Origin of the sequence: Neorhizobium sp. BETTINA12A, assembly GCF_023006485.1 — a bacterium.
In the GTDB taxonomy this organism is placed as follows: Bacteria; Pseudomonadota; Alphaproteobacteria; order Rhizobiales; family Rhizobiaceae; genus Neorhizobium.
In genome coordinates this window covers 1-55,804 of the sequence record NZ_JALBGW010000005.1, presented here as the reverse complement: position 1 = coordinate 55,804, position 55,804 = coordinate 1, and the positions used below count along the sequence as shown (strand labels likewise).

Below are 55,804 nucleotides of genomic sequence, written 5' to 3'. Positions count from 1 at the left end.
GATATGACGCGCCGACTTACGGCTCGGCTGCATGAGTGCGGCAGAAAACCGGAAGTCCATTTTTATGAGGGGCAAGATCACATTCCGGGAAGCGCAGCCGAGAATGAACACCACGAACACCTTGTTGCATTCTTTGAACACAGTCTGGCGACGTGACTGTCGCAGAACCTTCATGAGCTTGGACGTGTGGCGGAGATCCCAGAGGAGCCCGACACAGGCCTGCTTGATCCCTGTGCCGGGCGACGGGCAAGCGGATAGGAGAGTATCCGGCGATGCGCCCGCAGCGTGGATATGGCGGCCGGCATCCATGAGAGCAAGCTAATGCAGTGTGGCGGATTGGCGCATCTGAGGTGAGGGCGTCGCGAGAGCGTGTTCGTGGGGCGACGAACAATCTATTTGGGGACGGGGGATGTGCCCTCGCGACATCCCGAGAATGCGACAGAGGGCAATTAGTTCCGGGAGCCTCCAGCGCCCCTCAATCGTCAGGAAGTGGCGGGCACGTCAGATAGGCAATGACGGTTGCCAAGGCGAAGATGGCAGCGAAAAATAGAAAAACTAGAACATATGTACCCATGATTGATCCCCTTGTTGGGAGCTAACTCATGGTTGGTGATTTTGTTCCTATATCGTCGCGTGCTGCTTCGGTGTGGCCTATATGATCCCTATCGTCGGCGATCTACCAAAATCCTCGTGCTCGAGAGGGCGATCACCCTTTATCACTGCTCCTGCGCACAGCCTGCCAGCCGTAAGTCTCCGGCCGATGCTCCATGGAAACCAGTCCGTCTTGGTTTTGTCGCGCTCGAATCGGAGGGCGCCTCACCGTTTGCTGCCGGGTGCTCGCACCAGCGCTCGAAATGCACCGGCACGCAGGGATGGGTTATGCCTCGGTTGGCATCAGGACCGAATAGGGAGCCCAATTCTACTGCGCAAATGGCGACGTTCTGCCGTCAGTTTTACCGCCGTCGCGCCTGAAGAGATCAGCCGCTTTGCCACGAAGGTCGGCGATGCAGCCGTTGAGATTAGCGTTGACCTGATGCGTCTCGAACTGGCCCATCGGAGGAACATACCATTCCGGCTCGCTACCGGCGAACCTGACCCGGGTGCTGATGTTTGTGCGACGCGAGTCCAGCATGTAGGACAGGGCAACTTCGACACTGAAAGACTTGTCCTTCCCGACGACCTTGGGATCGGTTGAGCCAGTCAGGGATTCAGTGCTCTCCGCCGCCAGTTCGAAGCTCAGCCGTCCGGCAATGGTCATGAGATCGACGTGCGTTTTATTGCCGACCGGCAGCTCCCAATTTTCCGAATAGATCTGCAGCCAAGGCTCGATGTAATCGACGCTGGTGAGAATGTACACGAAGTTCAGGCCCCTGTTCAGCCAGGTCGTGGTTCCCAGCTTGCAATGAGGCCTGTCATCAGGATCGGCACTTTCTTTTGGGGGTAGGTGCTGCCACACGCCCCACACGTCACCGACGAAATAGGGCAGGTCTTCGCTGCGAGCACTGCCTGCCCCCGCCAGCAGGCCAATCGAGATCAGGGCGGCACGGGTGAACTTAGGCATTGTTCGCCGCCACCTTCGCCTTGCGGGCCGAACGCCACGTGAAAAAGGCACCTACAGCGAGAATAAAAGCCACCACGGCCCAAACTGTCATGTCGCTGAAGTTCCCGCTTGCACCGGCCGCTAAAGCCAGCAGCGAGGCCACAGCGAACACGACCATCGCCACCACCGGCAGGCCGAACGAAAATGCTCCGCCGACGAAGTAGAGAACACCCACCAGCATGCCGACCGCACCAGCATCGGCCGTCGCCTGCTCGCCGAGCATATGAGATGCGGTGCCCACGGTGCAGGATTGCAGGAGCACCAGCAGCCCTAAAAACATTGAAATTATTCCGATCGCGATTTTCATTGTCCCTCCAAATTCACGAATTTTTTGACTTCCAAAATTATCCGCGCGCCCTGAGTGAGCGGCAGGGCGAAGGCTGCCGCGTCAGCGAGCTACGCCATTCAAGATCTGGTTCTTCAACTGTGCGTATTCGGCGCCATCGATCGCACCCGACGCCCGCAAGGCCGCGAGTTTCTCGATACGGTCGACCACTGACCCGGTAGCGGGCTGGGGTACTGCTGTGACGGCAGCAGGGGCGGGATGCGGGTGAGGCTGAGGGGGTAGGCCGTACCGGTTCGGCCCCGGCGTCGGCGTGAAGCAGCCGATGGCGATAAAGGCGACGATCCCGATACCGGGGATCAGGCACAACAACACCAGCCACCCGCTGCTGCCGGAATCATGCAAGCGTCTGACGATAATCGCCAGCGACGGGATATAATGCCCGACTACGGCCACTGCGGAGACCAGTGGCTGCGGCTCACGGCCTCCGCTGATCATAATGTCGATGATGAAGGTCCCCACCGCGATCCCGAGGAGGACGAGGTGGTAGAACCAAAACTGAGCTCGCGTTGATCGCCCCGAGAAGTCGACGTAGCGGCGCATGGCATCAATGTAGGCGGTCATCGTGGAATTCCCTTAGATACCTTGCCTAACCGCATATGATCGACCCCCTCAGAGGCATCGGTTCGGTTGCGAGGTGAAACGTGTTGCAACGAATATGGGACTGACAGTCCGTCGATTGTCAAGCACTCAATGTGGCCTTGTGCGCCATCATGGACGCCCGCAAACTCATCGGCTGGAATCTGCGCGAGCTGCGCGTCGAGCGAGGCCTTTCTCAAGAAAGGCTTGCGCTTGAGGCGGCGATCGACCGGTCGTACGTCGGCCGAATCGAACGGGGCGAGGAGAACGTCACTATCTCGGTTCTGGAAGCTCTGGCAGCGGCCCTGGATGTCAGGGTCGGCCGTTTTTTCGCTGAGGTTGACCCGGTCCGGCCCCGACCTGCGGCAATGCGAGCAGGACGAAAACCGAGCAACACCTGACAAAAAAGAAGCCGCGAAATGATCGCGGCTTTGGGGGTCAACGTTCACTTGAAGCAGGAGGCTCAATACTCGTCCTCCCGCATGATCGTCATGACGCGCGTCGTCACAGCCTCGTCGGCTGGATCGGGTGACAGGTACTGAAGGTCGCTATCGAAATAGTCGATCTTCCAAAAGTACCCATGCCCTGCGACCAGCACGCGACCGAAGTCATGTTCGCCGTGCGGATCGTTCGCCGCATCGAAGGCATCAAACGCACGCACGGTCTGCAGCAGCTGCGCCCGCTCGTCGTCAGGGAGACTTTGAACCTCCCGCGTCAGCATCACCCGCCCGCCGCCGAATGTTTCTCTTAGCCGATCGTTGAGTTCGCTGATCAACCGAGTCCTGTCGATGTTCATCGCCGTGCGCTGCCGAAGGTTGCTGTAAGGGCCTGGACCGATATCGATCATCGGCAATATCGTGATCGTCTGCATGATTGCCTCACGCTGTCACGTGCTTGGGATGCAGCAGGGCGATGTCGGTGATGCCCCGGCTGAAATTCGGAAGATCGGGCCAATCGCGCCACTTCAGACGAAACTGGTCGTTGGCGGCCTGTTCGATCACCTCGGCCTCGAACCAGCCTTCCGATGGGGCGTCTTCTGCCAGAACCAAATCGCCGACCACGATCTTCGACCAGTCCTCAGGCTGGCGTGGTGGCACCTCGCCTTTGCTGGCCTTGGCATATCCTTCGGCTGCTGCCGCCTGTGCAGCTTCGACCCGGGCAGCGGTCGAGGCCGCGAACTCCTCATCGAAGTACCTCGCGAGCTGGTCGTAGACGCTGCGCTTGACGAACGGCACAAATGCCTTGCCGCTCTCGAAGAGTTTGCCGCGCGGCAGCTTGGCCGCGATCACGGTCAGCTCGTCGCCAGCAATATCAAGCAAGGCCATATCCATGAGGTCGGCGGCGACGGCTGCGGCATCGCCATCCTCTTCAGCGAACCAGGACGCGTGCGGCTTACCCTGATCGTCGAGGCCCACCAGGATATGTTTCGCGGTGGGGCCTTCGGCGATTCCAGTTTTCGTTTTCGGATAAGCGACTGCGGCGACTGGTTTTGCCCCGCCGAGGATCGAAACTGGCGGCAAGCTAATCTTCGAAGAACGAGCAGTCAAAGGTGCGCTGGACGAAGTGTGCAAGGGTGATCTCCTGAAAAGCAAAGAGCGCCGAAATGGCGCTCTGGTTTCAATTCATTTCAGCTCATGAACGATTGCTGATTGCGCCGCCGGGGCCTCGCCACCGACCATGCTGTTCATGCATGAAACACCGTCAGCATATAGAAATAAATCAATAAAGTCAATATCTTAAGCGACTTGACGACTGCCGGATGCCTTTCGGAGGCCACGTCGCCTGCAGAGAAGCCAGCCGAGGTCCGTAAAGTAATCGGGCGAAAGCCAATTACATTTGCAGGCCCATGATCACGCGGGGATAGCCCCTCGGAATCAACCTGCTCCGGAGCATGCCCGATGACCAGCTCGAACGAGCTGAGCATATGGGTGAACTGTACCTATACGACCCTACCGAGGGTACCCAATACCCACACCCCCAACACAACATGGATATAACGATGGCAGCTACCCAGCGTGAACTATTAGATTCCCTACATGACTGGCAAACCCAGCTCATTATGGGAGGCCATGACCCCTACATTCTAACCTTGATGTTCAATCCGATCGGTGGAGGAGAGAATGCGATCATGAAGGCGATGGTTAGAGAGACCGAACTGACCTACGCCCGATTGCTGACCCGTCTCATCAAGAAGCCGAAGGGTACTCCGGTGGAATGCATGCCGATGCTGTTCGCGTGGCCGGACTGGCCGGTCCACAAGAACGAGAAAATCAGCCTCAACGAGGCCAGTATCAACGGCGGCGCCCATATCCAAGGGCTTTTTCTGATACCCCAAGTGAACCGGGCGAAGAAAGACCTGTCGGAAATTGTGGGAGAGAAACAGGATCAGTTCGCAGGCCCGAACCACGTTCTTGCGCGGCTTCATGCTGTCCGGGTCGATCGCACCCACAAGCGGGTGCAGGACTATCTTTCGAAATTCGTGAAGCGCGGTCGGACAACCATGAGCGACCTCATCGTCCTGCCACGAACTCACACGGAGATGGACCGTTAACGAAGAACCTCGCGCCTACGGGCGCGAGGTCGCCTTATTCTTGTTCCGGAGCTTGGCCCGAGCGTCATTGAAGACCATCATCTTGCCACGAAGGCTCATCTCTGCCTTGAGCGTGACATTGGATCCGTTCTTGGCACTCAGCAGTTCCTTGGGTTCAGCCTTGAAGTGAAGTTCTGCCTGAACGATGTATTCCCCGCTGGAAGCTGCGCGAGGAGCCGCTGCAACGGTCTCAGTTGTCTTGGCGGACGCCAAGCGAGCGGCCTTCGGTGCTTGATCTTCAGCGGGCGCCTTAACCGCCAGATCGCGGGCGGCTAGCCCTTTCTTTCTCGCGGAATGTTCAGCCTGCAGCTTCTTCAAGCCACGCTTTTCTAGTTCCTTCTTCAGCGCGGATCCCGCCAACCCTTTTTCTGCGAGCGGCCCCACTGCGTTATAGTAGAAGCTCGCCTGCTTCTCTCCCCCACCGGAGGTGCCAATAGCCCATCGGAAGGCATGGCGGAGGGCATTTTTTTGATCAGTTTCCTTCGGTGGCTTGAGGTCTCCCCAGTCGGCATTTACAAGCCGCTGCCACTCTTCCGCGTTTGACTTCATGTGCATGCCGATGGCGCAGATTTCGATAATCTCGTCACGCAACTTTTCTCTATGCTTCTGACGACGCCTGCTCATCGCGCCCCGGATGCTTGCGAGGTCCGCGAAATTCGGATTATCCGATTTTTGCACCTTCTGAGTAGGCAAGGCAGGCGTGGCTCTCTCGTCCAAACGCGGCTTTGCGGCATTGATTGTCGGATGGGTTTTGTTCACGAGCGATCACCTGCGTCGTTCCGAAAGCTCTCGATAAACGCTCGGACCGATTCCACAGAATATGCCGAAATGCGCGGCCCTAGCGCTATTGGCGCTGGCGCTTTGTGCGCGCGGACCATGGCATACCAAGTCGAGCGGCTTATGGGAATCGCCTTGCCACGGCCAACAAAGTCGTCCAAGCGGAGGAAACCCTTATCGGGGAAATCTTCAGGTATGTCCCTCGAATGCAAGAGCAGTCTTTTACTCATGTTTAGACCTCTAAAGGTGCGGTTGAACACGAGCAATTAAGTGCTACAAAAAAACCGAACAATCCAGAATGCACGAAAATCATACACCCTAAGATGTTGAGAATATTTCATTTATCGCGTTTCTCTCAACTAGCGACAGGGTTGTGTCTGCAAATGGTTCGGGGGGGCAAGAAGGCGCCCGCTTTTGGACGGTGATGAAGGCGTTCTGGTCATAGTTGTCAGAAAGAAAGGTAAGCGCGTACGAAGTTCGTGAGAGCCAAGGCTTCACCCAATACGCTGTGGAGTTGGGAACCATGCGTCCGGACAATAAATCTTTTAGCAGTGTACTCTCATCAGATGTCTCTGTGTGCGCGGCGGCATAAAGATACGGGGCTGACACTTCAAACTGCCCCCAGCTCACCTTTAGCTGGCTTTCTTCATAGGGGACGAAATTTCGCGCTGTGTAACAGCTGGTATGGTAATCCCAAATCCTCCGGATTACCGTGTTTGCCCGTTGAAGGCTGCCCTTAAGTAAAGCCGGACGCCGTTCATAGACGAAGCGGTAGATGCGCATCACTTCTACGACGTTACTAGGCCCCCTTTTCGTAGCTACAATTTTCTGACGTATCCTGCGAGCGCTCTCGCTACTGTACGACGCCTTCAATCCGCCCACGCCATAATACAACTCGGATATGAATTCCTGCCCTAAGCGAACATAGCGGGCCTCGAAGTCTCGGCTTTTTACGGCCCGCTTTTCAGCCCATTGCTCGGCCCGCATGACTTCTTGCATCACGGCAGCCGTAGTAACCATTTGCCTAAATTTCGTATCGTGCGGGCGAAGCGTCCATGCAAGTAAGGTGGCGAGGAGTGTGTCCTTGTAACCGCGAAACGACGGGCGAGGATCCAGAATGATGTCGGCTGCCCGCTTCGGGGAAAACCTCAGCCAAAAGTGCTCGTTGAAGTCACCTTCGATGTACGGAAATTTCGGGCCAGTACCGGTAGTGCCTTCATCGGCCACCGGGTCGGCCACGGTTGATTCCGCAGAACTACCCTGATCCATTAGCGCTCCATCCTTTTCAGCAGGTGGCCCATTCCTTCGACAAGTCCAGCGTGCTTTCAAAATATGGGCAAGACCCAGCCCGAATCTTTTGCGAACCAAAGCATCGATCCCGCGGGTCAATCCTGAAAGTGTCGCGAACCGCGGGGGAGACTAGCACTTCATTCATTGTAAAACTTTCTAAGAGGTCGTGGTCAGCGAGAGAAAGCGACAGTTGCGAGCGAGAACGACCGATAACGTAAGTAGATTACTGCGGTATGATCGACGGTACATTATGCAACATAGAAAATAATATCATTAATAACAGTGTGATAGGCGGTCATTTAGATTCCCTTCACCCGCTCCAACTCACTCTTCCTGCGATGTAGACCAAGGTTGGACGCCTGTCGCGCCTTCTCTGCCCCACCCACAGGGACGGCATCGAGTAAACTGGGAAGAAACGCCGCCGTTCGAAGAGAAATAAAGAACAAAAGCGACCACCAAGGTTTGCCATCTTGACGACGAGAATGTACGCGCATAAGTAGCAGAATGACGACGATGCAGGGTTCTATGACAATTGCGGCGCATTCCGTAGCGACGGGAGTCTCGAAATTAAATTAGCGATTATGCGCTTTTACATTTCGATTGTGCAAGGAGCCTATTCCAGTGAGGCGACATCTTTACCTCGTGGTCCTTATCTTTGTCGGCATCGTCATACCATCCGCCTGGGCAGAGATGAGCGATATGAGGGGGATGATTGCCCCTCCTGATCCGTCCGGTTGCAAGGATGTAGATGGAATGCTTCTGACAACTCTTCGAGATGAGCAGCAAGGAAAACCAATTTATATCACAACCACGCTAAGATGCGGTGAGAGCTATTTTATATTGCTGAAACGGAAGATAGCGGGGAACGGACGCGATTCTACTTGGAAGGTAGTGGACCAAGCCACTGTATCAAAATTGAAGCGCGGATATAGAATATTTCCGCCAATAATCTGCGCGTCGGATAATTTTCCGAGCTATCCCACGACGGCGGTGGGTAAGTTTGTCAAACAACCCGATAATTCCTTCGAATCAAGAAATATTACTGACGCCTGGCGATTTGACTTGGATAACGAGAGAATCGAGCCAATCCCTTTGTCGGGTGTCCTTTGCTCTGTTGATGCGGTTGATTAAAACGCTGTTTACTTAGCCGAACAGCGTTCCGGAAGGAGCGGTTGGGAAATACGCGGTGGCAGGCACCTTATCTTGGCTCCTCGGGAGCAGTGGCTAGCGGAGACTTTGCAGTCGGTGGTCGCCGGGCGCCTTGAGCGCCCGGCGAACCGGCTTACTTCTTGGTGTCAGCCCAGCTCTTTACGAGTTCGTCGTAGTTGACGGTAACGGGCTTTTCCTTCTCGGCTGCGATCTTGAGCTGCGGAGCGAGGTTGCCTTTCGCGGCGGCATCCTTGTTCCAGTATGCGAGATCGTGTTCCTCGGCGAGCTTCGGGCCGATGTCGCCCTGGACCTTGGCGCGCTCCAGGCGCTGCAGGACCTTTTCCTGCTCGGAGCAAAGCGAGTCCATGGCCGCCTGGGCGGTCTTGGCACCCGAGGACGCATCACCGATTGCCTGCCACCAGAGCTGCGCGAGCTTCGGATAGTCAGGCACGTTCGTGCCGGTCGGCGACCACTGGACGCGGGCCGGTGAACGGTAGAACTCGATCAGACCACCGAGTTTAGGCGCACGATCCGTAAAGCTCTTGTGGCGGATGGTGCTCTCGCGGATCAATGTCAGACCGACATGGCTCTTCTTGACGTCCACCGTCTTCGAGGTGACGAACTGGGCATAGAGCCAGGCCGCCTTGGCGCGGTTGGTGGGCGTGGACTTCATCAGCGTCCAGGAGCCGACGTCCTGATAGCCGAGCTTCATGCCGTCCTTCCAGTAGACCCCGTGCGGAGACGGTGCGAAACGCCATTTTGGCGTGCCGTCCTGGTTCATGACAGGCAGGCCTGCCTTCACCATGTCGGCGGTGAAGGCCGTGTACATGAACATCTGCTGGGCAATCTCGCCCTGAGCCGGCACCGGTCCGGATTCCGAGAACGTCATGCCCTGGGCGGCGGCGGGGGCATAGGCCTTCAGCCAGTCGAGGTATTTCTGGATGGAGTAGACGGCCGCAGGGCCATTCGTATCGCCGCCGCGCGCGACGCAGGAGCCGACCGGACGGGATTTCTCGTCGACCTTGATGCCCCATTCGTCGACGGGCAGGCCGTTCGGCAGGCCTTTGTCGCCGTTGCCCGCCATGGACAGCCACGCATCGGTGAAGCGCCATCCGAGCGAGGGGTCCTTCTTGCCGTAGTCCATGTGACCATAGACCTTCTTGCCTCCGACCTCGCGGCCGGTGAAGAAGGCGGCGATGTCCTCATAGGCGGACCAGTTCACCGGAACACCGAGATCGTAGCCGTATTTCGCCTTGAAATCGGCCTTGTTCTTTTCGTCGTTGAACCAGTCGTAGCGGAACCAGTAGAGGTTCGCGAACTGCTGGTCCGGCAGCTGGTAGAGTTTCTTGTCCGGCGCCGTGGTGAACTTGAGGCCGATGAAGTCCTCAAGATCGAGGCCGGGATTGGTGACGTCCTTGCCTTCTCCCGCCATCCAGTCGGTGAGCGAGCGGGCTTGCTGATAACGCCAATGCGTGCCGATCAGGTCGGAGTCGTTGACATAGGCGTCGTAGATGTTCTCGCCCGACTGCATCTGCGTCTGCAGCTTTTCGACGACGTCGCCTTCGCCGATCAGGTCGTGGCTGACCTTGATGCCGGTGATTGCGGCAAAGGCTTGCGCCAGAACCTTCGATTCATACTCGTGCGTCGTCAGGGTTTCGGAAACGACCTTGATGTCCATGCCGGCAAAAGGTTTCGCCGCATCGATGAACCACTGCATTTCCTTTTCTTGTTCGGCACGGGAAAGCGTCGAGAGTTCGCCGACTTCTTTGTCCAGGAATTGCTTTGCCTCATCCATGCCGGCATAGGCGGAACCGGTCAGAGCCAGCAGCATTGCCGCTGTCGTTGTCATAAGATGCCGTCGCATTTTATCCTCCCAGAGTTTTGCGATTGCAATTTCCGTATCGGGCGGCGGTTTTCCCGCCACCTTTTCAGCTTGCCTTAAACGAAGCGGAAGACGCCGATGGCGTAGACCACTGCAAGGGCAAGAGCCCACCACAGGTTGGGGCCAATCAGCCCCAGCCATGCAAGATGAATGAATGCCGCGCCGAGCAGCGAGATGAAGAGCCGATCTCCCCGCGTCGTCTCGAAACGCAGGATGCCGATCCTGGGCGAACCGCCCGGCGCAAAATATTCCCAGATGCTCATGCCGACGAGCAGGGCGAGGATCGTCAGAAAGAACAGCGCCGTGGGAAGCGTCCAGGCCATCCATGAAAAGTTCATGCGTGGTTCCTCCTTGTCAGACCCGCCCGAGGGCAAAGCCCTTGGCGATGTAGTTGCGGACGAAATAGATGACGAGGGCGCCAGGAACGATCGTCAGCACGCCGGCCGCTGCCAGCACGCCCCAGTCCATGCCGGAGGCAGAAACGGTGCGCGTCATGATGGCGGAAATGGGCTTGGCGGCAGTCGTCGTCAGCGTCCGGGCGAGCAGCAGTTCCACCCAGGAAAACATGAAGCAGAAGAAGGCGGCGACCCCGATGCCCGAGGCGATCAGCGGCATGAAGATCTTCACGAAGAACCGCGGGAACGAATAGCCGTCGATATAGGCGGTCTCGTCGATTTCCTTCGGTACGCCCGACATGAAACCTTCCAGGATCCAGACGGCAAGCGGCACGTTGAACAGGCAATGGGCGAGGGCGACCGCGATATGCGTGTCGATGAGACCGAAGGCGGAATAGAGCTGGAAGAAGGGTAGGGCGAAGACGGCGGGCGGCGCCATGCGGTTGGTGAGCAGCCAGAAGAACAGATGTTTGTCGCCGAGGAACCTATAGCGCGAAAACGCATAGGCAGCCGGCAAAGCCGCCAGCACCGAAATCAAGGTGTTCAGCACCACATAGATGATGGAATTGATATAGCCGTTGTACCAGGAAGGATCGGTGAAGATCACCATGTAGTTCCTGAGCGTCGGGTTCTGCGGCCAGAGCGAGAATGCACCGGTGATCTCGGCATTCTCCTTGAAGCTCATGTTGACGAGCCAGTAGATCGGCAGGAGCAGGAAGATGATGTAGATCGTCGAGACCAGCCAGGAGAAATTGCCTGCAGGCTTGTATTTGATTGTCTTTGCCATGGTTTTCCTCCCTCCTTCAGGTGTCTGCGTCGCTGCTGGTCATCACAGTGTAGAATATCCATGACAGCAGCAGGATGATGAGGAAGTAGACGATCGACATGGCAGCGGCCGGCCCGAGGTCGAACTGCCCGACCGCCGTCTTGACGAGATCGATCGACAGGAAGGTCGTCGAGTTTCCCGGGCCGCCGCCGGTCACCACGAAAGGCTCCGTATAGATCATGAAACTATCCATGAAACGCAACAGGACGGCGATCAGCAGCACCCGCTTCATCTTCGGCAGCTGGATGTAGCGGAACACCGACCACCTGGATGCACCATCGATCTTGGCCGCCTGATAATAGGCGTCCGGAATGGAGACGAGGCCGGCGTAGCACAAGAGCACGACGAGGCTCGTCCAATGCCAGACGTCCATGACGATGACCGTGATCCAGGCATCGAGAGGATCGCGCACGTAATTGTAGTCCACACCGAGCGCCGCCAGCGTGTGGCCGAGGAGCCCGATATCGACGCGGCCGAAAACCTGCCAGATCGTGCCGACGACGTTCCACGGAATGAGAAGCGGAAGAGCCATCAGCACCAGGCAGACCGGAACGCCGATACCCTTCTTCGGCATGTTCAGGGCAATGAAGATGCCGAGCGGAATTTCGAGCGCAAGGATGATGAAGGAGAAAAGCAGATTGCGCTGCAGAGCTTCCCAGAAACGGGCAGAATGCAGGATTTGGTCGAACCAGTCGGTGCCGGCCCAGAAGAACGCGTTGTTGCCGAACGTATCCTGAACCGAATAATTCACCACGGTCATCAGCGGAATGGCTGCCGAAAAGGCGACGAGCAGGAGCACGGGAAGCACCAGAAACCAGGCCTTGTTGTTCCACGTCTTTTCCATGGTTCAGGCCTCCCTGCCAATGCGCCACGAATTGGCATAGATATTCAGCGCAGCGGGATCGAAGGTGACGCGAGGCTCAGCCGGAATCTCTGCATCCTCGGAAACGACAATCGCCATCGGTTGCCCCGCAAGGCTCGCGCGGACGATCCTGCGCCGGCCGATATCTTCGATGCGCGTTATCGTGACAGGCATTCCCTCCCGGCCGATGCGAATGAATTCTGGTCGAATGCCGAGCTCGACCCGGTCTCCAGCAGTAATCTTTGGTGCATGGTCGAGGGCGATTGTCTCACCACCGAGCGTGATCGTGCTGCCATGGACCTCGGCGGGCATCACGTTCATGCCGGGCGAGCCGATGAAATAACCAACGAACGTATGGCTCGGTCGCTCGAAGAGTTCGGCCGGCGTTCCGATCTGAACGATCTGCCCGTCGTACATCACGACAACTTTGTCCGCGAAGGTGAGCGCCTCCGTCTGATCATGGGTGACATAGACCATGGTGAAGCCGAATTGCTTGTGGAAGCGCTTCAACTGGGAGCGGAGCACCCATTTCATGTGCGGATCGATGACTGTCAGGGGTTCATCGAAAAGGATCGCGTTGACGTCGTTGCGGACGAGACCTCTTCCGAGCGAAATCTTTTGTTTCTGATCGGCCGTGAGCCGCTGGGCCTTGCGGTTCGACCAGTCGGAGAGATCGATGATGTCAAGCATCTCGCGGACGCGGCGATCGACATCCGGCTCGGCGATGCCTCGGTTGCGCAAGGGAAATGCCAGGTTGTCGTAAACGGTCATCGTGTCGTAGATTACCGGAAACTGGAAAACCTGGGCGATGTTGCGTTCCTGCGTGGAAAGATTGGTGACGTCGTTGCCATCGAACAGAATACGACCGTGGGACGGCTGCAGCAGGCCGGAAATGATGTTCAGCAGGGTGGTCTTGCCGCAGCCGGAGGGGCCGAGCAGGGCGTAGGCACCACCATCGGCCCATTCGTGATCGACTTCGCGCAGCGCGTAGGCCGCGTCGGATTTCGGATTGGGACCGTAGGCGTGGCGGATGTGATCGAGCGTGATGCGTGCCATGTTCCCCTCCTTCAAGCCGCCGCCGCGATGGCGCGGCCGTCTGTTCCGAAAGCCATCAGATGACGGGTATCCAGGAAGAGCTCGATTTCGGTATCCGGGTCGATGTCGTGGATGCCGGGAGCGAGCATGACCCAGCGCACGCCATTATAGTGCATGTGCACGAAGCTTTCGGAGCCGGTGATTTCCGAGATCTGCGTTTGAGCCTTGAGCCTCGCTGCGTTGCCTGTCTGCGCCGTGAGCCCCAGGTGATGGGGATGAAAGGCGATCGTCACCGGGCCGTCCGGCACACTGGAGAGATGCGACGGCACGGCAAGGCTGTCTGTTCCCTGATACTGGAATGAGCCGCCGGACTTGATCACATCGATGAAGTTAAGTGGGGGATCGGCAAATGTCTTGGCAGTCACGAGGTCTGCCGGGCGACGATAGACCTCGATCGTCGGCCCGAACTGCGTGATCCGTCCTTCCGAGAGTGTCGCCGTATTGCCGCCGAGCAGCAAGGCTTCGGAGGGTTCGGTCGTCGCATAAACGAAGATGGCACCGGATTGCGCGAAGATCTTCGGTAATTCCTCACGCAATTCTTCGCGAAGCTTGTAGTCGAGATTGGCCAATGGCTCGTCCATCAGCACCAGGCTGGCATTCTTGACGAGGGCGCGGGCAAGCGCCGTCCGCTGCTGCTGCCCACCCGAAAGATTGAGCGGCGTCCGATCGAGATAAGGCGTCAATCTCAGCAGTTCCGCCGCCTTGCGGACTTCGCGGTCGATCGTCGTTGCGTCCTTGCCTGCAATCCGCATTGGCGAAGCGATGTTTTCGTAAACGGTCAGGGCCGGATAATTGATGAACTGCTGATAGACCATCGCGACATTGCGCTTTTGCACCGCAATCCCGGTGACGTCGACGCCGTCGAAATACACGGAGCCGCTGGTGGGACGGTCCAGCCCGGCCATCAATCGCATGAGTGACGTCTTGCCCGACAGCGTCGGGCCAAGCAATACGTTCAGCGAGCCGCGATCCAGTGCAAGATTGGTCGGATGAATATGATATTCACCACCCACCATCTTGGCGACGTTGCGCATTTCCAGCATTCGAGTTCCCGTGCCTCCTCACACCGGGAACACATGCCGCTTATCCGGCCATTTTTGCCGGTATAGCGGCCATGTACTCCTCCAGATACTCTTTCTCAGTTTCGCTCAGCCGCAAACCGTCTTTGGTTCTCCTCCAGAGCACGTCCTGCGCACTCATGGCCCATTCCCGGTCGATAAGATATTTGACCTCCGCTTCGTAGAGATCGCCGCCGAAGTGGTGGCCAAGATCCTCCATCTTGGCCGCCCTGTCGAGGATCATCCCGGCGCGGGTTCCATACCGGCGCACCAGTCGCCGCGCATGCCGTTCCTCCAGAAATGGATAGCGTGCCTTGAGTTTCGCTACTTCTTCCTCGTAACCCTGGGCCTCAAAATCGCCGCCCGGCAGGTGGCTCTTCGCCGTCCAGGGCCGGCCTTTTGCTCCGATCGCTTCGGCGATCTTCTCGAGCGCATGTTCCGAAAGCCGGCGATAGGTGGTCAGCTTGCCGCCGAACACGTTGAGCAACGGCGCGCCCTGGGTGTCGTCGAGCTTCAGCACATAGTCGCGCGTTGCTTCCTGCGCCTTTGAGGCGCCGTCGTCGAAAAGCGGGCGAACCGCCGAATAGGTCCAGACGATGTCTGCCGGCCGCACCGGCTCCCGAAAATACTCGCTCGCTGCATTGCAGAGATAGGTCGTCTCCTCTTCGGAGATTTTCACGTCTCTCGGATTGCCGGAATAGTCCCGGTCGGTGGTGCCGATAAGGGTGAAGTCGTTTTCGTAAGGGATCGCGAAAATGATGCGATTGTCCCGGTTCTGAAAGAAATAGGCCCGGGATCCTTCGAACTTCTTTTTCACCACGATATGGCTGCCCTGGACAAGGCGGACATGACGGGCGTCATTGTCGCCGAGCGCTTCGCGGATTACCTGATCCACCCACGGACCTGCGGCATTCACCAGCATGCGGGCCTTGTAGGTCTCTGTCCTTCCCGTGCGGGCGCCGACGGTCTCGATCATCCAGAGGCCGCCTTCCCGACGGGCGGCAACCACGCGGGTGCGCGGCAGGATCAAAGCGCCGCGATCGGCCGCATCCCGAGCGTTCAGCACCACCATCCGGGCATCGTCGACCCAGCCGTCGGAATATTCGAATGCCTTGGTAAAAAGCGGCTTCAGAGGCTTTCCGGCCGGATCGGTACGCATGTCGAGCACGGCCGTCGGCGGCAGCAGCTTTCGACCGCCGAGATGATCGTAGAGAAACAGGCCGAGCCGGATCAGCCAAGCCGGGCGGATACCGCCCTTGTGGTATGGTAGGACGAAGCGCAGCGGCCAGATGATGTGCGGTGCCATCGCCCAGAGGGTTTCGCGCTCCATCAGCGATTCCCGCACCAGCCTGAATTCGTAATGTTCGAGATAACGCAGGCCGCCATGGATGAGTTTGGTGGCGCCGGAGGAGGTGCCCGAGGCAAAATCGTCCATCTCCGCAAGTGCCACGGAATAACCGCGCCCGGCCGCATCACGTGCAATGCCGCAACCGTTGATGCCGCCGCCGATCACGAAGATGTCGTGGATTTCCTCGCCCATCATTCCCCTCGCTGAACCGAAATGGACAGCAATCCACAAACGTTGTGAACCTAAAGTGGATTAAATCGAAAATATTCCGAATGTCAAATGAAACCCCGGGGCTATAAATCCAATTCCTCGTCTTTCGAAGTTTCCACGAGGGCCACACCGTTCACGAGGCATACATCTCGGATCGACGGCGAAGGGCAACGGTCGGTGATAAAGGTTTGAACCTGCGAGATCTGTCCGATGCGCACGGGTGCGGTGCGCTCGAATTTTGTCGAGTCGGCGACCAGGATCACGTGTCTGGCATTGGCGATGATTGCCTGGGCAACCTTCACTTCGCGAAAATCATAATCGAGAAGGGCACCATCCGGATCGATCGCCGAAACGCCGATAATCGCATAGTCGACCTTGAACTGGCGAATGAAGTCGACTGCGGCTTCACCTACAATGCCACCGTCTGACTGACGAACGACACCACCGGCAATGACCACCTCGATTTCGTCCAGAAGGCGCAACCTGTTGGCAACGTTGATGTTGTTGGTGATCACCATCAGTTCTCGATGATTGACCAGCGCCTCGCTGACCGCCTCCGTGGTGGTGCCGATATTGATGAAGAGCGAGGCGTTGTCCGGAATGAGATTGGCGGCGGCGACGCCGATCGCCTGCTTTTCCGCCGCCGCGATCTGCCGGCGCGCGTCGTAACGGACATTCTCATTGCTGCGGGGAAGGGTGGCGCCGCCGTGGATACGGGTCAGAATTTGCTTATCGCATAGATCATTCAGATCTTTGCGGATCGTCTGCGAGGTTACCGAAAACGTTGCTGCCAAGTCGTCGACGAGGACCCGACCCGCAGTTTTCGCGCGTTCGACAATCTTCGCCTGGCGGTCCGTAATAAACATCCGACCCCTCCGTTTCGCTTTTCTTTCACTTCTAACGAAAGCGCGCGTGAAGGCAAAGGCCGTAGACCGATTTTTCGGGGTCGGATGCGAGTGCGGTCTGAAGTCTTCAGTCGGCGCGGGCGCCGGATACGCCTTCGAGTTCCGTCATCACGGCGTCCGACAGCTGCAGTTCAGCCGCGGCGAGATTTTCACGCAGGTGGGCCACGGACGAGGTTCCCGGGATGAGCAGGATATTCGGTGCCCGACGCAGCAACCAGGCAAGTGCGACCTGCATCGGCGTCGCGCCCAGGCGCTGGGCAACGTCCGACAGGATCGACGACTGGAGCGGGCTGAAGCCTCCGAGCGGGAAGAACGGCACATAGGCGATACCATCGCGAGCGAGATCGTCGATCATGGCATCGTCTTGCCGATGGGCGAGATTATACTGGTTCTGCACACAGACGATCTTGGCGATCCGCTGACCCTCGGCTACCTGCGTCGGCGTCACGTTGCTGAGCCCGATATGGCGAACAAGCCCCTTGCGCTGCAGTTCGGCCAGAGCCGTCAGGGGCGCTTCGATCGAGCCTTCTGCCGGGCCGTGGACATCGAACATGATACGCAGGTTGACGACGTCCATGGCGTCGAGACCAAGATTGCGCAGGTTGTCGTGGACGGCCTGAGTCAGCTGGTCGGCTGAAAATGCCGGGTTCCATGAACCGTCATCCCCGCGCACGGCGCCGATTTTGGTCACGATCACCAGGTCATCGGGATACGGATGAAGCGCCTCCCGGATGATTTGATTGGTCACATGCGGACCGTAAAAATCGCTGGTATCGATATGATCGACCCCAGCCGCAACCGCTTCGCGCAATACCGCCACTGCTGCGTCGTGATCTTTCGGCGGCCCGAACACACCCTTGCCCGCAAGCTGCATGGCGCCGTAGCCGAGCCGTTTCACGTTGCGGTCGCCGAGGATAAATGTGCCTGCCTGATCAATATTCGACATGGGAATATCTCCTGTTCAAGATGATGTGGATATAGGCCTTGAGAGGCCGCACGAAAATCCGCTACAATCGGCACAGGCCGTGCGGAATTTCGAACGATGAAAATCGACCTAGGTGATCTGAATGCTTTTGTGGCGGTGGCGCGCGCTGGTGGGTTTCGCGAGGGCGCGCGTGCCACAGGCAGCAGCGCATCAGGATTGAGCGAGGCGGTGCGGCGGGTCGAGGCGCAACTGGGGGTGCGGCTCCTCAATCGCACGACACGCAGCGTGGTGCCGACGGAGGCAGGGGCAGGTCTCCTGGCTCGGCTGACCCCGGCGCTTACCGAGGTCGACGCTGCCCTCGACGTCATTAACAGGTTTCGCGACAAGCCTGCCGGCGCGTTGCGTCTCAATGTACCGGTCAGCGCCGCCCGATTGGTGCTCCCGGCGATCATCCCGGCGTTCCTCGCGGCCTATCCCGACATACGGCTCGAAATCGTCGCCGATGACAATTTCGTCGACGTGCTGGCTGCCGGATGCGACGCCGGCATCCGCTACGACGAGCGGTTGGAGCAGGACATGATTGCGGTGCCGATCGGTCCGCGGCTGCAGCGCTTCGCGGCCGCGGCATCCCCGGCATATCTCGATCGCCATGGCCGCCCCGATCATCCCCGCGATCTGCTTGGCCATGCCTGTATCCGCGGGCGTTTTACGAGCGGCGCAATGATGCTGTGGGAATTCGAGCGGGACGGCGAAGTGGTGCGGGTCGATCCGACAGGACCGCTGATCGTGCAGGTGGGTGCGGCAACCGATCTTGCCGTCGATGCAGCGATTGCCGGCGCCGGTGTCATATCGCTGTTCGAGGACTGGCTGCGGCCCCATCTCGACAACGGCTCACTCGAACCCGTGCTCGAGCCATGGTGGCAGCAATTCTCCGGTCCATTTCTCTATTACCCCGGCCGGCGGCTCGTACCAGCGCCGCTGCGGGCCTTCATCGATTTCGTTAAGGTTTCGTCCAGCCAACGGTGACGAGCGCGAAGCGCGTATTTAGCGTCAATCGCAGGACATTTCCGATATCGAATCTCCATTCGCCGGCATCAAATCCTGCTGTCCGTCGCCGACCGGAACCACGTTCCAGATCGGGCGTTGAGGAGGCGCGCGGAGAATGAAATGGCTGGCAATTGGATTCATCTTTGCATCGACATGCAGCGGATGTTCGCTGAAGACACCCCATGGCACGTGCCCTGGATGCGCGAGGTATCGCCGCAGATCCAGGAACTATCCGGCCGCCATCCCGAGAATACCATCTTTACCAGGTTCGTGACGCCGACGCGCCCCGAAACGATGGAGGGGATGTGGCGTGTGTATTATGAAAAGTGGCGGATGATGACGCGCGAGCATCTCGATCCGGGCCTTGTCGACCTGATCCCCTCGTTGAAGCTCTTTGTCCCTCCTGCGGGCATATTTGACAAGATGACTTATTCTCCCTGGGTAAGCGGAGAGTTGCACCGAATGCTGCTGAAGAAGCGTATCGAAACCGTGGTCCTGACCGGTGGCGAGACCGACGTTTGCGTCCTCGCCACAGCGCTTGGCGCCATCGATCTTGGGTACCGCGTGGTCGTGCTGAAGGATGCCGTCTGCAGCGGAGCCGACGACACACATGATGCGTCGCTCGAACTTCTGGGAGACCGCTTCTCCGTTCAGCTGCGCATAGCAACCACCGAACAATTCCTGCGAGAGCTGTAGAGTGCTGGTGCGCCTTGGGAATGTTCGTAGGATGAGAGTTCGCTCTGCGGAACTCCCTCCTGCCATGCCGAGCGGCCTGCCCCATTTCATTACCCGGGGTGAGTTCTCTGTCGAGAGATTAACGAGGTGTTGACTAAGTGCTTTAGCGATTTTTAATATTCGTACATGCTATTGGATCCGTGCAGCGCAATGCGGACATGACGTCTTCTGCAGCCTTGGGCAATTCAATAAAGCTGGGATCTGTCATGCTCGCACGCCGACCGAAGGAGAGCCGTGAAGGCTACTCCGTTTTCATTGCCACCTCGCTACTCCTTCTTGTCGCCGTGATCCTTGGCGGCATGGGTGCTCATGTCGTTGACCGCATGCGCAGTTCTGCAAATGCGCTCGATGACAACAGAGCCATATTGGCGGCAGAGGCTGCCGTCTCGTCCTTCAAGGGGAAACTTGCAGCAACGGTGCGGGACAATGCCGTTTGGGATGAGGCCTACGAGGCGATAACGCAAGGGGATCGCGACACTTGGACTTATGAGAATTGGGGCAAGACCAGCGCGGACTACGCGCTCTATGACGGGGTCGTGCTGACAGCCCCGGCAGGCGGTAAGAGCATCGCCTATCTTAAAGCCAATATAATAGATCCGAACGAATATCTTGGTGCAAAATTTCGTGGGCAAACGGAATCAGCCGCTCGGCCCGGCATGGACCCTACCGTCAACTTCTTCAGAAACGGCGACGATATCATTGCAGTGGCGTCGGAGGCGGTTCAGCCGTTCGGATCGAAGGTTGAGGATTCGCAGTACTATGTCCTCAGCTTCTTCAAGACCCTGACTTCCGAAGTCGTGGCTGAAATGGCCAAGGATCATCAGCTCCCGGAACTCCACATAACCTACGGTCCGGCGGGTGATCTCCTGAATTTGCCGCTCATGGATGTCGATGGAGTTGAAGTCGTGCGTTTGGCTTGGCCAAGCGCCGCTCCCGGGAATACGATTTTCGATGCGGTGCGCCCCTTTATTGCCGCAGCGATTGCCATCCTTGGCGTTTATTTGGTGGGCGTTCTGTATGCAGGCTGGTCAGAAACGCGTCGCTTGAAGAGTTTGGCCGATCGCGCCCGGCATGAGGCCACGCACGATAGTCTCAGCGGTCTCTTGAACAGGCTCGGTCTGATCGAGGGACTGGACCGGCTGATGCAGGCTAACAAGAGCCAGATGCTGGTTTTGCACCTCATCGATCTCGACGGCTTCAAGGCCGTCAACGATGCCTGGGGGCATGCGATCGGCGATCAGCTGATCAGGCTGGTGGCAGAAGCCCTGCGTGATATTCATCCCGACGCCGCTGGTGTCGCGCGATTGGGCGGCGATGAATTCGCTCTTATCCAGCTGGGCTCCACCAACCTCGCCGAGCTTGACGATGAACTTCTTGAACGTCTCAAAAAGCCGTTTTTCATCGAAGGCCGCACGATCGAAATCGGGGCGAGCATCGGGGTTGCTTCCCGTGACGACGCGGAGGATGCGCACGAACTCCTTCGTCGGGCGGACATGGCCCTTTATGAAGCGAAGGAAACGGGCAGGGGATGCGCGGTCACCTATCATCCGGATCTTGACCGCCAGCGCGAGAAGATCGCGGCGTTGGAAAGTGAGCTTCGGCGCGCACTTCAGAAGGATGAGATCCAGCCGGTCTTCCAGCCCCTGGCTTCGGCTGCCTCCGGAGACATCACAGGCGTGGAGGCGCTGGCAAGATGGAGGCGCGCCGAAGGAGCAATCGGCCCGGACGCCTTCATACCGCTGGCGGAGAAATGTGGATTGATCGATATCCTGGGCCTCCAGATGCTTCGAAAGTCCATCGTGGCGTCGAAGGCGTGGGCTCCGCTTTCCTTGTCGGTCAATGTCTCTCCGATCCAGCTGTGCAACCCGAACTTTGCGGGGGACGTGCTCGCCGTTCTGGAAGAGGAAGGGTTTGACCCTTCCCGACTGACACTGGAGATCACCGAAGCGGTTCTGATGTCGAACCCTGAGCAGGCGCGGCGCTCCATCACCGCCCTGAAATCGGCCGGCATCCGTTTTGCCCTCGATGATTTTGGCGCAGGTTATGCCAGTATCGGCACGCTACGTGAATTCGGCTTCGACCGAATGAAGATCGATCGCTCCCTGGTCCAAGCCATGGATGACGGCAGCACCGGCCGGAACGTCCTGACGGCCACGATCTCCCTGGCTATGGCGCTCGGAATTCCGGTCACGGCGGAAGGCATCGAATCCGCCGATCAGGCGGACGCCCTTCGAGTTGCCGGTTGCGATCAGCTGCAAGGCTACCTGGTGGGCAGACCCATGGGACGGGACGAACTTGTATCCTGGCTCGCTTCATCGATTGCCGCGTAAAGGGCTCTTCCCGTGACGCGAAGCCCTACGCCGACTGCTGTTGCCTGACTTCTTCGAACGGCAGATCGACCGTGAAGGTCGTGCCTCGGCCCAGAATGCTCCGGACCGAGATCGACCCTCCGTGCAATTCGACAATTTCCTTGACGATATTGAGACCGATCCCCGTTCCCGCGATTCCGGTGGCGCTGCGGGCACGAAAATAAGGTTCGAACAGTTTCGGCAGGTCGTCGGCATCCATGCCGATGCCGGAGTCGGTGACGCCGACAACAACTCGCCCGCCGTCCGTCCATCCGCTGACATGAATGTTGGAACCGGCGGGTGAATATTTGACCGCGTTCGACAAGAGATTGGAAAAGACCCGCTCTATTGCGTCCCTGTCGATCATCTGCAGCGCTGGAATTGCATCCAGATTGTGGCTGATCGTGTGGCTTTTGCTGAGCTCGGCTCGGCTTGCGATGCATTGACGAAGTACAGCGCTGAGCGAACTGGCTTGTTTGTTGATGGCAATGGTCCCGGTCTCCAACCGCCCGGCGGCGAGGATGCTTTCCATCAGCTCGACCATGCGGGCGACTGCGCCCTTGATCTGCAAGGCCTTGCCTTCCAGGAACTGTGGAGTCACAGCCATCTTTGTCCGCGTAAGCCGCTGAGCCGCTCCGTCGATCACGGCCAAAGGCGTCCTGAACTCGTGCGATATCATCCCGACGAAACGGCGCTGCAGCGCATTGATACCCCGTTCGTGCTGGAGAAGTCGGTCCAGCTCGATATTCTTTTCCTGAACTTCCGCCGTTCGGTCCAGAACGATCTTTTCGAGTTCGTCTCGATGCTGGCGCAGTCTCCGCTCGCTGGACTGAAGCGCCTTGAGGGCGAGTTGCCGGTCATGGACGTCCTCAAGGAGCCCATACCAGCGGACGACCCCGCCGTTGCCGTCGAAACGAGCTGCCGCGCGGTTCCGATACCACCGATATCGCCCTCTCGCTGTCCCGATCCTGTAGATCATGTCGAACGGTGCGCCGGTCTTGACCGAGGACTCCCATTTGGCAATGACCTCAGGCAGGTCCTTCGGGTGCAAGGTCTTCTCCCATCCGCGCCCCAGGGCTTCGCCGACTTCCCGTCCGGAGGCGTTCTGCCACCCTGGGCCGACCTCGACGACATTCCCCAGCGCATCGGCTAACCACGGTGTCTGGGGATGCAGCTCAATGAGAGAGCGATAATGTTCCTCACTTGCCCGCAGGACCTTCTCGGCATGGCGGAGCTCCGTAATGTCGGAAATAACGACAATCAGAACCGGCTTCTTCCCCGCAGCCGTTGGTACGAAGGACCGCCGCTTGTGCGTCAGAAGCGTCCGGGCCGAACCATCCGGACCGGTGACATTCTCCTCGAACAGCCGCTCCTCACCGGTCGCCAGCACGCCCGCATCCATCTCTCGGATCCGTTCGGCTTCGCCTGCAGGCAAGAAGTCACGGTCGGTGCGGCCAAGTATGTCGCCGAGGCCGACGCCGAACATCCCGCACGCCTTGCTGTTGAGAAACAGGAAGCGTGACTCTTCGTCCTTGATGATCGTGGGTCTCGGGGCGCCTTCGAAAAGGTCTTCCAAAAGTTCGCGATGAGATGTGTGCAGATCAGGTCCGATGGCGGAGTCTTGGTTCATTCGCAAGGGTCCAGATCTACTCGCGTAATTTGATCGGTGCCTAATGTACAATCGGAGCGTTACCGAATGCTGAAACCAAGGGGGGCTGTTTTAGCCGAAGAGAAATCGAAGAGAGACCTGAATATGGCGGTTTTTCACCCATGCCGAATTGCTGAGGATGTGCTTGTCGTGGGCCCCAAAATCATTCCTCGACCCAATAGGAAGTCGTATTCTCGATAACTTTTTTGATCTTGCGGTTGTCTCTCCATTCTCGTCCGGTGTCCCGGATGACCGGTGTCTGCCGGGGAGAAAAAATATAGTTCTTATGCGGCGCCGCCAACCGCTCCAGTTCTGCGTTGACGCCGGAATAGAATTGTTTTTCCGGATCTCGCGAGGCGTCCATCAGGCCGGAAGCCTGCCGGGCGAAAGAACCGCGAAGAATGGAAGGTGACGTCGTGAATTTCGGAAAAGTCCGAAACAGCGGGATTTTAATGCCGAGAAACCGTGCATATTCGTTTCTCTCGTGAAGATGGCCGTCTTTCGCGATGCTCCAGTTCTGGTCAGCCGTGTGAAAGGATACCTGCATTACGGCGGGATCTGCAAACGGGGCAAAAATCTCCTCGCCGAGATCCGTCAGCGCGATCCAGTCGTCTTCGAGGTGGAATACGTAATCCGACTGCGTATTGGACCAGAGACGCTTGACCGCAGCGCCAAATCCAGGCTCGCTGGGTCTAAAGAAGGAAGCGGACGGAAGGTAGTTCGAGACGACCCGCAGGCACTCGGCCTCATCCTCTTCGGTTCCGAAGATCGGATCCATGTTGACGAGGACATTCGAGACGGAGAAATGAGCAAAGCAGCGCTTTGAAAAACTTTCCAATGTCTGCTCAAGCAAATCCGGCCTTCTGCCGGCAACGATGCACAAATCCAGACTAAAATTCGCCAACGCAGCATATCCCACTGAAACCGGAGCTCTTTAGAGTTCGGTCCAAATACCATAGTGGCGGCAAGGTCGCCACCTTCTGGGAACATGCAGTCCTCTCGCCCACAATGGTGTGGGTTACGACGTAAACTTTTCTCGCCGCGCGTGGTCGCAGCGGTCAAAATGGACCTGCAAAGGGCGCACCGGGCCGCTTCGATCTTTCAAGACGCGGCGTCAACCATCGGCCGTTCCCGCAACGGCAAGCGGCAACGCCAAGGCATCGGGCAATCGCCCGGCAAGGCGCAGTCTGATCGTGTTCTACGAAGCGACGGGGCTACCTTCTGAAGAAAGAAGCCAAGTATGCAAGGGGGCCGCTGGATCTGCGGGTGGCGATGGACCGCACCTGATGGGCGACTGTGCTTGCGCTCACATGCGCTCCGAAGTGGCAGAAGCAGACCAGTTTGTGGATCTGTCGGTCTGACAGTTCAAAAAACCGCCTGGCTTCCCCATAGGTGTCGTCTCTCATCCCCGCGGCGCGCAGCACGGGATCCCCGAACGCGACAGCAAGCGCCGTCCCGTCGCCGCGCATGGCGGCCCTTATTTCATCCGGCTGGTATTCGGTTTCCCGAAATGTCGAAAGGGATCGGTCGGGGTTGAGCTCAAGAATTTCGGCCCACCGTTCGAGCCGCTCGCTGCTGGACATCTGGAAGTCGGGATAGCTGCGGTTTATCCTAGCGATAGTCTTCAGCTGATCGACTGCACGTTGCTCCATTACGGCCTCCTATTTGAACAAAATAGATGCCCGTCGCCCAGACGTTATTTTGATCCTGACCGCTTTTGATGTCCAATCACGATTGTCCATCGGCAGGAACTCCGGCCGCTCCTGTAATCAAAGTTGATGAGCGGGGATCAACGTCGCCATGGCGTCCTGCCAGGCTTGGAGTTGCCGGATCGACAGAGACCTGCCTCGTGCGCTGTCGTCAGGAGAAAAGGTCACCCTTATGAAGGATTTCGCGGGGATGGGCGGCATGTTCCTTCACCACCTTCTCGGCGCTGTCGATTTCCTGCAGCATGACGTCGTATCCCCACAGATCCGCCAGATGTTGCAGAACCTGCCGGGTCTCGCTGTCCTCGAGAACCCAGTCGTTCGGCGCCCGGTGCTGCAGGAGAAGGCGGCGGTCGCCGGCGAGATCGACATCGATGATGTCGATCCTCGGATCGGTCCAGCCGATATCGTATTCGCGCGCCAGCTGGCGGCGGACGCGCTTGTAGCCGCGCTCGTCGTGGATCGCCGAAACCAGGATCCCTTCGCTCATCTGCGGATCGTCGTAGAGCTGGAAAAGGCGCCACTTGCGGATCAGGTGCGGGCTCAGGAACTGGCTGATAAAGCTCTCGTCGCGGTAGTCGGCCCAGATGCCGCGCAGGACCTGCATCGGATCTCCGCGGCCGGCGATATCCGGGAACCATTCGCGATCCTCGTCGGTAGGCTTGGTCACGATCCGCTCGATATCCTGCATCATGGCGAAGCCGATGGCATAGGGATTGAAGCCGGAGAAACGCCGATCGTCATAGGTCGGCTGGAACACGACATTGGTATGTGATTTCAGGAATTCGAAATAGTTGCCGTCGCTGATCTGCCCGCGGTCGTGCAGCCTTTCCATGATCTGGTAATGGACATAGGTCGCCGTCCCCTCGTTCATCACCTTGGTCTGGCGCTGCGGATGGAAATATTGTGCGACGTGGCGGACGATGCGCAGGATTTCCCGTTGCCATGGTTGCAGCCGGGGCGAGGACTTTTCCAGGAAGTAGAGCAGATTGTCCTGCGGCAGGCCGAGCGCTGCGCGCCGTCTTTCGAGATCGACATCGGCCGCATCGCGTTTGCGGCCCGTCGGCACCGTGCGCCAGAGATCGTTGAACATCTGTTCTTCATGGGCGCGCCGTTCCAGCTGGCGTTTTTCCTCCTGGCGCAGGTCGAGCCTCGTCTTGCCGGCATAACGGTGTACGCCATGCGACATCAGAGCATGGGCCGCGTCGAGGGTCCGCTCGACGGCTGTTTCGCCGTAACGTTCTTCGCAGCGGGCGATATAGCTCTTGGCGAAATCGAGATAGTCGAGAATGCCCTCGGCATCCGTCCAGAGCTTGAAGAGATAGTTGTTCTTGAAGAAATGGTTATGGCCGAAAGCCGCATGGGCGATCACCAGGGTCTGCATCGTCGCGGTGTTCTCCTCCATCAGGTAGGAGATGCAGGGCGACGAGTTGATGACGATCTCATAGGCGAGATCCCGCATGCCGCGGCGGTAGAAGGCTTCGTGATGGGCGAAATGTTTGCCGAACGACCAGTGCCGGTAAAACAGCGGCATGCCCGTCGACGAATAGGCATCCAGCATCTGTTCGGCGGTGATCACCTCGATCTGGTTCGGATAGACGTCGAGCCCGAGTTCCCCGATCGCGATTTCCTCGCAGGCATCGTGGATGCGCTGGAGCGTCGTGAAATCCCAGTCCGCGCCTTCGAAGAGCAGTCGATCCTTCTGCATAGCCGCCTGAGTCATGGCATCGCCTTCGTCTGTGTCGAACGCTTCTGGAAGAGATCGTGGAAGACCGGAAAAATCTCGTTCTTGCGGCAGACCTTGCGCATCGCAAGCGTTGCCGAACCGGACCGGATGCTTTCATAAAGGCGCCAGAGAGGGGAATTCGATACCGAGGAATCGCCACCCTCTTCATCGACCTCAATATAAGCGAAGTACTGGCAGAGCGGCAAAATCTCGTGTCTCAGCAGATGGCCGGCCGGAGCTTCGTCCCGATAGGAGTTGTCGCCATCCGAGGCCTGCGCGGCATAGATGTTCCATTCGGTGGGGTCGAAGCGTGAAGCGATAATGGAGCGCATCGCCGCAAGCGCGCTCGATACCAGCGTGCCGCCGGTCGCCTGACCGTAGAAGAAGGTCTCCTCGTCGACCTCCTCGGCCTTCTCGGTGTGGCGGATGAAGACGATCTCGACCTTCTCGTAACGCTGCGAGAGGAACAGATAGAGCAGCAGGTAGAAGCGCTTGGCCAGATCCTTCATGTGCTCCGACATCGATCCGGAGACGTCCATCAGGCAGAACATCACCGCCTTAGCAACCGGCTTCGGCTCGTTGTCGAAACGACGATAGCGAACGTCGAGCGGATCGACATAGGGAATGCGCCGAATCCTGTCCGTCAGCGACTTGAGTTCCGCCTCCAGCGACAGGCGCGTCTCCTCGTTCTCAGATTCGTCGATCTGGCGCTGCAGCGCCTCGATCTCGGCAGGCTTGGGGCGCTTGAGAGCGATGCGTCGCATCATCGCGAGCCGCGTCGTCCGGTCGATGGAGAGATTGGAAGGGGAGCCCGAAATGGAGTAGCCGGCCCGCACTGGGCTCATCTCCTCGGTCTCGCTGAGCCGTCGCTTGGCGAGTTCGGGCAGTTCGAGGTCATCCAGAAAAACCGAGAGGAATTCTTCGCGCGTCAGAACGAAGCGGAAGCCGTCTTCACCATCGCCCTGGCCGGCCTCCTTGGGTCTGCCGCCACCCTGGCCGGGTGGGCGGGGAATGATATCACCTTCGACGAAGGCCCGGTTGCCGGGCAGGACATGATCCGTAATCCCGCCTTCGGCCCGGCGAAAACTCGGCTCGCCCATGCCGCCGATCGGGAGGCTGACTTCGCCGCCATCGAGTACATCACGGATACTGCGGCTTTGCAGGGATCGCCTGACTGCTTGCTGCACGGCGTCCTTTGCGCGCCGCAGAAACCGCTGTCGATTTTCCAAACTTTTACCGCGCGGGTTCAGCCGCCGGTCGATGATGTGCATGTTGGCTCCTGCATGAGCATTAGGGTCTGTACTCAACTAGGTTTCGGACGCCGCACAACCCAGTATGCCACAATCCTACGTCCTGTCGTCACACACAATGATGGAGATGACGTCCACCTTTGTGTGTTTAAGGAACTGAACGGTTTTCTTGCATGCTGCGTTCCAAATCCTAATTGAGTACAGACGCTAACCTGCCTGTTTGACCCGCATGTACCACTCCACCAGACGGCGAACCTGTCTTTCGGTGTAGCCGCGCCCCGTCATGCGCGACACGAACTCGCTGTGTTTCTTTTCTGTTTCGCCGTCCTTCTTCGACCCGAAGGAGATCACCGGCAGGAGATCCTCCACCTGGGAGAACATTCTTTTCTCGATCACTTCCCGGATCTTCTCGTAGCTCGCCCAGGACGGGTTCTTGCCGCCGTTATTGGCGCGCGAGCGCAGGCAGAACTTGACGATCTCGTTGCGGAAATCCTTCGGATTGGCGATTCCCGCCGGCTTTTCGATCTTGGTCAATTCCTGGTTCAGGAGTTCGCGATCGAGAAGCTGCCCGGTGTCCGGATCCTTGAAGTCGACGTCCTCGATCCAGGCGTCGGCATAGTCGACGTAACGATCGAAAAGATTCTGGCCATAATCCGAATAGGATTCCAGATAGGCCTTCTGGATCTCGTTGCCGATGAACTCCGCGTACCGAGGAGCAAGGTCTGCCTTGATGAACTCGATATACCGCTTTTCGGTTTCCTCCTGAAACTGTTCGCGGCGGATGGCCTGTTCCAGCACATACATCAGGTGAACCGGATCGGCGCCGATATCCGTCGTATCGTGATTGAAGGTCGAAGCTAGAACCTTAAAGGCAAAACGTGTCGATATTCCGTCCATGCCTTCGTCGACGCCGGCCGCGTCCCGATATTCCTGAACACTGCGGGCGCGCGGATCGGTTTCCTTGAGGCTCTCGCCGTCATAGGCACGCATCTTGGAGAAGAAGGTCGAATTCTCGTGCTTGCGTAGCCGCGAGAGCACGGAAAACCGGGCCAGCATCTCAAGTGTCGCCGGCGCGCAGGAGGCATCCGCAAGCTCCGAACCTTCGATCAGCTTTTCATAGATATGCTGTTCTTCCGTCACCCGCAGGCAATAAGGAACCTTGATGACGCAGATGCGGTCGATGAACGCCTCGTTGTTCTTGTTCGCCTTGAAGCTCTGCCATTCCGCCTCGTTCGAGTGGGCAAGGATGACGCCGGAGAAAGGGATGGCGCCGATATTCTCGGTGCCCATGTAATTGCCTTCCTGCGTCGCCGTCAGCAGCGGATGCAGCATCTTGATCGGCGCTTTGAACATCTCGACGAATTCGAGCACGCCCTGGTTGGCGCGGTTGAGCCCGCCGGAATAGCTGTAGGCATCCGAGTCGTTCTGGGAATAGTTTTCGAGCTTGCGAATGTCGACCTTGCCGACCAGCGACGAGACGTCCTGATTGTTCTCGTCGCCCGGTTCGGTCTTGGCGATCCCGATCTGGCGAAGCCGCGAGGGCTGCAGCCGCACCACCCGGAAACGAGTTATGTCGCCTCCGAATTCGTCGAGCCGCTTCAGGCACCAGGGGCTCATCAGCCCGCTAAGACGCCGGGTCGGAACGCCGTATTGCTCAAGCAGCATCGGCCCCATGGCAACCGGATCGAAGAGGTTGAGCGGGCTTTCGAAAACCGGACTGATATCGTCGCCGGCCTTCAGCACGTAGATCGGATTGGCTTCCATCAGCAGCTTCAGCCGCTCGGCAAGCGACGACTTGCCGCCACCGACCGGACCGAGCAGGTAGAGGATCTGCTTTCGCTCCTCGAGCCCCTGCGCGGCATGCCGGAAGAAGGAAACGATCCGCTCGATCGTCTCTTCCATGCCGAAGAAACCGGAGAAAGCCGGATAGGCCCGGATGGTGCGGTTCATGAAGATCCGGCCGAGCCTGGCATCCTTGGCCGTGTCGACCATCTGCGGCTCGCCGATCGCCGCCAGCAGCCGCTCGGCGGCGTTGGCATAGGCCATCGGATCTTTTTTACAAATCGCCAGATACTCGGCGACAGACATATCTGTCTCGCGCCGCGCTTCGTAGTTCCTGGTGAAGGCATCGAACAAGGATTCACTCGGCATAGGCTACTCCAGTCAGGGTTGCGCTACTGCTCGACTGCCGCAAAGATTGAAAACGCTGCGGCAATCTATTGAGAATCAAGATGTTTCTAAACCTAATACGACACCCGGAGCGTTTTCATGGCAATGCACAAAAATGTGCGTCCACAAATCCGTGCTGACTTGGCAAACAGCAAGTCGGGGCCTGTTGCATCCCCACCACAACGTCTGCGCAACGCTTCGGGTCTTCCGGAAAGTCGCGTCGTCGGCGGGGAAGACAAGCCCTGCTTCGCCGTCTATGGATGCAACCGGCAGCGAGACGGGCGTTTCTTATGGACCAGCAGTTTTTCGATAGAGGCTCCGTAGAGGTGGCGCGTGATCTGATCGGCGTCGAACTCGATGTCTCCGGCGCAGGCGGCGTGATCGTCGAGACGGAAGCTTATGAGCCGGACGAGCCGGCCTCCCACAGTTTTCGCGGGCCCACGCAGAGAAACGCGGTGATGTTCGGGCCGCCGGGACACGCTTATGTCTACCGTTCCTACGGCATTCACTGGTGTCTGAATTTTGTCTGCCGGCCCGGTAGCGCCGTGCTGATCAGGGCGTTGCAGCCGGTCAGGGGCCTTCAGGAAATGGAGAAAAGGCGCGGTCTTGCCGATCCGCTGCTCCTCTGCTCCGGTCCGGGCCGCCTCTGCCAGGCGCTCGGCATCACCATCGAGCACAACGGCCTGCCGCTGTTTGCGCCACCGTTCGAGTTCACGTTGCCGAAAACACCACCCCTGATCGTCACCGGTCGGCGGATCGGCATCTCCCAGGCCATCGATCTGCCCTGGCGTTTCGGTCTTTCCGGCTCGCTGCATGTCAGCAAGAAGTTCACCGGCAAGGGTGGCATGGCGCTTTGAGTTAAAGCTTATCCGTTGCAGCCGCTCGCCGATATGGGAGACAAGGCGGGTTGGCCGACGTTCAAGCGGCCAATTGAGAAAAACCGTAACCACCGAGCAATGCCGAAGCGAATACCCTGATAGCGGGTAATATGCGCCTGCCTGAAGCAAAACAGGCATGCTTCTACCTTCCATTAACCTTCAGGCAAGGAATTAACCATACATATTAGAGACCACGGCGAAATGGGATGACTGCGGTCCCCCACCAGGCATGAAGCCGCAAAGCCGTACCGGTCCAATCCGGTATCCGCTCATGAAAATCCAGCAAAGCCCGTGGTGACCGCGTTGCCCATGCCCGACGGATATCGATCCGGTTTGGCCAGCATCCCCCGTTCATCCAGGCGCTGGCTGACAGCAGCTTGCATGCCGCTGATCCTCTCCGGGGATTGGCTTGAATAATTTTGGGGACGGTTTTGGTGCAGGAAATGCCATCGGATCAGGCGCGACGTGGCCAGGCAGGCAGCCTGGGCGAGAGACTGGCATTTGCCGGCCTCGACGGCGAACTGCGCGATCTGCTGCGCCGCTGCCGCCCGCAGCTCGACCGGCATCTGAAGACCGGCCTGCGCGATCTCTTCCACCGCTTTCAATCCTTTCCGGAAGCCGCCCGCAATTTCGAGAGCGAGCAGCAGATCGAACGGCTGCACGACCTGCAGGCCTCCCATTGGGGCGTGTTGACCGATGCCCGCTTCGACGCGCTTTATGCCGAGCGAGTGAAGGTTCTGTCCGATGCCGAGAGCCGGATGGGCCTCGACCCGCGCTGGCACGTCGCCGGCCACGCGGTCATGCTCGAACATCTGATCGCCGGCGCGATCGTCGACCTTGCTCCGAAGTCGCTGCTGCCGGGCGGCCGTAAACGGGAGCAGGAATTGCTCGATCTCGTCGGCGCGATCACCCGCCTTGTCATGGTCGATGTCGAGATCGCCGTCTCGCTCCGCTTCAACGAACAGCGCCAGAAGCACCAGCGCGCGCTCGCCGAGCAGCGCGAAGCCGATCATGCGCAGGCGATCGAAACTTTTACCGACGTCATCACGGCACTCGCCGACCGCGATCTGACGGCAGGTCTTGCCGACGACGTGCCGGATGCCTATCGCGAACTCGCCGATCTGCTCAATCAGGCAGTCGCCGGCATGCGCTCGTCGGTCGAGACGGTCGATGGCCATGGCCAGAAGGCCGGGGCGCTGACGCAGGCCCTCACTGAGGGCACTCGCTCCTTTGCCGCCGCTTCGGAAGAACAGTCCACCCGCCTCAGGGAGGCGGCACGCGTGCTCCTCGACGTAACCGCCAGGGTTAAGGGCAGCGCTGCCGAGACGGCCGCCGCCGAAAAGGCCGCCGCCGAGACGCGTCGTTCGGTTGAGGCAAGCGGCGAGGTTGTCGGTCGCGCGATCAACGCCATGGCGGATATCGAATCCTCGGCTGAAAAGATCGGTGAGATCATCGGCGTCATCGACGACATCGCGTTCCAGACCAATCTGCTGGCGCTGAACGCCGGTATCGAAGCGGCCCGTGCCGGGGAGACCGGCCGCGGATTTGCCGTCGTTGCCCAGGAAGTGCGCGCGCTCGCCCAGCGCTCCGCCGACGCAGCACGCGAGATCAAGACGCTCGTCAACGGCACCAAGGCCCAGGTGGATGCCGGGGTCGACATGGTTCACCGCACCCAGGACGCGATCGGCGGCATCGTTCGCCAGGTGTCCGACATCAACGACGCGATCGCCGGTATTGCCCGCGACACCGGCGAACAGGCCGTCGGCCTCGACCGGTTGACCGCCGAGATCGGTTCGGTCAGCGAACACGTCGCCTCGAACGCCAGCCTCGCGTTCCGCGCGGGCGAGGGCGCCGACGAACTCCATACCGTTATCCTGGAACTCGGCCGCACGGTCCGCGAGTTCCGGATCGAGCGGCAGAACCGCTATGCGGATGCGCGCCGACCTGCAGCTCCAAGACCTCAGCCGACTTTGGTCCCGATCGCGCCGATGGCGACTGAGCGGGCGGATGACGGCGAATACCTCTTTCAGAAACGACAAGGAATAAGCTGATGGCAGCAAAGAAGGCTGGAGCTGGAAGTTTGAAGCTGGCCGCAGTGTTGGACCTCAACGAGGCCTCGAACCTGCATGGCAAGCTGGTCTCCATGCGGGGCAGCGATCTCAAGATCGACGCCTCGGGCGTCGAGCGGGTCGGTGTCCAGTGCGCCCAGGTTCTGGTCGCCGGCGTCAAGGCTTGGGAAGAAGACAAGAAGTCCTTTCTCGTCGAGAAGGCTTCGGATGCATTTCAGAAGACGATGCAACTCATCGGCATTAATAACGAAAATTTGGTTGCTAAGGAGATCTAGCAATGAAGAAGAAAGTACTGACCGTGGATGACTCACGGACGATCCGGAACATGCTTCTGGTGACCCTGAATAACGCAGGCTTTGAGACAATTCAGGCGGAAGACGGCATTGAGGGCCTCGAAGTCCTCGAGGGCTGCAATCCGGACGTCATCGTCACGGATATCAACATGCCGCGCCTCGATGGCTTCGGTTTCATCGAAGGTGTTCGCCGCAACGAAAAATATCGCGCCGTTCCGATCCTCGTCCTGACGACGGAAAGCGATGCCGAGAAGAAGAACCGGGCCCGGCAGGCCGGCGCGACTGGCTGGATCGTCAAGCCCTTCGATCCTGCCAAACTGATTGATGCGATCGAGCGTGTAACCGCCTGAGCCAGGAATTCCCCCGATGGATATGAACGAAATCAAAGAGATCTTCTTTCAGGAATGCGAAGAGCAGCTCGCAGAACTGGAGTCGGGTCTTCTCAAGCTGAACGACGGGGATCGCGACCCCGAAACGGTGAACGCCGTTTTCCGTGCCGTTCATTCCATCAAGGGGGGTGCTGGCGCCTTCGGTCTGGACGACCTGGTTTCCTTCGCCCACGTCTTCGAGACGACGCTCGATTGCGTACGCTCCAACAAGCTCGAGCCGACGCAGGACGTCCTAAAGGTCATGCTCAAGTCGGCAGACGTGCTGGCCGATCTCGTCAGCGCATCGCGTGACGGCGGCGGCGTCGACGAATCGAGAAGCCGCAGCCTCGTCAAGGAACTTGAGGCGCTCGCCCATGGCGGGTCGCCCTCTTCCTCCGGCCACGACGCCCCGAAACCGGCCGCAAAGGCTGCCCCGGCTCCCGTGGCGAAAGTTGATCTTCCCAAACCGAGCGACGACAGCGGCTTTCAGCCGGTCCCCTTTTCGTTCGACGGCTTCGGCGAGGACGATGAGCCGGCAATTGAAGGCTCGGTCTACGAAGTCTCGTTCAAGCCGCGTCGCGAACTCTATTCCAAGGGCAACGAGGCAGCGCTCCTGCTGCGCGATCTGTCCCGTCTGGGAGAGATGAGCATCAATTGCGACGCGGACGCTCTGCCGACCCTCGACAAGATGGATCCGGAGGCCTCCTATTTCAGCTGGAAGATCTCGATCCGGACCACCAGGAGCGAAGGCGACATCCGTGCCGTCTTCGAATTCGCGGAATGGGATTGCGACCTCGAAGTGAAGCTTGCCGAAGAGGCATCTTCCAACGAGGAACTGCCGATGGTCCCGGTTCCGTTCGATCTGTCGATCCTTGATGACTCCGCTGGTGGAGAAGACGAGGAAAAGACCGCCGAACGAGGCGTTTCGGAAGAAACCGTCGCTGCGGCCGTATCCGCTGCCGAGACCGCAAGCAACGTCTCGAGGACGGCCCGTGCCGCCGAGAGGAAGGAATCGGCTGCCGCGGCAGCTGCCGCCCAGAACAATGCCGCTGCCGCGGCAGCCGGCGCTGGCCAGACGATCCGCGTTGATCTCGACCGCGTCGACCGTCTCATCAACCTCGTCGGCGAACTCGTCATCAACCAGGCGATGCTCTCCCAGAGTGTCGTCGAGAACGACGCGACCGGTACGTCGGCCGTCAACATGGGCCTCGAAGAGCTGCAGCAGCTCACCCGCGAGATCCAGGACTCGGTCATGGCGATCCGCGCACAGCCGGTAAAGCCGGTCTTCCAGCGCATGTCGCGTATCGTCCGCGAGGTGGCCGACATGGTCGGCAAGTCGATCCGCCTGGTCACCGAAGGTGAAAACACCGAAGTCGACAAGACGGTCATCGACAAGATCGCCGAACCGCTGACCCACATGATCCGTAACGCCGTCGACCACGGCATCGAGTCGCCCGAAAAGCGCGAGGCCGCCGGCAAGGACCCGGAAGGCACGATCAAGCTGACCGCAAAACATCGTTCGGGCCGTATCCTGATCGAACTTGCCGACGACGGCGCCGGCATCAACCGTGAGCGCGTCCGCCAGAAGGCGATCGACAACGACATCATCGCAGCCGACGCCAACCTGTCGGATGACGAGATCGATAACCTGATCTTCATGGCGGGTTTCTCGACCGCCGATAAGATCTCCGACATTTCCGGTCGCGGCGTCGGTATGGACGTCGTCAAGCGCTCGATCCAGGCGCTCGGCGGCCGCATCTCGATCTCATCGCGGCCGGGCTTCGGCTCGACCTTCACCATGAGCCTGCCGCTGACGCTTGCCGTTCTGGACGGAATGGTCGTCACGGTCGCCGGCCAGACGTTGGTGGTGCCGCTGACCGCTATCGTCGAGACGCTGCAGCCGGAGGCTGCCGCCATCCATTCCTTCGGCGCCAATCAGCGGCTTATCTCGATCCGCAACTCGTTTTGCCCGCTGGTCGATGTGGGCCGAGTCCTCAACTACCGCGCCACCCAGGCCAATCCGGTCGAAGGTGTTGCACTGCTGGTCGAATCGGAAGGCGGCGGCCAGCGCGCCCTGATGGTCGATGCCATCCAGGGCCAGCGCCAGGTCGTCATCAAGTCGCTCGAGGCAAACTACACGCACGTTCCGGGCATCGCCGCAGCCACCATTCTCGGTGACGGCCGCGTCGCTCTCATCCTCGACGTCGATGCGGTCGTCGCAGCGTCGCGAGGCCAGTCCATGAAACCTGAAATGTCGTTAGCCGCCACGGGTTGAGTTGTTATGTCGTATGCCGTGAAAAATCTGGTCCCGGGAAGCAAGGAGCTGATCGCTTTTCGCATCAGCGATCAGGAATTTTGCGTGAACATCATGTCCGTCCGCGAGATTCGCGGATGGACCCAGGCAACCCCGCTGCCGCATGCGCCCGCCTATGTCATGGGTGTCATCAATCTGCGCGGCGCGGTCCTGCCGATTGTCGATCTTTCGGCCCGGCTTGGCATGAAGGATGCCGAGCCGACGGTACGCCATGTGATTATCGTGGCGCAGATGAAGGCCAAGATTGTTGGTCTCCTCGTCGAGGCCGTTTCCGATATCCTTACGATTACCGACGAGAATATCCAGCCAGTACCGGAAGTCTCCTCCGATCTGGAGAGACAATATGCCCGGGGGATTCTCGCCATCGATAAGCGGATGATCTGCATGATCGAGTTGGACGCCCTCTTCCCCGACCAGGAAAGCGACGCTGCATGAAGCCCTTGGGCGCCATAGAAAGCCGACAATCACCGGATGAGGTGCTCGCAAGCGGAGAATATCCGCTGACGCGCCGCGACCTCACCGACATTTCGGCGATGATCTACTCGGATGCCGGAATCTATCTCAACGATTCCAAGGCCTCGCTCGTCTATTCCCGCCTTTCCAAGCATATCCGGGCCTTGGGTCTGCGCGGCTTCAAGGATTATTGCGTTCTGGTGGCCTCGCCCGAAGGCGCTGCCGCCCGCCGCGAGATGCTGTCGCATCTGACGACCAACTTCACCCGCTTCTTCCGCGAAAACCATCATTTCGAGCACCTGCGCGACGAGGTTCTGCCGGGTCTTATCAACCGCGCCAAGAGTGGCGGCCGCGTGCGCATCTGGTCGGCCGCCTGTTCGGATGGGCAGGAGCCCTATTCGATTGCGCTGACCGTATTGTCGCTGCTTCCCAACGCGGCCGATCTCGATTTCCGTATCCTGGCGACCGATATCGACCCGAAGATCCTGGCCGCGGCCCGCGCCGGCCTCTACGACGAGAACGCGCTCGAAACCATGACGCCGGCCATGCGCAAGCAATGGTTCCGCGAGGTCGATGCCGGCGGGCGTCGCAGGTTCCAGATCGACGACCGCGTCAAGAAACTGATTACCTTCAACGAATTGAACCTGATGGCGCAGTGGCCCTTCAAGGGCAATTTCGACATCATCTTCTGCCGCAACGTCGTTATCTACTTCGACGAACCGACGCAGGTGAAAATCTGGTCCCGCTTTGCTTCGCTCCTGCCCGAAGGCGGACATCTCTATATCGGCCATTCCGAGCGTGTTTCCGGCGACGCCAAAAACCTGTTCGATAATATCGGTATCACCACCTATCGTTATACCGGTAAGGGCGCGGGGAGAAAAGCATGAGCGCTCCGGCACGAGTCCTGGTCGTTGACGATTCACCCACCATGCGCGGGCTGATTACGGCCATCCTGAATTCCGACCCGGAAGTGAATGTCGTTGGCCAGGCTGGCGATGCGCTGGAAGCACGCGTCGCGATCAAGCAGCTCAACCCCGATGTCGTTACCCTTGATATCGAGATGCCCAACATGAATGGGCTGGAATTTCTTGAAAAGATCATGCGCCTGCGTCCGATGCCGGTAATCATGGTCTCGGCAATGACCCATCAGGGTGCCAATGCGACGTTGGCTGCTCTTGAGATCGGCGCGTTCGATTGCGTCGGCAAACCGGCTCCCGGCGATGTCCGCCCGTTCATGGATCTTGCCGAAAAGGTGAAGGCTGCAGCCCGGTCCGGACCCCGCCGGAATGGGCCGACGCCGTTCATCGCCGCCTCTCCCGCTGCGGAATACCGGGTGGGTCGCAAGGTTGTGGCTATAGGGTCGTCAACTGGAGGTGTTGAAGCTCTTATCGCGGTCTTGCAAAAGTTCCCGCAAAATTGTCCGCCGACCGTAATTACTCAACATATGCCTTCCACGTTTACCAAAAGTTTTGCCGAACGCCTTAATCGTATCTGCGCTCCTGTGGTGCAGGAAGCCACCGATGGCGCGCGGCTGGAGATCGGCAGGATCTATCTGGCGCCCGGTGGCGAACGACACTTGCAGGTGGTCAATCCGTCGGCGCCATGTTGCCGGCTGATCGAAAAGGAGCCGGTAAACGGTCACCGGCCCTCAGTGGACGTCCTTTTCGACTCGGTCGCCGACCTGGCAGGTCGCAATGCGGTCGGGGTCATCCTGACGGGCATGGGCCGCGATGGAGCTGCAGGTTTGCTCAGAATGCGTAGCGCGGGCGCACGCACGATCGGGCAGAACGAAAAGACCTGTGTGGTCTACGGCATGCCGAGGGTTGCCCATGAAATGGGGGCTGTCGAGCAACAACTGCCGTTAGGCTCCATAGGAGAAGAAGTGTTGAAGTTAACTGCTGCCCGAAAAGAAGGTACCGAATAAATGTCTATCGCTGAAAAAATCAAAGTTCTGATCGTCGACGATCAGGTCACCAGCCGCCTGCTGCTCAGCGACGCCCTGACACAGCTCGGCTTCAAACAGATCACTTCTGCCGGCGATGGCGAGCAGGGCATGAAGATCATGGCCGAGCAGCCGCACCATCTCGTCATTTCGGATTTCAACATGCCGAAAATGGACGGTATCGGTTTCCTTCAGGCCGTTCGCGCCAATCCGAACACGAAGAAGGCCGCATTCATCATCCTGACGGCCCAGGGCGACCGTGCCCTGGTTCAGAAGGCTGCATCGCTCGGCGCCAACAACGTTCTCGCCAAGCCGTTCACGATCGAAAAGATGAAGGCCGCTATCGAAGCGGTGTTTGGAGCATTGAAATGAATGACGCCGCTGCAGTCAGGCGTGTCCATATTATCCAGGGGGAATTTAAGGTCCTGAACGACCCGAATGCTGTTCTCTCCACGATTCTGGGCTCATGCGTGGCTGCGTGTCTTCGCGATCCTGTCGCCGGTATCGGCGGCATGAACCACTTCCTGCTTCCGGGATCCGCCGGTTCCATGGCCTCGGGCGGCGATGCGACGCGTTACGGCGTGCATCTGATGGAACTGTTGATCAATGGTCTTTTGAAGCAGGGAGCCCGGCGAGACCGGTTGGAAGCGAAGATTTTTGGCGGCGCCAAGACAATTGCCAGCTTTTCGAATGTCGGCGAACAGAATGCCGCATTCGCTATGGAATTTCTAAAGGACGAAGGTATTCCGGTGGTCGGCTCCTCAACGGGCGGGGAGCACGGGCGCAAGCTGGAGTTCTGGCCGGTAAGTGGTCGGGCTCGTCAGTATCCGCTGACCGGCGCTGAAACTCAACGGACCGTGGCGATGGAGCAGCGTCCGGTACGCATGCCGCCGAAGCCGGTCGAGAGCTCAATCGAGTTCTTCTAAAAAAATCATTTCTCGGGGCGAAGATAGCCATGAACGACATCGTCAAGACGCCAATCGCTCCCTTTGAGGAATCTCTTCCAGAAGTCCTGATGCGTCTGGTCTCGGAGCTTCATGACGTGGCATACCTGATCGAACGGGTCGAGCCGCAGCTTCTGGAACTCGGCGGAGAAACAATCCTGCAATCGCCGGACAGCCTGAAGGTCCTGCAGGGCATCGACCTTGCCGTGCAGAAGACGCGCGGCCTTGCGGAATTCGTCGACACCATCACCGGCGGCATTCCGAGCGAATGGATGGTCGATGTCTCGACCGCGCTCAATCTCGTCAAGCTTGCCGACATGCAGAAGGCGCTGACCAACGGCATGCGCCACGGCCATTCCCAGCCTTTGAGCAAGGCAGCCGGCGATTTCGATTTCTTCTGATCGCCAGCCCTGACATGCATGTTTCGGCCATGACGGCCGATTACCCAGCCAGTCCTCCATAGTCGCCAGAATCCCTGCGCTCGCGAAACGCTCGCACAAGCTTCGCTTTCTAAGGTGCGACTGGGCATGGGCTCGAATACCTAGTTGGCGATGTGGGAACAGAATGAATCTGTTGGCTCAATTTTCACAAGTCTTTAGAAATCTGGCCGGTTTAGGCCAGACGAGACTTATTGCTTTAGGCGCTGTCGGCGTCATTTCAGTTGCGATCGTTATTGCGGCGGCCCTCTTCGTTAACAAGCCGGCTTACGAAACGCTCTATGTCGGGCTTGATAAGGCCGACCTCAATCAGGTGAGTATTGCGCTGGCAGAGGCTAACATGCCTTTCCAGGTCGGTACGGACGGTTCGAGCCTTCAGGTTCCGGCCGGCTCGACGAGCAAGGCGCGGCTTCTGCTGGCCGAGCGCGGTCTACCGAACAGCTCCAACGCCGGTTATGAACTTTTCGACAACGTCGGCTCGCTCGGCCTGACCTCCTTCATGCAGGAAGTCACCCGCGTTCGGGCCTTGGAAGGCGAGATCGGCCGGTCGATCCAGCAGATCAACGGCGTCAACGCCGCTCGCGTCCATATCGTGATGCCGGATGTCGGCAACTTCCGCAGGGGTGAACAGAAGCCGACCGCATCGGTGATGATCCGGGCCAGCTCGACGACGGGCCGCAAGGCGACTTCGTCCATTCGTCACCTTGTCGCTTCCGCAGTCCCGGGCCTCGACGTCGATGACGTGACAATTCTCGACTCCACCGGTCAGTTGCTCGCATCGGGCGACGAATACGGCGGCAGCGAAATGAATAAATCGCTGAGCATCGTCCAGAACGTTCAGCAGGAAATCGAGAACAATATCGATAAGGCGCTGGCGCCTTTCCTCGGCATGGACAATTTCCGTTCGAGCGTCACGGCGTCTTTGAACACGGACAGCCAGCAGATCAACGAGACGGTCTTCGATCCGAACTCCCGCGTCGAACGTTCGGTCCGGACCACCAAGGAAGCGTCCAAGTCGCAGCAGACCCAGGACGACAACGCCACGACCGTCGAGCAGAACGTGCCGCAGGCCGCTCCGCCTCCGGGTGGTGCCAATGGCCCGAAATCGACTGATCAGTCCGACAAGAAGGAAGAACAGACCAACTACGAAATCAATCAGAAGACGGTCGCCACGACGCGCAACAGCTATCAGATCGAGAAAGTCTCGGTCGCGGTGGTCGTCAACAAGGGCCGCGTCGCCAAAATGATCGGCGAGCCGGCCGACCAGGCCAAGGTCGATGCCTATCTCGCCGAGATGCAGAAGATCGTGGCATCCGCGGCCGGCATCAATTCGGGCCGCGGCGATGTCGTCACCCTGACGGCCATGGACTTCCTGGAGAACCAGCTTCTGAGCGAGGCCTCCAGCGGTCCGGGCATGATGGACATGCTGAGCCGGAATGTCGGAGGCATTATCAACTCGCTCGCCTTCGTCCTAGTTGCTTTCCTGGTGGTCTGGCTCGGTCTTCGCCCGCTCATCCGCACCGTCAGCGGCACCAATGTCACCGGCGAAGCGGCAGAGGGTGCAGGTCTCGAACTTCCCGACTTCTCGCCTACGACCGGCAGCCCGGCGCTCATGGACGGCTTCGGTTCCGATTTCGGTTTCGACAGCTCGAACGACATGCTGGGCGGTGGCGACGACGAGGGCTTCAACCGCCGCGTCAAGGAAGGCCCCGAAAAGCGGCTTGCCCGGATGGTCGAAATCTCCGAAGAGCGCGCCGCGAAGATTCTCCGCAAGTGGGCGCTCGAAAAGGCAGCGTGACAAGGTATCACGAAAATATGATTGCGATGGGCCGGACCTTGTCCGGCCCATTTCTTTTCAGCCCCGCCGCACACTTGGCGGATTTATCCATTAGCGAATCAGTGAACAATATGGCGCAACTGGGGAAATCCGGTGTCGAGGCGATGGTAATTCGTAATGCGTCTCCTACAATGGCCTTGATTCGTACAATGGCTTCCGAGGTCCCGTGGAGGGTGGGGCTGGCTGGAAATTCCGGTGTGGACGACGAATGAGAGCGGCTACCAACAGTATTCCTTGAAGAATTCGTCTAACTCGGGATCGTTTCGGCCCAAGAGGGGTTGTATGAAATCGCAGCATGCCGCGGCGCGCGCATTCATGATGGATGCGCCACGTGGCGGGGAGCAGATCGCGAATGGAGTTGTCGGGGGTAGAAATGATGACGGAGGGGCGCTCCTATACGGAGTCTGCCGGCTCCCGGGGACTATCGCGTGAGCAATTGGTTCGCCGTCTTTCTGTTCTGGCGGGATCCAACAACGTTCAAGCAGTCATGCGCCTGCTTGCCGATTACGTCGGCGCTTCTCATTTTCTGCTGGCCCGCTACGACCTTATCCAGGAGCAGGGCCTCGATTTTATCGTAGCGTCCAACTGGCCGTTCGATCTCGTCCGGCGCCTAGGCTCGGAGCTTGCGAGCGGTTACGCCCGTTCCACCGAACTCGAAAAATGTCTCTCGCTGCTGACCCCGAGCTTTGCGCTGTTGCCGGACGACATCGTGCCGCCGGACGAAATCAGCCGGCAGTATTGCGCGCTGACGTTCTGTGTCGGCCGGACGCGCTTCTCGCTGATGCTGCTGTTTCTGGACGGCATCATCCTGTCGCAGGAACGGTTGAGGGAAGTAGGGCTGTTCGCCGCCTACGGCTCCAGTTTCGGAGAGAATGCGGATGCCAGGACGGAACGTGATTTCGAACTGACCGAACGCGAGTTGGAATGCCTCTTCTGGATTGCCGAGGGCAAGACCAGCGACGAGATCGCCGTGATCCTCGGCATATCCCGCAACACCATCAACAATTACATTACCAGCGTGATGCGCAAGACGGCAACCAAGACACGTTCCGAGGCGATTGCCTACGCCGTTCGCAACAATCTAGTTTAGGAAAATAATTTCAATGGGTTATTCGCGCAGCGGCACGGCAGATGGACCTGGAAGCATCCAGTATCTGCGCCTCCAGCGCGCATCGAGCAGGTCGGACATCTTCCCGAAGCTCATCGCCATGCAGAAGAACCTGAAGGCGCGGAATTTTGCGGTTTTCCGCATCGCAGGCGCCGGGTTGCCCAACAAGCGCAAGCTCGTATGCGAGCTTGAAAACTGGGGAGCAGGCGCACTCGAAAGCAGCAACCAGCTCATCAGCGCTTATGGCGAGGCGCTGCTGGACCATATCGAGACGTCACTCCTGCCGCTGATCTGGAATGGTTCGGAAAACACGAGTTTTGCCGATGCCGGCGAATTTTCGCCATTGACGCATCGTCTGGATGCCGGCGCCGTTCCCTTTTCGGGGATAGCATTCCCCGTACGCCTTGGCGCCCTCGGCAATGGTTATGTTGCTTTCTTCGGGACATCGATGGAACTGGTGAGCGATGTCATCATCGACCAGCACGTTAAAAGCTGCCAGGTGGTCATGGACCTGCTGGCACTCGACGAACGCCGGAGCGTACCGGCGGAATCACTGAGCGAACGCGAGATAGCCTGCCTTCAACTGGCCGGCGACGGTCGCATCAGCGAAGAGATCGCCGAAAAACTCGGCCTCTCCGTCCACACCGTCAACGCCTATCTCGGCTCTGCTACCGTCAAGCTGGATTCAGTCAACCGCATCCAGGCGATCGCCAAGGCGATCAGGCTCGGTTATATCCACTGACCGAACCGACCGGGAACGCGTCTCTTACGCTTCGGCGGTAGCCTCACATCTGCGAGTTGCTGGTCTTTACGAATTTGGCTTCCTGAAGGCTTTGTGCAAGGAACGCGGTGTTGTCGTGAGGGTCCTCAAACGGCGCCTGGAATGCAATATGGTCGATCTCAAGCGCCGCCAGCTGGTCCGCCAGTGTCAGGCGCGCATAGACCGAAACGCCACGCGGCTTGATTTCGAGGTCGAGGACGACTTCCGGCTTGCCGTTCCATTCGAGCTTGTAATCGCCGCCAGCGCCGAAACTGACGGTCCCGGGGTGGAAATAAAGCTCCGCTGCCGAAGATACGAGGTCGGCGAGGCTGCTGTGGCACTCTAGGCGGAGAAGCGAGATGAGGTCACCGGCATCGAGCAGGCGAAGTTCCGAAGCCACCGGGCTGATTGCTTGTGCGACGATTTCTTCTCGTTCGGTGGAGTAGGTGCATTTCTTCATGACGCTCAGCGTGTCCGTTTTTTTTGCGACCGGGAGGCGTAGACCCGGTGCACGAGTTCTGCCACAGCCTTATAAAAGACTGGCGGAATGACACTATCCACTGAGACTTGCGCAAACATGGAGCGTGCCATGGGCGGATCTTCAAAAACGGGGATGCCGTTTTCCTCTGCAATTTCGCGGATCTTGAGCGCAATCAAGTCCTGGCCCTTGGCGACGACGACCGGGGCGTCGTTTTCTTCGCGCACGTATCGCAGCGCCACCGCAAAGTGAGTCGGGTTGGCGATCACCAGCGTCGCACGGGGGACGTTGTTGATCATGCGCCGGCGGGCACGGTCGCGCGCCACCGATTTCTGGCGCTGCTTGACGATCGGGTCGCCCTGCGCCTGCTTGTATTCGTCCTTGACCTCCTGCTTGGTCATCTTCAGTTCGTTGTACCAGTGATACCGCGTCCAGAGGACGTCGACGACGGCAAGGATGCCCGCCGACATGACGACAACGATCACCATTCGGCGGATAATTGCGTCCAGTTTGACGAGAATGATCTGGGGATCCGAGAACATTGCGTCGAGTGAGGCGAAATATTCGCTGCGCAGCGCGAAATACATGATCACTGCCACGATCAGGATCTTGAAGATCGACTTTGCGAATTCGACGAAGCCGGGGACGCTGTAAATTCGTCCAAAGCCCTTGGTCGGTGAAACACGGGCAATTTGCGGCCGCACGCGTTCGAGGACCAGCGAGGGCATGTTCTGCGCGAACGAGGAGCCAAGCCCGAAAATGATGAAGAGCAGCATCACCGGAACGAGGAATGCGGCGATGGCCCAGCCAAGATGGACGCTCAGCGAGACGACATCCGTCGAATTTTCGAGCCGCCACTGATCTGGCTGCTCGAAAAGGTCTTTCAGCGTCTCAGCCATCTTTGCGATGCCGGAGGGAAGGAAGAAGACGAGATACACATAGAAAGCCAGGATCGAGGCAAAAAGCGGCACTTCGCGGGAGACCGGGACGTTACCCCTGTCTGCCGCTTCCGACATTCGTTTGGCGGTCGGGTTTTCTGTTTTACTGTCTTTATCGTCGTCGGACACGGCTTTGAACCAATCGTTCTTCCGGTTGCGAGGACGTGGCTCAAACGAATCGGCCGCCGCCGCTCGCGATGTTACCGCATCGCCTGCTAGCCGCTAATCGAGTCAACAAAAAGACTGTGGGTGGCCGGAGAATAACGGCGAAAGGTGGCTTGAAACGAAAACGGAGCGAGATGTTTCCCGCTCCGCCTCTTTTGTGGTGTCTCAATAGGCAGCTCAGGCGGCCTCGGCCGGCTTGTCGCCATCCTTCTTTTCTTCCTTGAGGAAGATTTGGCCGGAATTGGCGAGCCGGATCGCTTCCTGTGCGATCGCGCGGCGGGCAATCGCCACTTCGCGCGGATTGAGGTTCATGTTCTGGACCGCCAGATCGCTTTCGATCATGCGGCGCTGGCGCGGGCTGATCGCCGAGAGGACACATTCCTTGATCTCGTTGGTCGCACCGCGCAGCGCCATCGTGAGGATGTCGCCTGCGACGTCGTTGAGCAGCATGACGCGGCTGCGCTGCGGCATGAACATGAGGTCTTCGAAGAGGAAGATCTTCGGACGGACCTTGTTGACAGACTCCTTGCTGATCGTCTCGAGGGAGCTGAGCAGGGTATCGACCTGGTTCTTGTCGAGCTCGTTCATAAGCTCGGCGACCTTGTTCGAGCCGTTGGAGTTGCGTTCGGCTTCGATTGCCGCAATCAGTTCCATTACCCGGTTCTCGATGATCTGGGCTGCCTTGGGGCTGACTTCCTTCATGTTGACGGCGCGGTTCATGATATCGGCGCGGCGGCTGTCGGGAAGCTGAAGCAGGACCTTCGCACCGAAGATCGAGGGCATCTGCGAAAGAATGTAGGCGACGGTCTGAGGATGTTCACGCGACAGGAATTTGCCCACGAATGCCGGATCGGCATCCTGCAGGCGGTCCCAGATATTGGCTTGGTAATCGTCGAACGCGGTGCGGCGGCCGAGCAGGCCGTCAACTTCTTCCGGTGTCAGGCCCGCTTCGAGAATGCCTTCGATCGCTGCGGCATTGTCCATAAGGCCGGTGCCCTCGGTGAACAGGTCCTCGAACTCGTTGACGAGTTCGAGGAGTTCGTCCGGCGGGATCGCGCGCAGCGTCTGAGCACAGGCAATGATATTCTGCAGCTCGCTCTGGGTGAAATACTTGAGAAGCTTGCCAGCGACGCCCTTGCCCATAGCCAGGAGCACTGCCGCGGCCTTTTCGGCCTTGGACAACGGTTTCGTAGATAAGGCGCTGCCACCGAAATCCTCAAAGTCCATCATGGTCTTCCTTTTCTGTCCCAAACAGGGATCAGGTTCTTCTCGTGCTCAGTACTTCCGTCAGTCTCACACCGAAGCGCGTGTCGTCATTTTCCAGCACGGTGATCTCACCCTTGCCGATGCGGCGTCCGTTGACCACGATCTCAACCGGCTCGCCGATCTTCTTGTCGAGCGCGATCGTCGCACCTTCCTCGAGCGTCATCAGGCCCGAAACCTGCATGCGGCTGGTTCCGAGCACGATCTCGACGTCGATCGGGATATCCATGATCAGGTCGAGATTGGCATTGAGCGCGCTGCCCGGCTCCTGATAGGCGGCACTGCTGGATGTCGAGCTGCCGAAATCGTTGCCGCCGAAGCTTTTTGCACCGCCAAGGCCAGCGCTACCGCCGCCGAAGCTTCCGCCTCCGCCGAACGTATCGGCCTGGGCTTCGAAGCCGCCTCCGAACGATGGGGCGTCGGACGAAAAGTCGCTGGTTGCGGATGCGCCGAAATCAGCATCGAAGCCCGGCACGCCGCCGTCGGCGTCCGTCTTCAAGACGCCGCGCAGATCGTCGATAGCCTGATCCAGATCGACATCATTGCCGAGGGGCATCAGTGAATCGTCATCGGTGAGAGGTGTCTTCTTCGTAGCCATGCGGTGATTATTCCCGTTGAAACTTGCGTCAGCCTGCCTTTGCGAAAACGCCGGCGGCAGGCTCGCCGCGGATCTAGCCTATCAGGTGTTGGAGGATCTCGTCGTCCGTGCTGATGTTATCCTTTACGCGGACTGTATACCGCTCGCCGGACCGCCCGAATTCGCAAGAATACATATCCCGGCCGTTGGCACTGACCTGAACCTGGACATCGCGCTTGTCCTGGAAAGCAATCACGTCGCCGGCGGCCAGCCGCGAGATCGTCCCGAGCGTCAGCTTCTGCAGCCGGATACGGGCCTCGAGGGTCACATGCGAACGGCGGACCTGGTCATTCATGCGGTCCGTCCATTCTTGCTTGGCCTTGACTTGAGCCTTCGCCCGCGGAGCGGTGACTTTGGTCTTCAGGAAGGCACGTTGAGGGATGACAAGGGCAAATTCGGACATGACCGAGCCGAGCTCGAATGCCATGCGGATGGAGACACCGAATTCCGGGCGTGCCAGATCATCCGATTTCGGCCTGTCCTCGGCGTTATGGGGTCGTTCAAGGTTTGCTTCGAACCCTCCCTGCGAATTGACGCCGGAGCGCAGCACGTTGGCGATCCGCTCGAAAACCATCGCTGCGAGGTCGAGCTCGATATCCGAGAGCGGACGTTCGATCGGCTGCATGATCGTGTCGGCTGCCGAGCCCAGCATCAATTCCATGAGCGCGATCACGAAGCTGTTGCCGCAACCGAGCACGAAATTCGGGGACCAGTTGCGCAAGGATCCGTCAGAAAGCGCAAAGCCATCGCCCAGATCGGCGATGAGGTCGGTCATCAGGCCGGACGTGCAGCTCACATATGAGACGCCGATCCGGATGCCGGTTTCGCTGTGAAAGACGTCTGGCAGGAATTCCGCGTAGAGTTGCGCGAATTCGCTGCTGATCTTCTCGACGGTTTTCTTGTCGCCGAGACCCCCGGTCAGTTTTGCGAGGAGCGCCAGGTCCATGCCCGACGCCGGTGATTGGTTTGCTTGGTTCGACGTCATCATGCCGCCTTTTCTCCACCAGGATTCATCATTTCCTGCTCGACCGAGTCGATCGAGGGCCGTTCTTTGTTGGAAATTGTCTTACGTCCGTATTCGAGCGCAACCTGCGGCACGGAGCCGTTCATGTAGGCAAGCAGGGTCTGCTTGACGATGATGTACAGGCGGTGCTGCTTGGTGCGGACGATCTTGATCTGCGAGGTCAAAGGGTTGCAGACCGAATAGGACAGGAAGATGCCGAGCATGGTGCCGACGAGAGCCGCACCGATGAGGCCGCCGAGAACTTCCGGCGATTCGTTGATCTTGCCCATCGCCTTGATAACCCCGAGAACGGCGGCGACGATACCGATGGCCGGGAAGGAGTCCCCCATCGCGGTGATCGCGTGATAAGGCTTCATCTTGTCGGAGAACATCGTGTTGAGTTCTTCGTCCATCAGCGCCTCGATCTCGTGGGAGCGGGCGTTGCCGATGATGATGAGGCGCACGTAGTCGCAGATGAAGGCGGTCAGTTCCTTGTTCTTCAGGACCGTCGGAGCAGTCTGGAAGATCGGCGATTCATCCGGATTGTCGATATGGGCTTCGATTTCGTTGCGCGACTTGGTTCTGAGGTCGCGCATCAGCGAATAGAGCACGCCGAGAACGTCGAGGTAGTTGCGCTCCTTCGGTACGGCATTCTTGAAGGCTTCTCCAAGCGCCTTGCCGCTATCCTTCACCACCTTCATCGGGTTGGCCATGATGAAGCCGCCAAGACCGGCGCCGCCGATGATCATCAGCTCGAAAGGCTGGATGAGAACGTTGATATGGCCACCCATGGCCATGAAGCCGCCGAGAATACAGCCAACGGTGATGACAAAGCCGATAATAATATTCATCGCGTACCTGTGCCCGATCGTTTTCGTTTGTCTTGGGGATAAGGCTTCTGGCTTGCGTGAGGCTGGCTGTGAAGACGCTAATAAAAGCGGGTGCCGAACAGTTTCGCACAAGTCTTCGGGGCTAGTTCTGCCTACCATCGGACCGGATTGCCGGCTCCGCAGCGACGTTCGCCGCTTCCGCGGACTTAGGTAGAGCTACCGTGATCACGACTTACACCAGCTACGCAATGATCAGTCGCGACATGTCGAAGTCGCTGGAGCGTGTCGCCGAAAAGCCGGAAGTTGCGCGCGAGACCGAATATTATCTGTCGAAGATCGGCAGCATCAAGAATATCGACGACTTCATGGCCGATACGCGTCTCTATAACTACGCGCTGAAGGCACATGGTCTCGAGGATATGGGCTACGCCAAGGCCTTGATCCGCAAGGTCCTGACGGAAGGCACCGACAACAAGGCCGATTTCGCCAACCAGCTGTCCGACAGCCGTTATGCGCAACTGGTCGAATCCCTGAATTTCGCAGCTTTCGGTGCGACCGCCACGTCGTTCGATAAGGCCCAGAAAGGCGTTGTCGACAAGTTCCAGCGCCAGACGCTGGAAGAGGATGCTGGTGCCGACAATATGGGCGTTCGGCTGGCTCTCTATTTTGAGCGCACTGCGCCGACGATCAAGTCCGGCATGGAAGTCCTGGCCGACGACGCGCTTTCGGAAGTCATGCGCACCGCGCTTGGCATGCCGGATGAGATGATTGGTGCCGACCTCGATCGTCAGGCCAAGTACATCGAAGACATGGTCAAGATCGAGGATTTCCAGGATCCGACCAAGGTCAACAAGTTCCTCGAGCGGTTCACCGCCATGTGGGAGATCAGCAATCCCACCGACACTTATGACCCGCTCGCCGTCTTCAATTCCCCCGCGTCGAGCGGGATTTCAACAGATCTTCTGATCTCGATCAACAATCTGAAACTCGGAGGCAAATGATATGCAGTCCGGACTTTACGTCGGCATCTCTTCCCAGATCGCGCTTGAGCGTCGCTTGAACACGATCGCCGACAACATGGCCAACATGAACACGGTCGGCTTCCGCTCCACGGAGGTCAAGTTCGACGAGGTTCTGAGTAAGACCCAGAACGATATCGGCGCAAAGGTCGCGTTCGTCACCCAGGGCAACGACTACCTGTCGACACGTACGGGTGAAATGCAGCGCACGGGCAACCCGCTCGACTTTGCGATCAAGGGCGACGCCTGGTTCGCGATCGATACGCCTGCCGGCAAAGTGTTGACCCGTGACGGCCGTTTCACGATGGATGAGCTCGGCCAGCTCCGCTCGATCCGCGGTTACGCGGTCCTCGATGCAGGCGGCGCGCCGATCCAGCTCAACCGTGACGGCGGTCCTCCGACCGTCGGCTCCGACGGCATCATTCGTCAGAACGAACAACCGGTGGCCAGCCTCGGTCTGTTCACGGCGGATGTCACCAAGGGCTTCGTGCGCCACGACAACTCCGGCGTCATCACGGTTGACACCCCGCAGCCGGTTCTCGAGGGCATCAAGAATTCCGTCGTCCAGGGCTACATTGAAGGGGCCAACGTCAACGGTATTAGCGAGATGACCCAGCTCATCCAGGTCAATCGCGCCTTTGAAAGCATTTCGTCGCTGATGCGCGACAGCGAGACTTCGCTGGACGCCGCGATCAAGACGCTCGGTGGTTCCAACGCTTAAACGATAGGAAAGAGGGCCCACCATGATGGAAGCGGCTATCCTCGATGCAGTCAACGGCGGCAAGCTGGGCCAGCTTGCCGGGCTCTCGGCGCGTTACGCCGATCCGGCCTTCTCCGTCGCCCACGGTGGTCATGTCAGGACCATCGCTGCAGGACATTATACGGTCGCGGGCTTGTCAAAACATGTGCGGCTCGGCGAATTCGTCGCCCATCGCAGCGCGACCGGCATCCATCTCGGCGAAGTGGTTCGCGTCGAGCCGGACATCATCTATGTCTGCCCCATCGAACCCGGCGAGCCGATCGGCATCGGCGATACAGTGATTCGCAAGGGCGCCTTTCGTGTCGCGCCGGACGAGAGCTGGTGCGGGCGCACGATCAATTCGCTCGGCGAGCCGATCGACGGCAAGGGGCCGATCGCGCGGGGTCTTCATCCGCGCTCGATCGCCAATACGGCGCCGCCGTCCATGACGCGCAGCCGCGTTGAAAAGGGTTTCAGGACCGGCGTCCGGGCAATCGACATCTTCTCGCCGCTCTGCCTCGGCCAGCGTCTCGGCATTTTCGCCGGTTCCGGCGTCGGCAAATCCACACTTCTGTCGATGCTCGCCAGAGCCGACGCGTTCGACAAGGTGGTAATCGCGCTGGTCGGCGAACGCGGCCGCGAAGTGCGCGAATTCATCGAGGATACGCTCGGCGAGCATATGTCGAAGTCAATCGCTATCGTCGCGACCAGCGACGAAAGCCCGATGCTCCGCAAGATGGCGCCACTGGTGGCGATCACCGTCGCCGAACATTTCCGCGACCAGGGCGACAACGTCCTGTTCATCGCCGACAGCGTCACCCGTTTTGCCCATGCGATCCGTGAAGTCGCGGTCGCGGCCGGGGAACCGCCGATCGCACGCGGTTATCCGGCATCCGTCTTCACCGAACTGCCGCGCCTGCTCGAGCGCGCCGGCCCGGGCGTCGAGGGCACCGGCACCATCACCGCGATCATCTCGATCCTGGTCGACGGCGACAACCACAACGATCCGATCGCCGACTCGACCCGCGGCATTCTCGACGGTCACATCGTTCTCGACCGTTCGCTTGCGGAAGAGGGTCGCTATCCGCCGATCAATCCGCTCGCCTCGATCTCGCGTCTCGCCCGCAAGGCCTGGACCGAGGATCAGGAAAAGCTGGTCTCGCGCTTGAAATCACTGGTGCACCGCTACGAAGAAACCCGCGATCTGCGCCTGATCGGCGGTTATCGCGCCGGCAGCGATCCGGATCTCGACATGGCGATCAAGCAGGTGCCGGTGATCTACGAAGTCCTGAAGCAGACGCCGGGAGAAAAGCCGACGCTTGATGCCTACGCGGACCTGGCCAATGCGCTCCGGGCGGCGGCGGGGCAAGGCAATCCGCAGTCGGCCATAGCAAGAAGGTGATTATTCGATGAGCGACAAGAACAATCAGGACGTGGCGGCTCAATCGAAGTCGGAGGAGGCACAGTCGCGACTGGGGGACAAGATCCTCGTCGCGACGGGCATCACGCTGGCCGCCGCCTCCGCCTTCTTTCCCTGGTACGTCTTCTTGAATGCCGACAAGTTCGGCATCCGCACGGAAGCACTCGGCCGCACCCGCGACCTGCCTCCCGGCGTCGCTCGCTCGGTCGTCACCGTATCGCCTCTCGCCATGACCGACAGTTCGAAGGACGACTGGCCGAAGCCCGTCGAGCCGACAGACGCCCTGACCACCGCCACCACCTCGTCGCTCGGCGAGACCCGCAACACCGGTAGTGTCCGGGAAGAGCAACCCTTTCCGGGCAAAGGCAATTTCCGGCTGCTTCATGTCGCCAACGGCCGCGCGCTCATCGAAGACGGTTCCGGGATGTACATGGTCCGGGTAGGCTCGATCCTGCCCAACAACAGCAGGCTCGCCACGCTCGAACAACGGGACGGCAAGTGGGTGATCATTACTTCGAGCGGAGAAGTTTATCGTGACACGGGCGTCAGCGCGCGCCCGTAAGTCCGACGCAAGCTTACTGGCATAGTCTCCAGACAGAAGATGGAGACAACCCTATGCAACCGATTCAATTGTTCGAAATGGCATCCCGGCAGGCCGATTGGCTCTCGGTGCGTCAGGAAGTTGTTGCGGGCAATATCGCGAATGCCAATACGCCGAAGTTCAAGGCGAAGGATATCACGCCTTTCAACTCGGTGCTGGACCGCACGCATGTTCCGATGGCTCGCACCAATCCGGGCCATTTCGCGAGCAACGACCTCAGCGATGAGATCGACATCAAGCCATCGGAACTGAACGACGAAATCGGCGTCCAGGAATCCGGCAATACCGTCTCGCTGGCCGACGAGCTGACGAAGACGGGTGAAATCAAACGCCAATACGAATTGAGCACAGGACTAGTGAAATCGTTTCACAGCATGATGCTGACGTTAGTGAAGAGGTAAGCAAATGGATCCGCTTTCAGCCTCCTTGAAGATCGCTGGATCGGGAATGGAGGCGCAGTCGACACGTCTGCGCATCGTTTCCGAAAACATTGCCAACGCCCGCTCTACCGGCGACACGCCCGGCGCGGACCCCTATCGCCGCAAGACGATTACCTTCGGCTCCGAGCTCGACAGGGCGAGCGGCGTAGACGTGGTGCAGGTGAAGAAGCTCGGCAACGACAGCTCGAAGTTCATCGAGGAGTATGATCCGGACCATCCGGCGGCCGACGCGAAGGGCATGGTCAAGCTGCCCAACGTCAACATGCTGATCGAAATGGCCGACATGCGTGAAGCCAATCGCTCCTATGACGCGAACATCCAGACCATCAAACAGACGCGCGAACTGATCGCTGCGACGATTGACCTTCTGAAGGCCGGACAATGATCGATAAAATTCAAAACGTTAGTTCTCTGTCGCTGTCGAACGGCATCGACGAGGTCGGTTCCACGAACAGCTCCGTGCTCGCCGGCGGCATCGCAACGACGCCCGGCCAGAACACCGGAATGGATTTCGGCAGCGTCATGGCCAACATGGCGACGGACACGATGAACAGCCTGAAGGGCGCGGAATCGATGTCGTTCAAGGCCATCCAGGGCAAGGCCAACACCCGTGAAGTCGTAGATGCGGTCCTTGAAGCGCAGCAGTCGCTCCAGACCGCCATGGCGCTGCGCGACAAGATCGTGTCCGCCTATCTCGAAGTCACGAAAATGCAGATCTAGAGTTTGAGGACGAAGACATGAGAGCGCTTTCCGTCGCAGCAACGGGCATGGATGCCCAGCAGACCAATCTCGAAGTCATCGCGAACAATATCGCGAACATCAACACGACAGGTTACAAGCGCGCCCGCGCCGAGTTTTCCGATCTGCTCTATCAGAGCGAGCGTGCCCAGGGCGTGCCGAACCGGGCCAACCAGGCGATCGTGCCGGAAGGTGCCAATATCGGCCTCGGCGTTCAGACGTCCGCCGTGCGCAACATCCATACGCAGGGTGAACTGACCCACACCGAGAACGATCTCGACGTCGCGATCGTCGGACGCGGCTGGTATCAGATCCAGACGCCGGATGGCCAGACGCTCTATAGCCGCGCCGGCGCCTTCAACAAGAATGCCCAGGGCCAGCTGGTCACGATCGACGGCTATGCGGTCGTGCCGAACATCACCTTCCCGGCGGATGTCAGCGAAACGCAGATCACCCGCACCGGCCAGGTCATGGTCCGCGTTGGCAAATCTGCGGATTTCACCGAAATCGGCCAGCTCACCACGGCCAACTTCGTCAACGAAGCCGGCCTGCAGCCGCTCGGCGACAACCTGTTTGCGCAGACCGCCGCATCCGGCGAGCCGATCGTCGCAGCCCCCGAGGATCCGGGCTTTGGTTACCTGAAGCAGGGCTATCTGGAAAGTTCCAACGTCGACGCCGTCCGCGAGATTACCGATCTGATCTCCGCCCAGCGCGCCTACGAAATGAACTCCAAGGTCATCACCACTGCCGATGAGATGGCTACGATCGTCAGCAAGAACCTGAAATAATAAACAGGAGACGGGCAGACATGAAGTTTCGCCGGAAAAATGCGATTGGCGCCAGGCTGGCCTTGCGGCTCCTGGCAGCTCTTCTCGCCGCAACGGGCTCGCCGGTCCTGGCCGGCATGGGGACGGCCGTCGTGCCGACCCAGACGATCTATCCCGGCGAAGAGATCACCGAGGGCAAGGTCGAAGAAGTCCAGGTGACCAATCCGAATCTGGCCGGCGACTATGCCCGCAAGACCAGGGAAGTCGTGGGCATGGTGGCAAAGCGCACGCTGCTGGCCGGGCGTACCGTTCCGGTCTCGGCGCTTCGCGAAGCCTTCGCGGTCACCCGCGGCAAGGCGGTTCGCCTGACCTTCACCATCGGCAGCATGACGATTTCGGCCTCCGGCTCGCCGCTTGAGAATGCGGCAGTGGGGGACGTCATTCGCGCACGCAACATCGATTCAGGTGTCACGGTCAGCGGCACCGTCATGGCTGATGGGACAATCCAGGTGATGGCGAAATGAGAACCCGTTTCTTCCTCGCGACGCTCGCCGTGATCGTCTCCCTGCTGGGAAGCGCGCCGGCGTCCGCCGATGGGCCCTACATCGTCTCCGCCCGCATCAAGGATATCGCGTCACTGCAGGCAGGCCGCGACAACCAGCTGATCGGCTACGGCCTCGTCGTCGGCCTCCAGGGCACGGGCGACAGCCTGCGCTCGTCTCCCTTCACCGACCAGTCCATGAAAGCGATGCTGCAGAACCTCGGCATCTCGACCCAGGGCAGCCAGTCCAATGCCAAGAACGTCGCGGCCGTCATGGTCACGGCCAACCTGCCGCCCTTCGCAAGCCCCGGCAGCCGCATCGACGTCACGACCAGCTCGCTCGGCGACGCGACCTCGCT

The 55,804-nt window shown here is 59.1% G+C and carries 58 protein-coding genes (1 of these 58 cut by a window edge); 30 read left to right on the top strand and 28 right to left on the bottom strand.

The genetic code is table 11. From position 1 onward, the window contains the following. A protein-coding gene (locus MOV61_RS02865; protein WP_247135456.1) for a S9 family peptidase crosses the window boundary here: on the top strand, nt 1–156 show its 3' end. The gene continues 606 nt to the left of window position 1, outside the view; the window shows 156 of its 762 coding nt (coding positions 607–762); the start codon falls outside the window, past its left edge; it ends in the stop codon at nt 154–156. 763 nt (nt 157–919) lie between these two features. On the opposite strand, the gene MOV61_RS02860 is transcribed toward MOV61_RS02865, so the two are convergent. From MOV61_RS02860 to MOV61_RS02850, 3 genes are all read right to left on the bottom strand, one after another. Continuing rightward, the gene (locus MOV61_RS02860) at nt 920–1,561 is read right to left on the bottom strand and encodes a hypothetical protein (protein WP_247135455.1); all 642 of its coding nucleotides are present in this window, start codon (nt 1,559–1,561) and stop codon (nt 920–922) included. After that, on the bottom strand, nt 1,554–1,907 hold the full coding sequence (locus MOV61_RS02855; RefSeq protein WP_247135454.1) for a hypothetical protein: 354 nt from the start codon (nt 1,905–1,907) through the stop codon (nt 1,554–1,556). The genes MOV61_RS02860 and MOV61_RS02855 overlap by 8 nt, the downstream gene beginning before the upstream one ends. An 81-nt stretch (nt 1,908–1,988) precedes the next feature. Next, entirely contained in the window at nt 1,989–2,507 is a 519-nt protein-coding gene (locus MOV61_RS02850) for a DUF805 domain-containing protein (protein WP_247135453.1), read from the bottom strand. A gap of 149 nt (nt 2,508–2,656) precedes the next feature. On the opposite strand from MOV61_RS02850, the gene MOV61_RS02845 reads away from it, so the two are divergent. Then, entirely contained in the window at nt 2,657–2,923 is a 267-nt protein-coding gene (locus MOV61_RS02845; protein ID WP_247135452.1) for a helix-turn-helix domain-containing protein, read from the top strand. A gap of 62 nt (nt 2,924–2,985) precedes the next feature. Here MOV61_RS02845 and MOV61_RS02840 read toward each other — a convergent pair whose 3' ends face one another. After that, nucleotides 2,986–3,393 (bottom strand): DUF3768 domain-containing protein, encoded by a 408-nt coding sequence (locus MOV61_RS02840; protein ID WP_247135451.1) that lies wholly within the window; start codon nt 3,391–3,393, stop codon nt 2,986–2,988. A gap of 7 nt (nt 3,394–3,400) precedes the next feature. Further along, the gene (locus MOV61_RS02835; RefSeq protein ID WP_247135450.1) at nt 3,401–4,093 is read right to left on the bottom strand and encodes a hypothetical protein; all 693 of its coding nucleotides are present in this window, start codon (nt 4,091–4,093) and stop codon (nt 3,401–3,403) included. 428 nt (nt 4,094–4,521) lie between these two features. Between MOV61_RS02835 and MOV61_RS02830 the strand changes: the two genes are divergently transcribed. Continuing rightward, complete coding sequence (locus MOV61_RS02830) at nt 4,522–5,073, top strand: hypothetical protein (protein ID WP_247135449.1); 552 nt, start codon at nt 4,522–4,524, stop codon at nt 5,071–5,073. Nucleotides 5,074–5,088: 15 nt separating this feature from the next. Here the strand turns inward: MOV61_RS02830 and MOV61_RS02825 are convergent, their stop codons facing one another. The 11 genes from MOV61_RS02825 to MOV61_RS02775 form a co-directional block, all read right to left on the bottom strand. Beyond that, entirely contained in the window at nt 5,089–5,871 is a 783-nt protein-coding gene (locus tag MOV61_RS02825; protein WP_247135448.1) for a hypothetical protein, read from the bottom strand. 336 nt (nt 5,872–6,207) lie between these two features. Beyond that, nucleotides 6,208–7,128, bottom strand: coding sequence for a hypothetical protein (locus MOV61_RS02820; RefSeq protein ID WP_247135447.1), 921 nt, complete (start codon nt 7,126–7,128; stop codon nt 6,208–6,210). Between the two features lie 1,333 nt (nt 7,129–8,461). Beyond that, on the bottom strand, nt 8,462–10,192 hold the full coding sequence (locus MOV61_RS02815; RefSeq protein WP_038539613.1) for an ABC transporter substrate-binding protein: 1,731 nt from the start codon (nt 10,190–10,192) through the stop codon (nt 8,462–8,464). Nucleotides 10,193–10,266: 74 nt separating this feature from the next. After that, on the bottom strand, nt 10,267–10,548 hold the full coding sequence (locus tag MOV61_RS02810; RefSeq protein ID WP_151040729.1) for a DUF2160 domain-containing protein: 282 nt from the start codon (nt 10,546–10,548) through the stop codon (nt 10,267–10,269). A 16-nt stretch (nt 10,549–10,564) separates the two neighbouring features. Beyond that, nucleotides 10,565–11,392, bottom strand: coding sequence for a carbohydrate ABC transporter permease (locus tag MOV61_RS02805; protein WP_247034063.1), 828 nt, complete (start codon nt 11,390–11,392; stop codon nt 10,565–10,567). A gap of 16 nt (nt 11,393–11,408) precedes the next feature. Next, nucleotides 11,409–12,275 (bottom strand): carbohydrate ABC transporter permease, encoded by an 867-nt coding sequence (locus MOV61_RS02800; protein WP_247034065.1) that lies wholly within the window; start codon nt 12,273–12,275, stop codon nt 11,409–11,411. A 3-nt stretch (nt 12,276–12,278) separates the two neighbouring features. Then, nucleotides 12,279–13,349: an ABC transporter ATP-binding protein gene (locus MOV61_RS02795; RefSeq protein ID WP_247034066.1), complete on the bottom strand. Its 1,071-nt coding sequence runs from the start codon at nt 13,347–13,349 to the stop codon at nt 12,279–12,281. 11 nt (nt 13,350–13,360) lie between these two features. After that, complete coding sequence (locus tag MOV61_RS02790; RefSeq protein ID WP_247034067.1) at nt 13,361–14,431, bottom strand: ABC transporter ATP-binding protein; 1,071 nt, start codon at nt 14,429–14,431, stop codon at nt 13,361–13,363. Nucleotides 14,432–14,471: 40 nt separating this feature from the next. Then, nucleotides 14,472–15,986 (bottom strand): glycerol-3-phosphate dehydrogenase, encoded by a 1,515-nt coding sequence (glpD, locus tag MOV61_RS02785; protein ID WP_247034068.1) that lies wholly within the window; start codon nt 15,984–15,986, stop codon nt 14,472–14,474. A 101-nt stretch (nt 15,987–16,087) separates the two neighbouring features. Continuing rightward, nucleotides 16,088–16,870 (bottom strand): DeoR/GlpR family DNA-binding transcription regulator, encoded by a 783-nt coding sequence (locus tag MOV61_RS02780; protein WP_247034069.1) that lies wholly within the window; start codon nt 16,868–16,870, stop codon nt 16,088–16,090. A gap of 106 nt (nt 16,871–16,976) precedes the next feature. Then, complete coding sequence (locus MOV61_RS02775; protein WP_247034070.1) at nt 16,977–17,855, bottom strand: aldo/keto reductase family oxidoreductase; 879 nt, start codon at nt 17,853–17,855, stop codon at nt 16,977–16,979. 96 nt (nt 17,856–17,951) lie between these two features. Between MOV61_RS02775 and MOV61_RS02770 the strand changes: the two genes are divergently transcribed. From MOV61_RS02770 to MOV61_RS02760, 3 genes are all read left to right on the top strand, one after another. Beyond that, on the top strand, nt 17,952–18,860 hold the full coding sequence (locus MOV61_RS02770) for a LysR family transcriptional regulator (protein ID WP_247034071.1): 909 nt from the start codon (nt 17,952–17,954) through the stop codon (nt 18,858–18,860). Nucleotides 18,861–19,001: 141 nt separating this feature from the next. After that, nucleotides 19,002–19,577: a cysteine hydrolase family protein gene (locus tag MOV61_RS02765; protein ID WP_247034073.1), complete on the top strand. Its 576-nt coding sequence runs from the start codon at nt 19,002–19,004 to the stop codon at nt 19,575–19,577. A 245-nt stretch (nt 19,578–19,822) separates the two neighbouring features. Next, on the top strand, nt 19,823–21,946 hold the full coding sequence (locus MOV61_RS02760; RefSeq protein WP_247135446.1) for an EAL domain-containing protein: 2,124 nt from the start codon (nt 19,823–19,825) through the stop codon (nt 21,944–21,946). A 25-nt stretch (nt 21,947–21,971) separates the two neighbouring features. Here the strand turns inward: MOV61_RS02760 and MOV61_RS02755 are convergent, their stop codons facing one another. The 6 genes from MOV61_RS02755 to MOV61_RS02730 all read right to left on the bottom strand — a co-directional run bounded on the left by MOV61_RS02755 (nt 21,972) and on the right by MOV61_RS02730 (nt 30,445). Further along, nucleotides 21,972–23,594, bottom strand: a complete 1,623-nt coding sequence (locus MOV61_RS02755; RefSeq protein WP_247135445.1) for a PAS domain-containing sensor histidine kinase — start codon at nt 23,592–23,594, stop codon at nt 21,972–21,974. A 181-nt stretch (nt 23,595–23,775) separates the two neighbouring features. Further along, the gene (locus MOV61_RS02750) at nt 23,776–24,516 is read right to left on the bottom strand and encodes a glycosyltransferase family 2 protein (protein ID WP_247135444.1); all 741 of its coding nucleotides are present in this window, start codon (nt 24,514–24,516) and stop codon (nt 23,776–23,778) included. Between the two features lie 310 nt (nt 24,517–24,826). Then, on the bottom strand, nt 24,827–25,264 hold the full coding sequence (locus MOV61_RS02745) for a hypothetical protein (RefSeq protein WP_247135443.1): 438 nt from the start codon (nt 25,262–25,264) through the stop codon (nt 24,827–24,829). A 208-nt stretch (nt 25,265–25,472) separates the two neighbouring features. Beyond that, complete coding sequence (locus tag MOV61_RS02740; RefSeq protein ID WP_247135442.1) at nt 25,473–27,041, bottom strand: SpoVR family protein; 1,569 nt, start codon at nt 27,039–27,041, stop codon at nt 25,473–25,475. Then, nucleotides 27,038–28,315, bottom strand: a complete 1,278-nt coding sequence (locus MOV61_RS02735; RefSeq protein WP_247135441.1) for a YeaH/YhbH family protein — start codon at nt 28,313–28,315, stop codon at nt 27,038–27,040. The genes MOV61_RS02740 and MOV61_RS02735 overlap by 4 nt, the downstream gene beginning before the upstream one ends. A gap of 186 nt (nt 28,316–28,501) precedes the next feature. After that, entirely contained in the window at nt 28,502–30,445 is a 1,944-nt protein-coding gene (locus tag MOV61_RS02730) for a PrkA family serine protein kinase (protein ID WP_038539656.1), read from the bottom strand. A gap of 308 nt (nt 30,446–30,753) precedes the next feature. Here MOV61_RS02730 and MOV61_RS02725 point away from each other — a divergent pair, with 308 nt between their 5' ends. The 14 genes from MOV61_RS02725 (at nt 30,754) to visR (ending at nt 43,848) form a co-directional block, all read left to right on the top strand. Beyond that, a complete protein-coding gene (locus tag MOV61_RS02725) occupies nt 30,754–31,320 on the top strand; it encodes a DNA-3-methyladenine glycosylase (RefSeq protein ID WP_247135440.1) in 567 nt (188 codons plus the stop codon). A 464-nt stretch (nt 31,321–31,784) separates the two neighbouring features. Beyond that, on the top strand, nt 31,785–33,392 hold the full coding sequence (locus MOV61_RS02720; protein WP_247135439.1) for a globin-coupled sensor protein: 1,608 nt from the start codon (nt 31,785–31,787) through the stop codon (nt 33,390–33,392). Then, on the top strand, nt 33,392–33,685 hold the full coding sequence (locus tag MOV61_RS02715; protein WP_038539662.1) for an STAS domain-containing protein: 294 nt from the start codon (nt 33,392–33,394) through the stop codon (nt 33,683–33,685). The genes MOV61_RS02720 and MOV61_RS02715 overlap by 1 nt, the downstream gene beginning before the upstream one ends. Before the next feature lie 2 nt (nt 33,686–33,687). Further along, complete coding sequence (gene cheY1, locus MOV61_RS02710; protein WP_038539665.1) at nt 33,688–34,053, top strand: chemotaxis response regulator CheY1; 366 nt, start codon at nt 33,688–33,690, stop codon at nt 34,051–34,053. A 16-nt stretch (nt 34,054–34,069) separates the two neighbouring features. Continuing rightward, on the top strand, nt 34,070–36,346 hold the full coding sequence (locus MOV61_RS02705; protein WP_247135438.1) for a chemotaxis protein CheA: 2,277 nt from the start codon (nt 34,070–34,072) through the stop codon (nt 36,344–36,346). Nucleotides 36,347–36,352: 6 nt separating this feature from the next. Continuing rightward, entirely contained in the window at nt 36,353–36,820 is a 468-nt protein-coding gene (locus MOV61_RS02700; protein WP_038539671.1) for a chemotaxis protein CheW, read from the top strand. Further along, nucleotides 36,817–37,725: a protein-glutamate O-methyltransferase CheR gene (gene cheR, locus MOV61_RS02695; RefSeq protein WP_038539673.1), complete on the top strand. Its 909-nt coding sequence runs from the start codon at nt 36,817–36,819 to the stop codon at nt 37,723–37,725. The genes MOV61_RS02700 and cheR overlap by 4 nt, the downstream gene beginning before the upstream one ends. After that, nucleotides 37,722–38,762 carry a protein-glutamate O-methylesterase CheB gene (gene cheB, locus MOV61_RS02690; RefSeq protein WP_038539676.1) on the top strand — a complete coding sequence of 347 codons (1,041 nt, stop codon included), beginning with the start codon at nt 37,722–37,724 and terminating at the stop codon, nt 38,760–38,762. The genes cheR and cheB overlap by 4 nt, the downstream gene beginning before the upstream one ends. Further along, nucleotides 38,763–39,152: a response regulator gene (locus MOV61_RS02685; RefSeq protein WP_007759259.1), complete on the top strand. Its 390-nt coding sequence runs from the start codon at nt 38,763–38,765 to the stop codon at nt 39,150–39,152. After that, nucleotides 39,149–39,706 carry a chemoreceptor glutamine deamidase CheD gene (cheD, locus tag MOV61_RS02680; RefSeq protein WP_247135437.1) on the top strand — a complete coding sequence of 186 codons (558 nt, stop codon included), beginning with the start codon at nt 39,149–39,151 and terminating at the stop codon, nt 39,704–39,706. The genes MOV61_RS02685 and cheD overlap by 4 nt, the downstream gene beginning before the upstream one ends. Before the next feature lie 29 nt (nt 39,707–39,735). Then, nucleotides 39,736–40,125, top strand: a complete 390-nt coding sequence (locus MOV61_RS02675; RefSeq protein ID WP_038539684.1) for a hypothetical protein — start codon at nt 39,736–39,738, stop codon at nt 40,123–40,125. A gap of 163 nt (nt 40,126–40,288) precedes the next feature. Continuing rightward, complete coding sequence (gene fliF / locus MOV61_RS02670; RefSeq protein ID WP_247135436.1) at nt 40,289–41,959, top strand: flagellar basal-body MS-ring/collar protein FliF; 1,671 nt, start codon at nt 40,289–40,291, stop codon at nt 41,957–41,959. 412 nt (nt 41,960–42,371) lie between these two features. Further along, nucleotides 42,372–43,088, top strand: a complete 717-nt coding sequence (visN, locus tag MOV61_RS02665; protein ID WP_247135435.1) for a transcriptional regulator VisN — start codon at nt 42,372–42,374, stop codon at nt 43,086–43,088. 13 nt (nt 43,089–43,101) lie between these two features. Then, nucleotides 43,102–43,848: a transcriptional regulator VisR gene (gene visR, locus MOV61_RS02660; protein WP_051899639.1), complete on the top strand. Its 747-nt coding sequence runs from the start codon at nt 43,102–43,104 to the stop codon at nt 43,846–43,848. Nucleotides 43,849–43,891: 43 nt separating this feature from the next. On the opposite strand, the gene MOV61_RS02655 is transcribed toward visR, so the two are convergent. The 6 genes from MOV61_RS02655 to motA all read right to left on the bottom strand — a co-directional run bounded on the left by MOV61_RS02655 (nt 43,892) and on the right by motA (nt 49,201). Next, nucleotides 43,892–44,326, bottom strand: coding sequence for a hypothetical protein (locus MOV61_RS02655; RefSeq protein ID WP_038539694.1), 435 nt, complete (start codon nt 44,324–44,326; stop codon nt 43,892–43,894). 5 nt (nt 44,327–44,331) lie between these two features. Continuing rightward, nucleotides 44,332–45,411, bottom strand: a complete 1,080-nt coding sequence (gene flhB / locus MOV61_RS02650; protein ID WP_038539697.1) for a flagellar biosynthesis protein FlhB — start codon at nt 45,409–45,411, stop codon at nt 44,332–44,334. 213 nt (nt 45,412–45,624) lie between these two features. Further along, nucleotides 45,625–46,677 carry a flagellar motor switch protein FliG gene (gene fliG, locus MOV61_RS02645; protein ID WP_038583628.1) on the bottom strand — a complete coding sequence of 351 codons (1,053 nt, stop codon included), beginning with the start codon at nt 46,675–46,677 and terminating at the stop codon, nt 45,625–45,627. Nucleotides 46,678–46,705: 28 nt separating this feature from the next. Continuing rightward, nucleotides 46,706–47,308, bottom strand: a complete 603-nt coding sequence (gene fliN, locus MOV61_RS02640) for a flagellar motor switch protein FliN (RefSeq protein WP_038539702.1) — start codon at nt 47,306–47,308, stop codon at nt 46,706–46,708. Nucleotides 47,309–47,381: 73 nt separating this feature from the next. Next, entirely contained in the window at nt 47,382–48,332 is a 951-nt protein-coding gene (locus MOV61_RS02635) for a FliM/FliN family flagellar motor switch protein (protein ID WP_038548690.1), read from the bottom strand. Beyond that, nucleotides 48,332–49,201: a flagellar motor stator protein MotA gene (gene motA, locus MOV61_RS02630; RefSeq protein ID WP_038539704.1), complete on the bottom strand. Its 870-nt coding sequence runs from the start codon at nt 49,199–49,201 to the stop codon at nt 48,332–48,334. The genes MOV61_RS02635 and motA overlap by 1 nt, the downstream gene beginning before the upstream one ends. Before the next feature lie 200 nt (nt 49,202–49,401). On the opposite strand from motA, the gene MOV61_RS02625 reads away from it, so the two are divergent. The 10 genes from MOV61_RS02625 to MOV61_RS02580 form a co-directional block, all read left to right on the top strand. Next, nucleotides 49,402–50,181: a DUF1217 domain-containing protein gene (locus tag MOV61_RS02625; protein ID WP_038539707.1), complete on the top strand. Its 780-nt coding sequence runs from the start codon at nt 49,402–49,404 to the stop codon at nt 50,179–50,181. A 1-nt stretch (nt 50,182) separates the two neighbouring features. After that, complete coding sequence (gene flgF / locus MOV61_RS02620) at nt 50,183–50,920, top strand: flagellar basal-body rod protein FlgF (protein WP_038539710.1); 738 nt, start codon at nt 50,183–50,185, stop codon at nt 50,918–50,920. Between the two features lie 22 nt (nt 50,921–50,942). Continuing rightward, nucleotides 50,943–52,340, top strand: coding sequence for a flagellar protein export ATPase FliI (fliI, locus tag MOV61_RS02615; RefSeq protein ID WP_247034092.1), 1,398 nt, complete (start codon nt 50,943–50,945; stop codon nt 52,338–52,340). Nucleotides 52,341–52,347: 7 nt separating this feature from the next. Continuing rightward, nucleotides 52,348–52,920, top strand: a complete 573-nt coding sequence (locus MOV61_RS02610; protein WP_247135433.1) for a flagellar protein — start codon at nt 52,348–52,350, stop codon at nt 52,918–52,920. A 53-nt stretch (nt 52,921–52,973) separates the two neighbouring features. Continuing rightward, a complete protein-coding gene (gene flgB / locus MOV61_RS02605) occupies nt 52,974–53,360 on the top strand; it encodes a flagellar basal body rod protein FlgB (protein ID WP_038539716.1) in 387 nt (128 codons plus the stop codon). A 4-nt stretch (nt 53,361–53,364) separates the two neighbouring features. Further along, entirely contained in the window at nt 53,365–53,784 is a 420-nt protein-coding gene (gene flgC / locus MOV61_RS02600; RefSeq protein ID WP_038539720.1) for a flagellar basal body rod protein FlgC, read from the top strand. Continuing rightward, nucleotides 53,781–54,119 carry a flagellar hook-basal body complex protein FliE gene (locus MOV61_RS02595; RefSeq protein WP_038583646.1) on the top strand — a complete coding sequence of 113 codons (339 nt, stop codon included), beginning with the start codon at nt 53,781–53,783 and terminating at the stop codon, nt 54,117–54,119. Before flgC ends, MOV61_RS02595 begins: the two co-directional genes overlap by 4 nt. Nucleotides 54,120–54,136: 17 nt before the next feature. Then, complete coding sequence (flgG, locus tag MOV61_RS02590; protein ID WP_038539731.1) at nt 54,137–54,925, top strand: flagellar basal-body rod protein FlgG; 789 nt, start codon at nt 54,137–54,139, stop codon at nt 54,923–54,925. 20 nt (nt 54,926–54,945) lie between these two features. Then, nucleotides 54,946–55,428, top strand: coding sequence for a flagellar basal body P-ring formation chaperone FlgA (gene flgA, locus MOV61_RS02585; RefSeq protein ID WP_038539734.1), 483 nt, complete (start codon nt 54,946–54,948; stop codon nt 55,426–55,428). Further along, a partial coding sequence (locus MOV61_RS02580) for a flagellar basal body P-ring protein FlgI (RefSeq protein WP_247135432.1) occupies nt 55,425–55,804 on the top strand: 380 nt, incomplete at its 3' end. The genes flgA and MOV61_RS02580, both read left to right, overlap by 4 nt.

Excerpts from the sequence above, each read along its gene's own strand:
- MOV61_RS02715 (WP_038539662.1), top strand. The coding sequence starts at position 33,392 with ATGGCAGCAAAGAAGGCTGGAGCTGGAAGTTTGAAGCTGGCCGCAGTG.
- MOV61_RS02635 (WP_038548690.1), bottom strand. The coding sequence starts at position 48,332 with ATGACGTCGAACCAAGCAAACCAATCACCGGCGTCGGGCATGGACCTG.
- fliF (WP_247135436.1), top strand. The coding sequence starts at position 40,289 with ATGAATCTGTTGGCTCAATTTTCACAAGTCTTTAGAAATCTGGCCGGT.
- MOV61_RS02755 (WP_247135445.1), bottom strand. The coding sequence starts at position 23,594 with ATGAACCAAGACTCCGCCATCGGACCTGATCTGCACACATCTCATCGC.
- MOV61_RS02610 (WP_247135433.1), top strand. The coding sequence starts at position 52,348 with ATGAGCGACAAGAACAATCAGGACGTGGCGGCTCAATCGAAGTCGGAG.
- MOV61_RS02595 (WP_038583646.1), top strand. The coding sequence starts at position 53,781 with ATGATCGATAAAATTCAAAACGTTAGTTCTCTGTCGCTGTCGAACGGC.
- MOV61_RS02830 (WP_247135449.1), top strand. The coding sequence starts at position 4,522 with ATGGCAGCTACCCAGCGTGAACTATTAGATTCCCTACATGACTGGCAA.
- flgA (WP_038539734.1), top strand. The coding sequence starts at position 54,946 with ATGAAGTTTCGCCGGAAAAATGCGATTGGCGCCAGGCTGGCCTTGCGG.
- MOV61_RS02765 (WP_247034073.1), top strand. The coding sequence starts at position 19,002 with ATGGCTGGCAATTGGATTCATCTTTGCATCGACATGCAGCGGATGTTC.
- flgC (WP_038539720.1), top strand. The coding sequence starts at position 53,365 with ATGGATCCGCTTTCAGCCTCCTTGAAGATCGCTGGATCGGGAATGGAG.
- MOV61_RS02860 (WP_247135455.1), bottom strand. The coding sequence starts at position 1,561 with ATGCCTAAGTTCACCCGTGCCGCCCTGATCTCGATTGGCCTGCTGGCG.
- visR (WP_051899639.1), top strand. The coding sequence starts at position 43,102 with ATGGGTTATTCGCGCAGCGGCACGGCAGATGGACCTGGAAGCATCCAG.
- flgG (WP_038539731.1), top strand. The coding sequence starts at position 54,137 with ATGAGAGCGCTTTCCGTCGCAGCAACGGGCATGGATGCCCAGCAGACC.
- MOV61_RS02760 (WP_247135446.1), top strand. The coding sequence starts at position 19,823 with ATGCTCGCACGCCGACCGAAGGAGAGCCGTGAAGGCTACTCCGTTTTC.
- cheD (WP_247135437.1), top strand. The coding sequence starts at position 39,149 with ATGAATGACGCCGCTGCAGTCAGGCGTGTCCATATTATCCAGGGGGAA.
- MOV61_RS02685 (WP_007759259.1), top strand. The coding sequence starts at position 38,763 with ATGTCTATCGCTGAAAAAATCAAAGTTCTGATCGTCGACGATCAGGTC.
- flgF (WP_038539710.1), top strand. The coding sequence starts at position 50,183 with ATGCAGTCCGGACTTTACGTCGGCATCTCTTCCCAGATCGCGCTTGAG.
- MOV61_RS02775 (WP_247034070.1), bottom strand. The coding sequence starts at position 17,855 with ATGTCGAATATTGATCAGGCAGGCACATTTATCCTCGGCGACCGCAAC.
- MOV61_RS02845 (WP_247135452.1), top strand. The coding sequence starts at position 2,657 with ATGGACGCCCGCAAACTCATCGGCTGGAATCTGCGCGAGCTGCGCGTC.
- MOV61_RS02740 (WP_247135442.1), bottom strand. The coding sequence starts at position 27,041 with ATGACTCAGGCGGCTATGCAGAAGGATCGACTGCTCTTCGAAGGCGCG.
- cheB (WP_038539676.1), top strand. The coding sequence starts at position 37,722 with ATGAGCGCTCCGGCACGAGTCCTGGTCGTTGACGATTCACCCACCATG.
- cheR (WP_038539673.1), top strand. The coding sequence starts at position 36,817 with ATGAAGCCCTTGGGCGCCATAGAAAGCCGACAATCACCGGATGAGGTG.
- MOV61_RS02730 (WP_038539656.1), bottom strand. The coding sequence starts at position 30,445 with ATGCCGAGTGAATCCTTGTTCGATGCCTTCACCAGGAACTACGAAGCG.
- MOV61_RS02675 (WP_038539684.1), top strand. The coding sequence starts at position 39,736 with ATGAACGACATCGTCAAGACGCCAATCGCTCCCTTTGAGGAATCTCTT.
- MOV61_RS02655 (WP_038539694.1), bottom strand. The coding sequence starts at position 44,326 with ATGAAGAAATGCACCTACTCCACCGAACGAGAAGAAATCGTCGCACAA.
- MOV61_RS02705 (WP_247135438.1), top strand. The coding sequence starts at position 34,070 with ATGGATATGAACGAAATCAAAGAGATCTTCTTTCAGGAATGCGAAGAG.
- MOV61_RS02725 (WP_247135440.1), top strand. The coding sequence starts at position 30,754 with ATGGACCAGCAGTTTTTCGATAGAGGCTCCGTAGAGGTGGCGCGTGAT.
- cheY1 (WP_038539665.1), top strand. The coding sequence starts at position 33,688 with ATGAAGAAGAAAGTACTGACCGTGGATGACTCACGGACGATCCGGAAC.
- MOV61_RS02700 (WP_038539671.1), top strand. The coding sequence starts at position 36,353 with ATGTCGTATGCCGTGAAAAATCTGGTCCCGGGAAGCAAGGAGCTGATC.
- fliN (WP_038539702.1), bottom strand. The coding sequence starts at position 47,308 with ATGGCTACGAAGAAGACACCTCTCACCGATGACGATTCACTGATGCCC.
- MOV61_RS02850 (WP_247135453.1), bottom strand. The coding sequence starts at position 2,507 with ATGACCGCCTACATTGATGCCATGCGCCGCTACGTCGACTTCTCGGGG.
- MOV61_RS02745 (WP_247135443.1), bottom strand. The coding sequence starts at position 25,264 with ATGGAGCAACGTGCAGTCGATCAGCTGAAGACTATCGCTAGGATAAAC.
- MOV61_RS02795 (WP_247034066.1), bottom strand. The coding sequence starts at position 13,349 with ATGGCACGCATCACGCTCGATCACATCCGCCACGCCTACGGTCCCAAT.
- fliI (WP_247034092.1), top strand. The coding sequence starts at position 50,943 with ATGATGGAAGCGGCTATCCTCGATGCAGTCAACGGCGGCAAGCTGGGC.
- MOV61_RS02790 (WP_247034067.1), bottom strand. The coding sequence starts at position 14,431 with ATGCTGGAAATGCGCAACGTCGCCAAGATGGTGGGTGGTGAATATCAT.
- flgB (WP_038539716.1), top strand. The coding sequence starts at position 52,974 with ATGCAACCGATTCAATTGTTCGAAATGGCATCCCGGCAGGCCGATTGG.
- motA (WP_038539704.1), bottom strand. The coding sequence starts at position 49,201 with ATGAATATTATTATCGGCTTTGTCATCACCGTTGGCTGTATTCTCGGC.
- MOV61_RS02810 (WP_151040729.1), bottom strand. The coding sequence starts at position 10,548 with ATGAACTTTTCATGGATGGCCTGGACGCTTCCCACGGCGCTGTTCTTT.
- glpD (WP_247034068.1), bottom strand. The coding sequence starts at position 15,986 with ATGGGCGAGGAAATCCACGACATCTTCGTGATCGGCGGCGGCATCAAC.
- MOV61_RS02735 (WP_247135441.1), bottom strand. The coding sequence starts at position 28,315 with ATGCACATCATCGACCGGCGGCTGAACCCGCGCGGTAAAAGTTTGGAA.
- MOV61_RS02780 (WP_247034069.1), bottom strand. The coding sequence starts at position 16,870 with ATGTTTATTACGGACCGCCAGGCGAAGATTGTCGAACGCGCGAAAACT.
- fliG (WP_038583628.1), bottom strand. The coding sequence starts at position 46,677 with ATGATGGACTTTGAGGATTTCGGTGGCAGCGCCTTATCTACGAAACCG.
- MOV61_RS02855 (WP_247135454.1), bottom strand. The coding sequence starts at position 1,907 with ATGAAAATCGCGATCGGAATAATTTCAATGTTTTTAGGGCTGCTGGTG.
- MOV61_RS02770 (WP_247034071.1), top strand. The coding sequence starts at position 17,952 with ATGAAAATCGACCTAGGTGATCTGAATGCTTTTGTGGCGGTGGCGCGC.
- MOV61_RS02805 (WP_247034063.1), bottom strand. The coding sequence starts at position 11,392 with ATGGCAAAGACAATCAAATACAAGCCTGCAGGCAATTTCTCCTGGCTG.
- MOV61_RS02840 (WP_247135451.1), bottom strand. The coding sequence starts at position 3,393 with ATGCAGACGATCACGATATTGCCGATGATCGATATCGGTCCAGGCCCT.
- MOV61_RS02720 (WP_247135439.1), top strand. The coding sequence starts at position 31,785 with ATGCCATCGGATCAGGCGCGACGTGGCCAGGCAGGCAGCCTGGGCGAG.
- MOV61_RS02800 (WP_247034065.1), bottom strand. The coding sequence starts at position 12,275 with ATGGAAAAGACGTGGAACAACAAGGCCTGGTTTCTGGTGCTTCCCGTG.
- MOV61_RS02815 (WP_038539613.1), bottom strand. The coding sequence starts at position 10,192 with ATGCGACGGCATCTTATGACAACGACAGCGGCAATGCTGCTGGCTCTG.
- visN (WP_247135435.1), top strand. The coding sequence starts at position 42,372 with ATGATGACGGAGGGGCGCTCCTATACGGAGTCTGCCGGCTCCCGGGGA.